A 56,396-nucleotide genomic window follows, 5' to 3' on the forward strand; every position below is an offset into this window, starting at 1 on the left:
CGAACGGCGCGGCAACGAGATCGAGCCGCAGCATACCCGACAGCGGGCCTCACCCGATGGGTGAGCGGGCGGGCTCGTGCAGGTGGCTGTGTGGTGCGGTTTGGCAGGGAGAGGTCACGGAGTCAGGACCAACGCACGCGCTCATAGTCGAATCCAAGCCCTCTGGAAAACTGCGGCCCGAGTGCAGTGGGCAGTGACGTCTAACAATTCATTCAAGCCGAACCCGCTTCGTCGCTTCGTTTGATCGGTGCCGTTGCTGGTGTTCCTTCAACTCCCGGTTCGCACGTTGCGGGTCGGCTTAATTCAGGCGTTAGGCCTCAGATGACCAAGAGCACGTACAAGAAGGTTGCTCTCGTCATTGCGGTTGCTGCCGCGCTTGCTGCTGCGCTCTCGCTCACTCTCGGCGTCCCATACATCTACACACTGATCGGACTGGCTGCTTGGCCGGTTCTTGGCCAGATTGTGACTGCCGACGATGATCTACCAGGCGGCTGGAGCAACCCGGATGGGACGACACCGTACTCTTGGCGCCCGTTCTTGGTTTCGGTGGCGGTACTGGCGAGCCTAATCTCCCTGGCGGTAGCATTCCCCTTGCTTCGCAGCATTGGTGGCTCGTAGCTCCAGGCGGGCCTAACTCATCATTCAAGCCGACGCCTTCGGGATAAAGCAACACCCTTTCTGTAATTTCGCTATCGGTTCGTCGGGTTGATGGTCATGCTTTTTCGGTCATATCGAGGTAGATGCGCCCCGGAAGGTGATCGAGGTGTTCGAAAGACGACAGGCGACACATCGAACGAAACAAGCTCAAGGTCACTGTGTTCGTGTGAACATGGAGATCGACAGGAATCGCCGTATGCGGAACCGCACGTACGGTGGTGTGGGAGGGAGCCGGAAGATTCCGGCTCCCTACCCGATCAGAGTTGCTAACTCAGCGGTTGCCGCTGCGGTTGCCGCCGCTGCGGTTGCCGCCACCGCCACCGCCGCCGGGACGGTTGCCGCCGCGGCCGCCGGGGCGGGCGCCTTGCGGTTTGCCGGGGCGGTTGCCGCTGCGCGCCGGACCGCCGCCACCGGGGCCGCGAGATTCGCCACCGCCGGCGCGATTGCCGCCGCCGAAGCCGGAGTACGGGTTGGCGTTGCCGTGGCCGGCCGGACGCGGAGCGCCAGGCTTGCCGCCACCGCCGCCGGGGCGGCGCTTGCCGCCCGGACCACCGGGACCGCCAGCGGGCTTGCCGCGCGGGGCCGAGGGGCCGCCGGCGTAGCCGTCGCGGGTCTCGCCGGCGAACCAGGTGCGCACCGAGGGCAGTTCCTGCCCCGGCGCCACGCCGCGCTTGCCGCGGCCGCCGGCGCCGCCCTTGCGCGGTGCGCCGCTGCGCTCGGGGCGGGCGACGTTGCCGTTGACTTCGCGACCGGGCGGACGCGGGCGCTTGCCGCGGGTGAGCGGTTCGTCGCGGATGCGGTCGAACGCGCGCAGTTCGCGCGCTTCGTCGGCGGCGCCGCTGCTCCAGGCGGTGGCGCTGCCGCGCTCGGGGCGGTATTCGGTGACGTTGCGGTTGGCGCGGCGCTGGTGCAGCACCGGGCTCAACGTGAGCACGGGCTGGGGCGCGCCCAGGCCGGTCACCTTGCGCAGCTCCTTCACGGCTTCCTCGCCGAGCGCTTCGCAGTCGCCGCGGCGCAGGGCGCGCGGCAGCTGCACGGTGCCGTAGCGGATGCGCTTGAGGCGGCTGACCAGGAAGCCCTGGGAATCCCACAGGCGGCGCACTTCGCGGTTGCGGCCTTCGCGGATCACCACGCGGAACCAGCTGTGGCTGCCGCCGCGGCTGATGATGGCGATCTCGTCGAAGCGGGCGGGGCCGTCTTCCAGCTCCACACCGGCCTTGAGCTTTTCGATGATCTCGTCGGGCACTTCGCCGTGCACGCGGCACAGGTACTCGCGCTCCAGCGCGCTGCGCGGGTGCATCAGCGCGTTGGCCAGCTCGCCGTCGGTGGTGAGCAGCAGCAGGCCGGTGGTGTTGATGTCCAGGCGACCCACGGCGACCCAGCGCGCACCCTTCAGGCGCGGCAGCTGCTCGAACACGGTGGGACGGCCTTCCGGGTCGTCGCGCGTGCTCATGACGCCTTCGGGCTTGTGGTAGATCAGCACCTCGGTTTCGTCGCGGTTGTCGGTGGCGACGACGAACTGCTTGCCGTCGAGCACCACGCGATCGCCGGCGTGCACGCTGGCGCCGATGCCGGCAGGCGCGCCGTTGAGCTCGACCTCACCGGCCTGGATGCGCTGCTCCAGCATGCGGCGCGAGCCGAGGCCGGCGTTGGCCAGCACCTTGTGCAGGCGCTCTTCGAGCTGCGGCTCGTTGTCGTCGCGGGCGGCGCGTTTGAGGGTTAGTACGGATTTCTGCGGCGCAGTCATGCGCGTGACTCCTTGGGATTCTTGTCGGCGTCGCCGTGATCGGCGTGCGCGGGGTTCGCTGCCTCGTCGGCAGTGGCAGGGCCGTCGGTGTGCGCCTCGGGCGCAGCGCCGTCGGCCGTGTCGGTGGGGACGGGGTCGGCCGGCTCGATGAGGTCATCGAGTGCGGCGGCGACGGTGTCCGTGTCGGTGGCGGGTTCGTCCGCGTCGGTGGACGCGGCGGGGTGGTCGTGGTCGTCGTCGTGCCGTTCGGCCTGCGCGGCGGCTTCGGCTTCCGCGTCGGCTTCCGGGTCGATCGACAGGTTCTTGATGACGCGCGCCGGCAGCGGCTCGGGTTCGAAGCGCAGCTGCGGGTCTTCCATGTCGCGGATTTCCGACAGCGGCGGCAGCTCGTCCAGCGATTTGAGGTTGAAGTAGTCGAGGAAGGCGCGCGTGGTGCCGAACAGCGCGGGCTTGCCGGGCACGTCGCGGTGGCCGACCACACGGATCCAGTCGCGCTCTTCCATCGTCTTGATGATGTTGGAGGACACCACCACACCGCGGATCTGCTCGATCTCCGGCCGGGTGATCGGCTGGCGGTAGGCGATCAGCGCCAGCGTTTCCAGCAGGGCGCGCGAGTAGCGGCTGGGGCGCTCGGTCCACATGCGCGACAGCCGGGGGTGCACGTCCTGCCTTACTTGATAGCGGAAGCCGGAGGCGACTTCCTTCAGTTCGATGCCGCGGCCGGCGCAGTCCTCGGCCAGTGCCTCGAGGACGCGGGCGATCAGCTCGCGCGTCACCTCGTGCTCTTCGCCGAACAGCTCCACCAGTTGCGCCACCGCCAGCGGATGGCTGGAGGCGAGCAGGGCGGCCTCGACGATCGGCTTGAGCTGCGCGGGCGTGAGCGGCTCGGCGCGCACGGCGGCAGCGAGGGCGGTGTCGGTGTCGATGGCAGTGGCGTCTTCGTGTTCATTCATAGGCGGAGGCTTCTCCGGCAGCGGCATCGTTGGGCTCGTCATGGGCGGCTTCGGCATCGTCACCGGTGAGCACGGCCTTGGCCTTGAGGTAGATCGGCGCCAGCGGCGCTTCCTGCACGATCTCGATCAGCATTTCCTTGGCCAGCTCCAGCATGGCCAGGAAGGTCACCACCACACCGAGCCGGCCCTCGGCCGGATCGAACAGCGTCTCAAAGCGCCGGAAGGCGCTGCCTTCGAGTCGGCCCAGCAGCTCGCCCATGCGCTGGCGGACGCTGAGGGCCTCGCGCCTGATCGCGTGGTGGCCAAACAGTTCGGCGCGGTGCATCACGTCCTTGAGCGCCAGCAGCATTTCCTTCAGGTCCAGCGGCGGCGGCAGGCGGATCACCGTGCGCTCGCCGGCGTCGACCCGCACCGGCACCGTGTCGCGCTCGACGCGGGGCAGGGCCTCGATGTCCTCGGCGGCCTTCTTGAACCGCTCGTATTCCTGCAGCCGGCGGACCAGCTCGGCGCGGGGGTCGTCTTCCAGCCCTTCCTCGCTGGGCGGCCGCGGCAGCAGCAGCCGCGACTTGATCTCGGCCAGGATCGCGGCCATCAGCAGGTATTCGGCCGCCAGCTCCAGTCGCATCACATCGCGCATCAGCTCGATGTAGGTCATGTACTGGCGGGTGATCTCGGCGACCGGGATATCGAGGATGTCCAGGTTCTGCCGGCGGATCAGGTACAGCAGAAGGTCCAGCGGACCTTCGAAGGCGTCCAGGATGACTTCCAGCGCGTCCGGCGGGATGTACAGGTCCTGCGGCATCTGCAGCATCGGTTCGCCGCGCACGATGGCCAGTGGCATTTCCTGCTGCTGCGGCATCGACGCGAACACGTCCGGCGCGGTGCTGTTGCTGGTTGTCTGAGGCTCGTTTGGCTCAGTGCTCATCAATGCATGTCGTTGGGCCACCGCCGAAGGTCGGCGGGGATTGCACACGATCGGAACCGGACCCGTCCTTGCGGCTCGCGCCGAGGGATGCGGGGCTTGTCTGCGCGCCGATGAGGCCGCGCCACGGGGAAACGCTCCTGCTGCAGATGCCCTGCCTGGCCGGTGCCTTGGTCGCGGTGGCGCGGGATGGGCCGGTCGGCGGCATCATCGTCGCGATCGCTTCCAGCCGCTGGGCGTCCGGTCCGGGAGGTGAGCCACGGTCGAGGCGCGCATGCCGTGAGGCGTCGGGGACGCTACGGTCGTATCAGTCGGTCGGCGGAGAGCATCGAATGTGGCTCTCGGGACGCTCCCCACTGCCTCGCCGGCAGGATGGCGTCCGTTCTTAACCCCATGAATGGCCCACAGGGTAGCGGCTGGGCGGGGGCAAGTCCAGCGCGACCACGCGCGGGCGGCGCGCTCGGGAGGGAGGGGTACGGCCGATCGTGTCGCAAACTGTCCCTGTGCGGCACCGCGTTGCCGACGGCGCGCGACGTACGTGCGACGGAGCCGTGCGCGCGTCGGCAATTCTGCATTGCCGACGCGGCGCTCGTCGCGTGGCATGTCTGTTGCTTTGTCATGCTTGTCACTGCGGCAGGCTTCGTGCGCCAATACATCGCGCCTCATGAAGCCCGAATGCGCCGCAGTGGAAATCTGCCGGCGTTGCTTCGAGGGAATGCCGCCGGTGTGCATCGACAGGACTCCGCGGCGCGGGTTCGAGCGAGGGAACATGATGGCGATCGAGAAGAATGCGGCACGGTCCGGGCAGGAGCAATTGCGTCCGGCCCGCATGCGCATCGAGACCACGGTGCTGATGAGCCGCGGCGACCAGTCCCACCCCACCGAGCTGGTGGACATTTCCGCCACCGGCCTGCTGGTGCGCCGCCCGCTGGGCTGGAAGGGCGAGTTGGGCGAGCCGTGGGTACTGGACATGATCTTCGGCAACGACCTGCACATCCACCTGGAGGCGACGGTGGCGCGCATTTCCGATTACCACATCGGCTATGCCTATTCGCGCATCCCCGAGGACAAGCAGGTGCCGCTGTGGAACCTGCTCGGCGGCTACGCCGACATCCTGGAGCAGTGGCACAACTGAATGCACGCCAGTGCGGCCCCACGAAAAAACGCCCGCTTGCGCGGGCGTTCTCGTATCCGCCATTCGCTGCCTCAGTGGGCGGCGGTTGTGGCCTGCTTCTCGTCGCGCAGTCCGCGGCGCAGGATCTTGCCCACGTTGGTCTTGGGCAGATCGGTGCGGAACTCGATGAACTTCGGCCGCTTGTAGCCGGTGAGGTTCTGGCGGCAGAACTCCCTGAGCTCCTCTTCGGTCAGCGCCGGGTTCTTGCGTACCACGAAGATCTTCACCACCTCGCCGGAGTGCTCGTCGGGCACGCCGATCGCGGCCACCTCGGAGACGCCCGGGTGCTGCATCACGATGTCCTCGACCTCGTTCGGATACACGTTGAAGCCGGACACCAGGATCATGTCCTTCTTGCGGTCGACGATGTAGACGTAACCGTGGGTGTCCATCCGTGCGATGTCACCGGTGTGCAGCCAGCCGTCGGCGGTGAGCACCTTGGCCGTCTCGTCGGGGCGCTGCCAGTAGCCCTGCATCACCTGCGGGCCGCGCACCATCAGCTCGCCCACCTCGCCGAGCGGCAGCGGCTGGTTGTCCTCCGACCAGATCGCCACGTCGGTGGAGGGGATCGGCAGGCCGATCGAGCCGTTGTATTCCTTGAGGTCGAGCGGGTTGATGCACACTGCCGGCGATGTTTCGGTGAGGCCGTAGGCTTCGACCAGCGTGCTGCCGGTGACCTTCTTCCAGCGATCGGCCACTGCGCGCTGCACCGCCATGCCGCCGCCCAGGCTCAGGTGCAGGCGCGAGAAATCCAGCTCGGCGAAGCCCGGCGTGTTGAGCAGGCCGTTGAACAGCGTGTTGACGCCGGTGATCGCGGTGAAGTTGGACTTGGCCAGCTCCTTGACGAAGCCGGGCATGTCGCGCGGGTTGGTGATCAGCCAGCTCAGGCCGCCAAGCCGGGTGAACACCAGGCAGTTCGCGGTCAGCGAGAAGATGTGATACAGCGGCAGCGCGGTGATGATCACCTCTTCGCCCGGCCTGGTGTTGCGACCGATCCACACGCCGGCCTGCAGCATGTTGGCGACCATGTTGCCGTGGCTGAGCATGGCGCCCTTGGCCACGCCGGTGGTGCCGCCGGTGTATTGCAGGAAGGCCAGGTCCTGATGGCCCAGCGTGACCTTCGGCAGCGCATGGCGCGCGCCGCGGCCCAGTGCATCGGCAAAGCGCACGGCCTGCGGCAGGTGGAACGCCGGCACCATCTTCTTGACGTGCTTGGTGATCGTGTTGACCAGCATGCCCTTGAGGCCGCCGAGCAGGTCGCCCACGCCGGTGGTGACGATGTGCTGCACGTGGGTGTCGGCCACCACCTGCTGCACCGTGGCGGCGAAGTTGTCCAGCACCACGATCGCCATGGCGCCGGAATCCTCCAGCTGGTGCTTCAGCTCGCGCGCGGTGTAGAGCGGATTGGTGTTGACCACCACCAGCCCCGCGCGCAGCGCGCCGAACAGGGCGATGGGGTACTGCAGCACGTTGGGCATCATGATCGCGATGCGATCGCCCTTGGCGAGTTTCAGTTCGCCGGTGAGGTAGCCGGCGAAACGTGCACTCATGGCGTCGACCTCGCCGTAGCTGAGCTGCTTCCCGAAACTGGCGAAGGCCGGACGATCCCTGAACCGTTCGAAAGCTTCCTCCAGCACTGCAACGACCGACGTGTAGGCGTCCAGGTCGATCTGGGCGGGGACGCCATCCGGATAGTGGTCCAGCCACGGACGCTCGTTGCTCATGGTGATCCTTGTGCTCCTGTTGAAGAGGATGATCGCGCTGATCGGCCATCGACACGACGGGGCATTGGAGCATACGCTCGCGTATAGCGGCAAGCCGCGCCGCAGCGAGATCGAGGCCGTGTCGATGCGACTCCGGAACGCCCTGTGGATGACTGTCATTGCGATCGTTTGCATGCTCGCGATCGGGTGCCATCGCACTCCCGACGAGGTGGCCGTGAAGCAGGCCGTCGCCGCCGCCGAGCGTGCCGCGGAGCAGACCGACGCAGGCGCGTTTGCCGATCATCTGACCGACGATTTCACCGGTAACGCCGGCGAAGCCGACCGCGCCCAACTGGCCAACCTGCTGCGCCTGGCGCGCCTGCGTCACGAGAGCGTCCACGTGCTGATGGGAGCGGTGACGGTGGTGCCGCGCGGCGATCGCTACGTGGCCAGCTTCACGGTGACGCTCACCAGCGGCGGCCGCCTGCTGCCCGAGGACATGGGCGTGTACGACGTGGAGAGTGCGTGGCATCGCGAGGGCGAGGAGTGGAAGTGCTATTCGGCGACCTGGAAGCGGCCGCTCTAGCGCGTGGTCGTATCGCTTAGCACAAAGAAAAACGCCGCCCGTGGGCGGCGTTTTTCATCGGGCTTCTTTCAGTGGGCCGGGGTCGGCGAAACTCAGGCCGCCTTCCTGCCGGCCAGCTGGCGCAGCACGTACTGCAGGATGCCGCCGTGATGGAAGAACTCGCGTTCCTTCGGCGTCAGCAGCATCACGTTGACGGTGAAGGTCTTCTTGCTGCCGTCGGCCGCGGTGGCGACCACGGTGGCCTCCTTCGAGTCGCCGCCGTCGAGGCCGGTGATGTCGAAGCTTTCCTTGCCGGTGAGGCCCAGCGACTGCGCGTTCTCGCCCGCCTTGAAGGTGCACGGCAGCACGCCCATGCCGACCAGGTTGGAGCGGTGGATGCGCTCGAAGCTCTCGGCGACCACCGCCTTCACGCCCAGCAGCAGGGTGCCCTTGGCCGCCCAGTCGCGCGACGAGCCGGTGCCGTATTCCTTGCCGGCCAGCACGATCAGCGGAGTCTTCGCTTCCTTGTACTTCATCGCCGCGTCGTAGATCGCCATCTGCTCGCCGGAGGGCACGTGCAGGGTGTAGCCGCCCTCGACGCCGTCCAGCATCAGGTTCCTGATGCGGATGTTGGCGAAGGTGCCTCGCACCATCACGTCGTCGTTGCCGCGGCGCGAACCGTAGGAGTTGAAGTCCTTCGGCGCCACGCCCTTTGAAATGAGGAAGCGGCCCGCCGGGCTGTCCTTCTTGATCGAGCCGGCCGGCGAGATGTGGTCGGTGGTGATCGAGTCGCCGAACAGGCCCAGCGCGCGGGCGCCGTGGATGTCCTCGACCGCGCCCGGCTCCTTGCTCATGCCGTCGAAGTAGGGCGGGTTCTTGATGTAGGTGGAGTCGCCCCACTTGAACAGCGCACCGTCCGGCGAGGCGATCCGGTTCCAGCGACTGTCGCCCTTGAACACGTCGGCGTAGTTCTTCTTGAACATCTCCGCGTTGATCGAGCCGGCGATGGCGTCGGAGATCTCCTGGTTGGTGGGCCAGATGTCCTTCAGGTACACCGGCTGGCCGTCGCTGCCGGTGCCGATGGCGTCCTTGGTGAGCTCGATGTCCAGCGTGCCGGCCAGGGCGTAGGCGACCACCAGCGGCGGCGAGGCCAGGTAGTTCATCTTCACTTCCGGATGCACGCGGCCTTCGAAGTTGCGATTGCCCGACAGCACCGAGGCCACCGCCAGGTCGCCTTCGGCGATGCCCTTGCTGATCTCGGCCGGCAGCGGACCGGAGTTGCCGATGCAGGTGGTGCAGCCGTAGCCGACGATGTAGAAACCGACCTTCTCCAGCTCCTTCAGCAGGCCGGTCTTCTCCAGGTAGTCGGTGACCACCAGCGAGCCGGGGCCGATCGAGGTCTTCACCCACGGCTTGGCCTTGAGCCCCCTGGCGGCAGCCTTCCTGGCGAGCAGGCCGGCACCCAGCATCACCGCCGGGTTGGAGGTGTTGGTGCACGAGGTGATGGCGGCGATCACCACCGAGCCGTCCTTCAGCTCGAAGTTCTCGCCGCCCCTGGATACCCGCACCGAGCCCTCGTCGACGCTGTTCGCCTCGTTGCCGATGGCGGTGGCGCCGCCCTCGTTGGCGAAGCTGGCCGAGTCGCCGTTCTTGGTCTTGCGGTTGGCGGTGAGGCCGCCGACCGCGTCGTGGAAGCTCTGCTGCACGCCTTCGAGCAGCACGCGGTCCTGCGGGCGCTTGGGGCCGGCCAGCGACGGCTTCACATCGGCCAGGTCCAGCTCCAGCACGGTGGTGAACACCGGCTCGTGCGAGTGCTCGTCGTGCCACATGCCCTGCGCCTTGGCGTACGCCTCGACCAGCGCGATCTGCTCGGCGCTGCGGCCGGACAGCTGCAGGTAGTTCAGCGCTTCCTGGTCGATCGGGAAGATGCCGCAGGTAGCGCCGTACTCCGGCGCCATGTTGGCGATGGTGGCGCGGTCGGCCAGCGGCAGGTGTCTGAGGCCCGAGCCGAAGAACTCGACGAACTTGCCCACCACGCCGAGCTTGCGCAGCATTTGGGTGACGGTGAGCACCAGATCGGTGGCGGTGACGCCCTCGTTGAGCTTGCCGGTGAGCTTGAAGCCCACCACCTGCGGAATCAGCATCGACGAGGGCTGGCCCAGCATCGCCGCCTCGGCCTCGATGCCGCCCACGCCCCAGCCCAGCACGCCGATGCCGTTGATCATGGTGGTGTGCGAATCGGTGCCGAACACGGTGTCCGGGTAGGCCCAGCTCTCGCCGTTGGCGTCGTTGGTGAACACCACGCGGGCCAGGTGCTCCAGGTTCACCTGGTGCACGATGCCGGTGCGCGGCGGCACCACCTTGAAGTTGTTGAACGCCTTCTGGCCCCAGCGCAGGAACGAGTAGCGCTCCTGGTTGCGCTCGAACTCGATCTCGACGTTCTGCTCCAGCGCGGACGCCGAGCCGTAGGCATCCACCTGCACCGAGTGGTCGATGACGAGTTCTGCCGGGGCCAGCGGATTGATCTGGGTGGCGTCGCCACCGAGCTTCACCACCGCATCGCGCATCGCGGCCAGGTCGACCACGCAGGGCACTCCGGTGAAGTCCTGCAGTACCACGCGCGCCGGCATGAAGGCGATCTCGGTGTCCGGCTCGGCCTTGGCGTCCCACCGGGCGATCGCCTCGATCTCCTTCGCGGTGACGTTGACGCCGTCCTCGTGGCGCAGCAGGTTCTCCAGTAGGATCTTCAGCGAGAAGGGTAGGCGCTTGAGGTCGAACTGCTGGCCCAGCTTGGCCAGGCTGGCGAATTGATAGCTCTTGCCGTTGGCCTGAAGGGTGTCGCGTACCGAGAATGAATCTTTCATGGGGAACTCCTGGCTGGAACCTGCGGCTGGGATGGGGGCGATCCGCCGCAAGCGGTGGATCCAAGACGGTCGATTATCGCGCAAACGCCCGACGCCCGCGAAACGGACGGCCAGGGAGCACGACGTGGATCGCGCCGCATAGGATGATGGACGCCTACGGAGCGGACAAACGCATTTGACGACATGCACCATTCGATGATTTCGACCATCCTCGCGGCGGTCTCGCTGCGCGACCTCGCGCTGGTGCAGGCGGTGCATCGGCACGGCAGTTTCAACAGCGCGGCGCGGGCCATGCACATCAGTCCATCCGGACTGTCGCACCAGGTGCAGAAGGTGGAGCAGGCGCTGGGCGGCCCGGTGTTCGAGCGCGGCGGGCGGAAGATCGTGCCGACCGCCGGCGGTCGCCGGCTGCTGGAGCAGATCGACGCGGTGCTGGCCGCCGCCGAACACCTGCAGCAGGTGGCGCGCGCCGGCAGCGTGGCCTTCGGCGGCGAGCTGCGCCTGGGCGTGCCGGCCTCGCTGGGGCCGTACCTGCTGCCGCACCTGATCGTCCCGTTTCCGCAGCATTTCGCCGGCGCGCGGCTGAGCCTGTCCGAAGGCAAGCCCAGGGGCCTGCTGCGCCGCCTGCACGAGGGCGAGCTCGATGCCGTGCTGGCGCCGCCGCCGGCCACCGCGCCCAGCGGCATCGCCAGCCGGCCGCTGTTCTTCGAGCCGTGGGAAATCATGCTGCGCGCGGATCATCCGCTGGCCGGCAAGCCGACGGTGGCGCTCAGCCAGCTCGATGCCGGCGAGGCCACGGTGATGGCCGAGTACCACCCCGACGGCGAGCCCGCCGCGGGTCAAGTGCAGGACGTGAGCCTGGAGAGCCTGGCCGCGCTGGTCGAACTGCGCGGCGGCTATGCGCTGGTGCCGGCGCTGGCGCGCGACCGGCTGGCATCGATTGCGGCGGTGACTCTGGCCAAGATCCGCGGACCGGCGCCGGGGCGGGAGATCGCGCTGTACTGGCGCGAGGCGACGCCATGGCATGACGACCTGCGGGCGTTCGCCGAACTGCTGCGGCAGATCGCGCGCCGCCGACCGGGGCTGCGCCTGCTCGATTGAGCGGATTCAGCCGTTGTCCAGCGTGGAGCCGGTGAGCAGGCCGCGCGCCAGCATCGCGCACTGCTTGCGATGCAGCAGCAGCTGCCACTGGCGTCCGCCGACCTGCCGCCACAGCACGGCCGAGCGCACCGCGGCGAGCAGGCAGGTGCGCACGCGCTCGACGATCGCCTCCTGCTGCAGCATCTGCGGGTTGCCGGTGACCATCACGCGCGGCTTCAGCGTCGACAGCGTGGCGACGTAAAGCGCGGCCAGCCGGCCGATCACCTGGGGGGAATAGCGGCCGAAATGCTCCACCTGCCGCTGGGCGGCGAGCAGGCCCTGCTGCAGTTGGTCGCGCTGGGCGGCGTGGCGGGCCAGCGCGCGTTCCAGCCGCATCACGGTGATCGCCATGCGGGTGATCGCCATGTCGCTGGCGCTCTCTTCCAGCTGGGCGATGAGGGCGCGCAGGCCCAGCCGCAGCGATGCGGTGCGCCCGTACACGCCCACCACCGAGTCGGCATCGATGCGGAACACGCTGTCCACGCTGGCCTCGAAGGCGGCCTCGTCGCAGCGGCCCTGGTTGGCCAGTTGCTGGGCCAGCGAGGTGGCCTGGAACAGGCCGGCGAGGCCGAGCACACGCTCTTCGGTCATGGCAAACAGGCTGGGCACGACTCACGACTCCGGGAAAACAGGGGAAAGACCGCCGAAGGGGGCATCGGTCGCGGCGATCACCGCGCCTCCGAGGCAGGCTTCGCCGTCGTAGAACACCACCGACTGCCCCGGCGTGACGGCGCGCTGGGGGCGGTTGAACGTCACCTCGATCCGGCCGTCGCGGCAATGTACTTCACAGGACTGGTCGGTCTGGCGATAGCGGGTCCTGGCGGTGCAGCGGAAATGCGCGCCCGGCGCCTGGCCGGCCACCCAGTGGGGGTCATCGGCCAGCAGGCGGGTGGACTGCAGCCAGTGGTTCTCGCCGCCCTGGGCGACGATCAGCACGTTGCTGGCGACTTCCTTGCCGACCACGTACCACGCCTCGCCGCTGGCGCCATGACGCCCGCCGATACCCAGCCCCTGGCGCTGGCCCAGCGTGTAGTACATCACGCCCTGGTGCTCGCCGACCTCCAGTCCCTCGGGTGTGCACATCACGCCGGGCCTGGCCGGGATGTACCGGCTCAGGAACTCGCGGAAGTTGCGCTCGCCGATGAAGCAGATGCCGGTGGAATCCTTCTTCGCGTGGGTCGGCAGGGCCGCTTCGCGCGCCATCGCGCGCACCTGCTCCTTCGGCAGGTGGCCGATCGGAAACAGCGTGGCGGACAGCTGCGCCTGTCCCAGCGCGTGCAGGAAGTAGGTCTGGTCCTTGGCGGTGTCGGCCGCGCGCAGCAGGCGGAAGCGGCCGTCGCGCTCGTCCACCCGGGCGTAGTGCCCGGTGGCGATCTTCTCGGCGCCCAGCGCGCGCGCCTCGTCCAGGAAGGTCTTGAACTTGATCTCGCGGTTGCACAGCACGTCCGGGTTCGGCGTGCGGCCGGCGCGGTATTCGGCCAGGAAGTGCTCGAACACGCCGTCCCAGTATTCGGCGGCGAAGTTGCGCGCATGGAACGGGATGCCCAGCCGCCCGCACACGGCCACGGCGTCCTTGCGGTCGGCGTCGGCGGTGCAGGGGCCGGAGCGGTCGTCCTCCTCCCAGTTCTGCATGAACAGGCCTTCCACCGCGTGGCCGGCACGCTGCAGCACCAGCGCGGCGACCGAGGAGTCGACGCCGCCGGAGACTCCGAGCATTACTTTCACGAGCAACCATCCCCGTCGAGCAGATTGCCCAGCAGCGACAGCGGGTGGCGCTGGCCGGCGAGCCAGGCATCGATGCTGATCAGCACCAGCGGGCTGCGCAGGCGCTCGCCCAGCGCGGCGATCTCGGCCCGGGTGAGCCACAGCGCACGGCGGATGCCGCTGTCCAGCGGCCGCTGCGGGTCGTGGCGGAGCGCACGCGCGGCAAAGCTGAAGCGCACCACGCCCTCGCCATGCTCGTGGCTGCGCCACTGGTGCACGCCGATCAGGTGCTGCAGTTCCACCGTCCAGCCGGTTTCCTCCAGCGTCTCGCGCACGGCGGCGACGCGCAGGCTCTCGCGGTCATCCAGGTGGCCGGCCGGCTGGTTGTAGGCCAGGCTTCCGCCGACTTCCTCCTCCACCATCAGATAGCGGTCGCCGTCCGCGACCACGCAGGCCACGGTCACGTGCGGGCGCCAGACGGCGTTGGAACTTGCGGTGGAGGACATCAGGCGATCGCCCCGCTGAACTGGAAAAGCGCTCATTGTGCCATCACCTCCCGGAGGGTCGCCAAAGCCGCATCTCCCGCGGCGTACAATCCGTATCAACAGGCAAGCACATTTCTCCTATGGCAAATCAACCCGAACACGAGCAGGGCACCGGACACGGCCTCGCGCTGGAACCCTCCCGGCCGGAGGTGGCACGACCGCCGCTCTATCAAGTTCTGCTGATGAATGACGACTTCACTCCCATGGATTTCGTGGTAGAGGTGCTGCGTGGCTTCTTCGGCATGGACCAGGAGAAGGCGGTGCAGGTGATGCTCCACGTGCATACCCGCGGACGCGGCGTGTGCGGCGTGTTTACCCGGGAGGTGGCCGAAACGAAGGTGACCCAGGTCAACGAATATTCACGAGCGCATCAGCACCCGCTGTTGTGCACTATGGAAAAGCTCTAGGCGACCCCACTTTGACGTCATCGCGGCACGCCAGCCGCTTGCCATCTACTCGGGAGACGATCCGGATGTTCAGCAAGGATCTCGAAGTCACTATCGGCCAGTGCTACAAGCAGGCCCGCGAGCAGCGTCATGAGTTCATGACCGTCGAGCACCTGCTGCTGGCCCTGACCGACAACCAGTCCGCCGTCGGCGCCCTGCGTGCCTGCGGCGCGGATCTCCCACGGCTCACCGCCGAGCTGGAGAAGATCATCGCCGAGACCGTGCCGGTGCTGCCGCACGGCGACGAGCGCGACACCCAGCCCACGCTCGGCTTCCAGCGCGTGCTGCAGCGCGCGGTCTATCACGTGCAGTCCTCCGGGCGGAAGGAAGTGACCGGCGCCAACGTGCTGGTGGCGATCTTCGGCGAGAAGGATTCGCACGCGGTGTACTTCCTGCACCAGCAGGAGATCACCCGGCTCGACGTGGTCAACTACATCTCGCACGGCATCGCCAAGATCGGCGAGGAGCCGTCGACGGGCACGGGCGGCAACGCCGACCGCGAGGCCGAGGAAGGCGGCGAGGGCAAGGGCAATCCGCTCAGCGAATACGCCAGCAACCTCAACGAGCTGGCGCTGGAAGGCAAGATCGACCCGCTGATCGGCCGCGCCGACGAGATCGAGCGCACCATCCAGGTGCTGTGCCGCCGCCGCAAGAACAACCCGCTCTACGTGGGCGAGGCAGGCGTGGGCAAGACCGCGCTGGCCGAGGGCCTGGCCAAGCGCATCGTCGACGGCGAGGTGCCCGAAGTGCTGGAGAGCGCCACCATCTGGTCGCTCGATCTCGGCGCGCTGGTGGCCGGCACCAAGTACCGCGGCGACTTCGAGAAGCGCCTGAAGGCGGTGATCGCCCAGCTGAAGAAGCAGCCCGGCGCGATCCTGTTCATCGACGAGATCCACACCATCATCGGCGCCGGCTCGGCGTCGGGCGGCACCATGGACGCGTCGAACCTGATCAAGCCAATGCTGGCCTCGGGCGAACTGCGCTGCATCGGCTCGACCACGTTCCAGGAATTCCGCGGCATCTTCGAGAAGGACCGCGCGCTGGCCCGCCGCTTCCAGAAGATCGACGTGGTCGAGCCCACCGTGGCCGACTCCATCGAGATCCTCAAGGGGCTGCGCTCGCGCTTCGAGGAGCATCACGCGGTGGCCTACACCAACGAGGCGCTCAAGGCCGCGGTGGACCTGTCGGTCAAGCACATTCCCGACCGCCTGCTGCCGGACAAGGCGATCGACGTGATCGACGAGGCCGGTGCCCGCCAGCGCCTGCTGCCGGAAGACCAGCGCACCACCACCATCGACGTGCCCGAGGTCGAGTACATCGTGGCCAAGATGGCGCGCATCCCGACCAAGCAGGTGTCGGCCTCCGACCGCGACGTGCTGAAGAACCTCGAGCGCAACCTCAAGATGGTGGTGTTCGGGCAGGACCAGGCGATCGAGGCGCTCACCGCGTCGATCAAGATGGCCCGCTCGGGCCTGGCCGATCCGTCCAAGCCGATCGGCAGCTTCCTGCTGGCCGGGCCCACCGGCGTGGGCAAGACCGAGGTGACCAAGCAGCTCGGCATGCAGCTGGGCATCGAGATGATCCGCTTCGACATGTCCGAATACATGGAGGCGCACTCGGTGTCGCGCCTGGTCGGCGCGCCCCCGGGCTACGTCGGCTTCGACCAGGGCGGCCTGCTGACCGAGGCGGTCACCAAGCACCCGCATTGCGTGCTGCTGCTGGACGAGATCGAGAAGGCGCATCCGGACGTGTTCAACATCCTGCTGCAGGTGATGGACCGCGGCGTGCTGACCGACACCAACGGGCGCGAGGCGAACTTCAAGAACGTCATCGTGGTGATGACCACCAACGCCGGCGCCCAGCAGGCGTCGCGCCGGGGCATCGGCTTCGTCAAGCAGAACCACACCACCGACGCGATGGAGGTGATCCGCCGCATGTTCACGCCGGAGTTCCGCAACCGTCTGGATGCGATCATCCAGTTCAACTCGCTGGACTTCGACCATATCCTGCGCGTGGTGGACAAGTTCCTGATCGAGCTGGAGTCTCAGCTGAGCGAGAAGCACGTCAGTCTGGACGTGGATGCCGAGGCCCGCCGCTGGCTGGCCGAGCACGGCTTCGACCCGCAGATGGGTGCCCGGCCGATGGCGCGGATGATCCAGGAAAAGGTGAAGCGGGCGCTGGCCGACGAGCTGCTGTTCGGCAAGCTGGCCGACGGCGGCAAGGTGAGGCTGGGCGTGCGCGACGGCGAGCTGGTGGTGGAGACCGAAGCGGCCGAGAGGCTGCCCGCCGTCGTGGAATAAGCGCGCGGCGGTCACGGTCTGCGGAGAGCCTCCGCGGACTGCAGACTGCAGACACGAAAAAAGGCGACGCCGCGGCGTCGCCTTTTTACTGCTCCATGCCTTCGTTTCCGGTACGGCGCCAGGGGCTGCCGCCAACGGAAGGTCCGCTTACTTCATGCGGTAGGTGATGCGACCCTTGGTCAGGTCGTACGGGGTCATCTCGACCTTCACCTTGTCGCCCGTGAGAATGCGGATGTAGTGCTTGCGCATGCGGCCGGAGATGTGGGCGATGATCACGTGCCCGTTCTCCAGCTGTACGCGGAACATGGTGTTGGGCAGGGTCTCCTGGACCGTGCCTTCCATTTCAATGACGTCGTCTTTGGCCATGCTTTCCGTCGTTCGGTCGACGACCGAGATGGTCGCGTAAGCCGACGATTATGCCACGTCCGGCGGTCTGGTTAAACATTCGTCAGGCGAACTGTTCGGCCAGCTTGCGCCGGATCTCGTCCTCGACCATGCCCTTGAGCGGGGAAAGCATCAGTCCGAGCTCGGCGTGCACTTCGACGGCGGCGGCGCTCACGGCAATGGAGCCTTTCACGCCGGACCGGGAAAAGCGCAGGGTGTCGCCGTCCCACTGGCTGTCCATGTCGAACTTCTCGCGCATGCGAGTGGCGACGTGCTCGACCCTGGCGCGGGCGTCGGCGAGGGGGAGCTGGTGCGGCTGGCGGATGTCGATCTTGGGCATGGCGCGATTGTCCGGCATGCGCGTGGCGGCTGTCACGCGCAGGCGCCACACTAGAGTCCCGCCGTCCGTCGACTGGTCCATAGATGCGCATCGAGTTTCCCCACGCCGCCCGCGAAGACGTCCTCTGGGACGGTCCCGTGCTCACCATCGGCAGCGCGCCGGACAACGCGGTGGTGCTGGGCTCGCGCCAGGCGGCACCGTATCACCTGCGTCTGTACAGCGATCGCCGCGGCTGCCTGCTGCAGGTGCTGCCGGGCGGCAGCCGCGTCTACGTCAATGCCCGGCCGGTGCGCGAGCGTGCGCTGTTGCGTGCCGGCGACGTGCTCGGCGTGGGCGACTGCCGCATGTTGCTCAAGGCGGACGAGTCACCCGATGCGCGCGAAGTGCCGCTGATTCCCGAGCACAGCCGCTGCCCGGTGGCCCTGCGCGCCGTGGCCGGACCGCTATCGGGCCGGGTGTTTCCCCTGCGCGACCGGCTCGAGCTCAGGCCGCAGGCGGCGGTGCCGCTGGAGTTGCCGCAGGGCGAAACCGCCTCGCTGCGGCTGTACTGGCAGGACGGTCAACTGCGCCTCACGCAGGTACGGGCGTCGAGCCGCTACCCCTTGCGGATCAACGGCCACGAGGTCGCCGAGGCCGCGCTGCATCCCGGCGATCAATTGGGTCTGGCCACGCACCGATTCGTCGTCGATGCGCCCGGCATGCAGCCGGAGCCGGCGCTGCCGGCATTTCCCGCGGCCGATCCACTGCCGGAGGAACTGGCCGGTCCGCGCGGCGAGGTGTGGTGGCTGATCGTCACCGCGGCCGTGCTCGCCCTGGGCATCGCGCTGGTGCTGCTGGTGCGGCTCTGACCGGCGCGCATTGACGTCGCCTTGCTGCGCCGCGCCATAATGCGGCGGTCCATCAGCAGGCATCGAGCGAGGTCCGGTCAGTGAGCAGGGTGTGGAATTTCAGTGCGGGACCGGCGGCGCTGCCGCACGAGGTGCTGGAGCAGGCGCAGCGCGAGCTGCTGGACTGGAACGGCTCGGGCATGTCGGTGATGGAGCAGTCGCACCGCGGCAAGCCGTTCATCGCGATGGCGGCCCAGGCCGAAGCCGACCTGCGCGAGCTGATGGCGATACCCGCCGACTACGCGGTGCTGTTCCTGCAGGGCGGCGCGACCCAGCACTTCGCCCAGATCCCGATGAACCTGGCCGGCCCGGACGACTGCGCCGACTACATCGTCAGTGGCCACTGGGGCGAGAAGGCGGTGCGCGAGGCGGCGCCCTACCTGCGCGTGAACGTGGCGGCCAGCGGCGCGGCGGACGGCTTTCGCCGGCTGCCCGCGCGCGCATCGTGGGTGCTCGATCCGGCCGCGTCCTACGTGCACTACACGCCGAACGAGACCATCCACGGCGTCGAATTCCACGACGTGCCCGACGTCGGCGCGGTGCCGCTGGTGGCGGACATGTCCTCCAGCATCCTCTCCGCGCCGGTGGACGTCTCGCGCTTCGGCCTGATCTACGCCGGCGCGCAGAAGAACATCGGGCCGTCGGGCCTGGTGGTGATGATCATCCGCCGCGACCTGCTGGCACGCAGCGGCCGACCGATCGCCAAGGTGCTGCGCTACGCCGAGCAGGCCGCGCACGACTCCATGCTCAACACGCCCAACACCTGGGGCTGGTACTTGGCCGGGCTCACCTTCCAGTGGCTCAAGGCCCGGGGCGGCGTGGCCGCGATGGCCGAGCGCAACCGCGCCAAGGCCGAGCTGCTGTACCGGGCGATCGACGGTTCGGACGGCTTCTACGCCAATCCGATCGAGCCGTCCGCGCGCTCGCGCATGAACGTGCCGTTCACCCTGCGCGACGGTGCGCTCGATGCCGTTTTCCTCAAGGAAGCGGAGGCGTCCGGCCTGTTCGCGCTCAAGGGTCACAAGGCGGTGGGCGGCATGCGCGCCTCGCTCTACAACGCGGTGCCGCTGGAGGCGGTGCGGGCGCTGGTCGCCTTCATGGCCGACTTTGCCCATCGTCACGGATGAAACCGAGGCGCGGCGCGGTGCTTTCGGGCACCATGGCGAACCGGTCGTTTGGCCGTCTATCCATCCAGGTTGTGTTTCATGGCTGATTCGAAGAACCCGCTGAGCGAGGTGCGCGAGCGCATCGACAGCATCGACCGGCAGATCCAGGAGCTGATCGCCGAGCGCGCCGAGCGCGCCCGCGAGGTGGCCAGGGTGAAGGGCGAAGGCCTGTCGGCGATCGATTATTACCGTCCCGAGCGCGAGGCCCACGTGCTGCGCATGGTGGTGGACCGCAACAAGGGGCCGCTGTCCGATGCCGAGATGGTGCGGCTGTTCCGCGAGATCATGTCGTCCTGCCTGGCGCAGGAGGATCCGCTGAAGATCGGCTTTCTCGGTCCGGAGGGTACCTTCAGCGAGCAGGCCGTACGCAAGCACTTTGGCCACGCCGCCTACGCGCTGCCGCTGGGCAGCATCGAGGAGGTATTCCAGGAAGTGGCTGCCGGCCACGCCGACTTCGGCGTGGTGCCGGTGGAGAACTCGGGGCAAGGCATGATCCAGGTGACGCTGGACATGTTCCTCACCTCCGAGGCGACCATCTGCGGCGAGGTGGAACTGCGCGTGCACCAGTGCCTGCACTCGCTCTCCGGGACGCTGGCCGACGTGCGTCATGTCTATGCCCACGCGCAGTCGCTGCAGCAGTGCAAGACCTGGCTGCGGCTGAACCTGCCGGGCGTGGAATGCACCGCCGTGGGCAGCAACGCCGAGGCCGCGCGGTTGGCCCGCCACGACGAGCAGGCCGCCGCGATCGCCGGCGAGAGCGCGGGCAAGATCTACGGCTTGAAGACCGTCGCCAGCGCCATCGAGGACCGCGCCGACAACACCACCCGCTTCCTGGTGATCGGCCGCTCGCTGTTTCCGCCCTCGGGCAACGATCGCACCTCGCTGCTGGTCACCGTCAACGACAAGCCCGGCGCGCTGTACGACGTGCTGAGCCCGTTCGCCAGGCACGGCGTGAGCCTCAACCGCATCGAGTCGCGCCCGGCGCACACCGGCAAGTGGCAGTACGCGTTCTTCATCGACGTTTCCGGCCATATCGACGAGGGCAACCTCAAGGAGGCGGTCAGCGAGATCGAATCCAGCGTGGCCAGCCTGCGCGTGCTCGGCTCCTACCCGGTAGCCCTGCCGTGAGCGGCGGCCAGCGCGTGGACTGGACCAGCCGCCCGGCCGGTCCGCTCAACGGCGTGGTGCGCGTGCCCGGCGACAAGTCGGTGTCGCACCGCGCGATGATGCTGGGCGCCCTTGCCGAGGGCGTCTCGCATATCCACGGCTTTCTGGAAGGCGAGGACACCCGCGCCACGGCGGCGGTGATGCAGCAGCTCGGCGTGCGCATCGAGGCCTTGGCCGACGGCGAGCGCGTGGTGCACGGCGTGGGTCTGCACGGCCTGCGCGCGGCGGCCGGTGAGTTGGACTGCGGCAACGCCGGTACCGGCATGCGCCTGCTCACCGGCCTGTTGGCGGGACAGGCGTTCGACAGCATTCTGATCGGCGACGAGTCGCTGTCGAAGCGGCCGATGCGGCGCGTCACCGATCCGCTGGCGCAGATGGGCGCGCGCATCGACAGCCGGGAGGGCCTGCCGCCGCTGCACGTGCATGGCGGCCGGTCGCTGCACGGCATCCGCTACACGTTGCCCGTCGCCAGTGCGCAGGTGAAGTCCGCGCTGCTGCTGGCCGGCCTGTATGCGCAGGGCGAGACGGAGGTGATCGAGCCGCATCCGACCCGCGATTACACCGAGCGCATGCTCGCTGCCTTCGGCTGGCCGATCGAATTCTCGCCGGGCCGGGCGCGACTCGGCGGGGGACATGCGCTGCGCGCCACCGACGTGCGCGTGCCGGCGGATTTTTCCTCGGCGGCGTTCTTCCTGGTCGCCGGCAGCATCGTGCCCGGCGCCGAACTGCGCGTGCCGGCGGTCGGCCTCAATCCGCGCCGCACCGGTCTGCTGCAGGCGCTGCGCCTGATGGGGGCCGACATCCGCATCGAGCACGAAGGCGAGAGCGGCGGCGAGCCGGTCGGCGACCTGGTGGTGCGGCATGCGCCGTTGCACGGCATCGAGCTGCCCGAGGCGCTGGTGCCGGACATGATCGACGAGTTCCCCGCGCTGTTCGTGGCGGCGGCCGCGGCTACCGGTGTCACGGTGGTGCGTGGCGCGGCCGAGCTGCGGGTGAAGGAATCCGACCGCCTGGCCGGCATGGCGGCGGGCCTGCAGGCGCTGGGCGTGAACGTGGAAGAGCGGCCGGACGGCGCCACCATCCACGGCGGGCCGATCGGCAGCGGAACGATCGACAGCCACGGCGACCATCGCATCGCGATGAGCTTCGCCGTCGCCGGGCTGGTCGCCCGTGGCCCGGTGCGCATCGGCGACTGCGCCAACGTGGCGACGTCGTTCCCGGGCTTCCTGGAGCTGGCCAACGGCTGTGGATTCGATCTGGCGCCTGCCGTGTAGGAGCGCACCCTGTGCGCGAATGCTTTTGCTCCTGATCGACATCAAAGCAAAAGCATTCGCGCACAGGGTGCGCTCCTACACATGGGCGCGGCCGGCGGGGTAGGCTTGCGGGTCCGTGATCGAGGTCGCCATGTCCCGTCCTGATTTCATCGTCGCCATCCCCGCCCGCTACGGCTCCACCCGCCTGCCGGCCAAGCCGCTGCGCGCCATCGGCGGGGTGCCGATGGTGGTGCGCGTGGCGCAGCGGGCGCTGCAGGCGGGGGCCGGCCAGGTGGTGGTGGCGGTGGATGACGCGCGCATCGCCGAGGCGCTGGCCGGGCAGGGCGTGGACATCTGCATGACCCGCGCGGACCACGCCTCGGGCAGCGATCGGCTGGCCGAATGCGCCGTGCACTACGGCTGGGCCGACGACGCCATCGTGGTGAACCTGCAGGGCGACGAGCCGTTCGCGCCCGCGGCCGGGATTCGCGAAGTGGTTCGCGCGCTGGCCGGGGACGACGCGCCGATGGCCACGCTGGCCGCACCCATCGGCGAGGCGCGCGAACTGTTCGATCCCAACGTGGTGAAGCTGGTGCGCGATGCGCGCGGCCGCGCGCTGTACTTCAGCCGCGCGCCGCTGCCGTGGGCACGCGATGCGTTCGCCGCGAGTCGCGGCGCGCTGCCCGCCGACGTGCCGTTCCTGCGCCATGTCGGCATCTATGCCTACCGCGCCGGCTTCCTGCGCCGGTACACCGGCCTGTCGCGCACGCCGCTGGAGCAGGCCGAGTCGCTGGAGCAGCTGCGCGTGCTGGAGCACGGCCATGCGATCGCGGTGCGGCTCACGCCCGAACCGTTCCCGCCGGGTATCGACACCGAGGCCGACCTGGCCCGCGCCGAACAGTGGCTTGCCGCGCAGGAATGAGCGGCGGCGCCTCCGGCAGCGGCTACAATTCCCGGCATGTCACCCGCTTCCGAGCTGGCCTTCGACGGCAAGGCCTTCGTCCGCACTCTCTCCACCTCGCCCGGCGTCTACCGCTACTTCGACGCGGACGACGAACTGCTGTATGTCGGCAAGGCCGGCAACCTCAGGAAGCGCGTCGGCAGCTATTTCCTGAAGCCGCGGATGGAGCCGCGCATCGCGGCGATGGTGTCGCAGATCGCGCGCGCCGAGATCACCGTCACGCGCACCGAGGGCGAGGCGCTGCTGCTGGAATCGCAGCTGATCAAGTCGCTCAAGCCGCGCTACAACATCCTGCTGCGCGACGACAAGAGCTATCCGTACATCTATCTGTCCGGCGGCGAGGATTACCCGCGGCTGGCCTTCCATCGCGGCGCGCGCAACCTGCCGGGACGCTTCTTCGGGCCGTACCCGAGCACCTACGCGGTGCGCGAGAGCCTCAACCTGATGCAGAAGCTGTTCAAGGTGCGCCAGTGCGAGGACAGCTACTTCCGCAACCGCTCGCGGCCGTGCCTGCAGCACCAGATCGGCCGCTGCACGGCGCCGTGCGTGGGGCTGATCGGCGTGGACGACTACGGCGTGGATGTGCGCCACGCGCAGATGTTCCTGGAGGGGCGCTCCAGCGCGGTGATCGACGAGCTGGCCGGATCGATGGAGCAGGCCGCCGCCGCGCTGAACTTCGAGCGCGCCGCTACGCTGCGCGACCAGGTGGCGGCGCTGCGCCGGCTGCAGGCGCAGCACCACGTGCAGGGCGCCAGCGCGGACATGGACGTGATCGCCTGCCGCATCGAGTCGGGCATCGCCTGCGTCAGCGTGCTGTTCTTCCGCGACGGCATCAGCCTGGGCACGCGCGACTTCTTCCCGCGGCTGCCGCTGGACGCCGCGCCGGCCGACGTGCTGGCCCAGTTCATCGCGCAGTACTACCTGGAGCGTCCGGTGCCGCGCGAGCTGGTGGTGGGCGAGGCGCTGGAGGACGAGGCGATCCTCGCCGAGCTGCTGGCGCAGCAGTCCGGTCACGCGGTGGAGATCAGGACCCGCGTGCGCGGCGAGCGCGCGCAGTTCCTGCAGATGGCCGAGCGCAACGCACAGGCTTCGCTGACCCAGCGCCTGGCCAGCCGGCAGACGCTGGGCGCGCGTTTCGACGACCTGCAGAAGGTGCTCGGCCTGGACGAGCCGCCCAGGCGCATCGAGTGCTTCGACATCAGCCATACGCGCGGCGAACTGACCGTGGCGTCGTGCGTGGTGTTCGGCCCGGAGGGGCCGGACAAGTCGCACTACCGCCGCTTCAACATCAGCGGCATCACCCCCGGCGACGACTACGCGGCCATGCATCAGGCGCTCACCCGGCGCTTCCGCAGGGTGGCCGACGGCGAGGGGGCCAGGCCCGACGTGCTGCTGATCGACGGCGGTGCCGGGCAGGTGGCGCAGGCGCTGGACGTGCTGCGCGAACTGGGCGTCACCGGCATCGAGGTGGTCGGCGTGGCCAAGGGGCCGGGCCGGCGCGCGGGCGAGGAAACGCTGGTGCTGGCCGGCAGCGGCCGGGAGATCCATCCCGGCTCGTCCTCGCCCGCGCTGCACCTGGTCGCCGCCGTGCGCGACGAGGCGCACCGCTTCGCCATCAGCGGCCATCGCAAGCGGCGCGAGAAGGCGCGCGAGCGCAGCGTGCTGGAGGACGTGCCCGGCATCGGCGCGCGCCGCCGCGCGGCCCTGCTCAAGGCGTTCGGCGGACTGGCGGGCGTGGAGGCCGCCGGCGTGGAGGAGCTCATGCGGATCAAGGGCATCGACCGCGGACTGGCCGAGCGCATCTACGCGGCGATGCATCCCTGAAGGCGCGGTGACGTGGGCGCGGCGATCACATCGCGGCATGCGACACTTGGCGGCAGAGACAGCCGAGGAAGCAATTCGTGATGCGCATCAACCTGCCCACCTGGCTCACCCTGTTCCGTGTCGCGCTGTTGCCGGTGATGGTGGTGGCCTTCTACCTGCCGTTCCGTGGCCACAACGTGGTGGCGGCGGTGGTGTTCCTGCTCGCCGCGGTGACTGATTGGCTGGACGGCTATCTCGCCCGCCGCATGAAGCTCACCTCGGCGTTCGGTGCCTTCCTCGATCCGGTGGCGGACAAGCTGATGGTGGCGGTGACGCTGTTCCTGCTGGTGGAGTCGCACCACCGCGTGGTGGCGTCGCACTACGGCACGGCGCTGCCGGACCACGACTGGTTCGGCGTGGTGATGGCGGTGACGGCGGCGATCATCGTGGGGCGCGAGATCAGCATCTCCGCCCTGCGCGAGTGGATGGCCGAGATCGGCATGCGCGCGGCGGTGAAGGTGGCCTTCATCGGCAAGCTCAAGACGGTGATGCAGATGGTCGCGCTCACCGTGCTGATCGTGCAGCACGATGCCGAGACGCTGCGGCTCTACCACGTGGGCGAGTTCCTGCTGGTGGCCGCCGGCGTGCTCACCATCTGGTCGGGCCTGTACTACGTGCGTGCGGCGTGGCCGGCGCTGAGCGGCGACCTCGATCGCCGTCCGGAAGAACGCGACGATTCCTGAAGCGGGCGGAGCTGGCTTCCTTTATCGTTATAAAGTAACATTCGTCACCCAGGTAAGCGGGCTGGTGCCCGCCTCGGCAACGGGGTGACCCATGGATTCCGATTTCTCCGGCAAGTCGTTCTGGTGGCATGTGGCCGACCGCGTGGGCACTGCGGCCTCGTTCCTGTGTGCCATTCACTGCGCACTGCTGCCCTTCGTGCTGGCGCTGCTGCCCTTCATCGGGCTGGAGTTCCTGGCCAGCCACACGTTCGAGCGCATCTTCGTGATGTTCGCCTGCGCGCTGGCCCTGTTCAGTCTCGGTCGCGGTTACCGCCGCCACCGCGTGCCGCAGCCGCTGACCATCGCCCTGCCGGCGCTGGCGCTGCTGCTGGCCGGCGTGACGGTGGCCGAGAGCGGTTCGATCGTGCTGCACAGCGTGATGGTGACCATCGGCGGCCTGCTGCTGGCGTTTTCGCACTTTCTCAATCTGCGCGCCGATCGCCTGTACGAGCACGTGCACGGTCCCGACTGCATGCATTGAACGGCGCCGGTGAACGCGCCGGCTTGCGATTTGCGCGCCCGCTGCTACGATGATCGACCGTTCTCGCAATCACACGCATTCGAAGGAGTTTCCATGGGTAAGGGCGATCGCAAGACCCGTCGCGGCAAGATCAACCGCGCCAGCTACGGCAACAGCCGCGCTCATGGCGCCGTGCCGGCAGTGGCCGGCGGCAAGCCCACGGTGACCAAGCCGGCAGCGGCCAAGAAGGCGGCGCCGAAGAAGAAGTCCGCCTGAGCCATCCGCTCGGTGGAACAAAAAAAACCCCGCCTGGCGCGGGGTTTTTCATGTGCGGACCATCAGGGGGCGCGGCGCCGGCCGCCGATCCAGCTCTGGCGCAGCAGCGCGCCGCCGATCCAGTAGCAAAGTTCGGCCGGCTCGCCGACGTTCCACACGGCCAGGTCGGCGCGCTGGCCCACCGCCAGCGTGCCGCGATCGGACAGGCCGAGCGCGCGGGCGGCATGCACGGTCACGCCGCGCAGCGCTTCCTCCGGCGTCAGCCGGAACAACGTGCACGCCATGCCGGCGGCCAGGCGCAGCGACAGCAGCGGTGAGGTGCCGGGGTTGCAGTCCGTCGCCACCGCCATCGGCACGCCGGCCGCGCGCAGCGCATCGATCGGCGGCAGCCGGGTTTCGCGCAGCGCGTAGAACGCGCCGGGCAGCAGCACCGCCACGGTGCCCGCCGCAGCCATCGCGGCCACGCCGCTGGCATCGAGGTATTCCAGATGATCGGCTGACAGCCCGCCGTAGCGCGCCACCAGCGCGGTGCCACCCTGGTCGGACAGCTGCTCGGCGTGCAGCTTCACCGGCAGGTCCAGCGCGCGGGCGCGTTCGAACAATCGCTGCGTCTCGGCCGGCGTGAAGCCGATGCCTTCGCAGAACGCATCCACCGCGTCGACCAGCCCTTCGCCGGCCAGCGTGGGCAACCAGACATCGCACACCGCGTCGACGTATTCGTCGCGCCGATCGCGGTATTCCGGTGGCAGCGCATGCAGGCCCAGGAAGCTGGTGCGCACGGTGACGCCCAGCGTGGCGCCGACGCGGCGTGCCACGCGCAGCATCTTGCGCTCGTCCTCCAGCGTGAGGCCGTAGCCGGACTTGATCTCCAGCGTGGTCACGCCGTCGGCGAGCAGGGCCCTGGCGCGCGTGATGGCCGCGGCGAGCAACTGGTCTTCGTCGGCCGCGCGGGTGGCGGCGACGGTGGACACGATGCCGCCGCCGGCCTGCGCAATCTGCGCATAGCTGGCGCCGTTGAGGCGCAGGTCGAACTCGTGCGCGCGGTTGCCGCCGAACACCAGATGGGTGTGGCAGTCGATCAGGGCCGGCGTGACCAGGCATCCGTCCAGTTCGATCACCTCGTCGGCGAGCGCGTCGGGGCCTTCGGGCAGCGCGGAGCGGGCGCCGACCCAGGCGATGCGTCCGTCACGCATCGCCAGGACCCCATCCCGGACCAGCCCGAACGGCGCGTTCGACGCGAACGTGGCCAGCGTGGCCCCGGTCAGCAGCACATCCCAGCGCGATTCACTCATTGGCAACGGCCTGTGTCTCGACTCAGGAAGGATCCGGGGGGGTATTGCCGGGCAACGCCGCCTGCTCTTCGTAAGCGCTGGTCTTGCCGGACGGCGCCGGCTTGACGACCTCGAGGTCGTCCGGCTCGGCGGTCGGGCGCGGCGATGGCGCGGCCTTGGCATGGGCCGCAGCCTGCTGGCGTTCGAAGTCCTGCACCATGCGTTCGGCGAAGTCCTTGTAGACCGGGGTCGGGCAGAACAGCGAGGCGGCGGCGCGCGCCAGCAGGCAGGCGGCCATGATCGGGATCACCATGTCCTGGTTGTCGGTCAGCTCCATCGCGATCACCGCCGAGGTCAGCGGTGCGCCGGTCACGCCGGAGAGGTACGCGCTCATGCCCAGCAGCACCACCGCCGCGGCGGGCACGCCCGGCAGGAAGGTGGCGATGTTGTGGCCCAGGCCCGCGCCCACGGCCAGCGCCGGCGAGAAGATGCCGCCGGGGATGCCGGCCCAGTACGACACCACGTTGGCCAGCAGCTTGGCGATGCCGAAGCCCTGGCCCGGGGTGGTGGCGGCCTCCTGCACGAAGGCGCGCGCCTGGTCGTAACCGGTGCCGTAGATGTTGTTGTGGGTGGCCAGGCCCAGCACCGCCAGCGCCAGGCCGCAGCCGGCGGCGAACAGCACCGGCGCATGCGAGCGCAGCCTGCCGATGTAGGCCAGCGGGCCGCGCCGGCTGAGCAGGATCAGCCGGGCGAACAGGCCGCCGAGCAGGCCGCCGATGATGCCGGTCAGCAGCACCGCCAGCCACGCATGGCCGAGCGGCAGGCTGGCGTCCACTTCGCCGAAATAGGCGTAGTTGCCCATGATGCCCAGCGAGACCACGCCGCCGACGATCACCGCGGTGAGCAGCAGGCCGCTGAAGCGGTGCTCGAACGTGCCGGCCAGTTCCTCGATCGCGAATACCACGCCGGCCAGCGGCGTGTTGAACGCCGCGGCGATGCCGGCCGCGCCACCGGCGAGGATGAAGCGCGAGGCGGCCTTGGGGTCGGTGAAGCCGAAGCGGCGGCCCAGCGTGTAGAACAGGCCCGCGCCCACGTGCACCGTCGGGCCCTCGCGGCCGATCGAGGCGCCGACACCCAGCGCGATCAGGGTCAGCACCATCTTGCCCACCGCGATCGGCAGCGCCAGCATCCGCGCGCGGAAGCCCTCGTCCTCGATGTGCAGCGTGCCGATCACCTGCGGAATGCCGCTGCCGCGGGTGGCGCGCAGCTTGCCTTCGGTGGCCCAGGCGAGGCCGGCGAACACGATCGGCGTCACGACCAGCGGGATCCATGCGCCATAGCTGATCATTTTCTGGAACAGGTGGAACGACCAGTCGCTGGCCTTGGCGAACATGATGGCCGCCAGCGCGACCAGGATCGCGCCGATCCACAGCGCCAGCCGCCGCTTCCACTGGGCCGGCGCGAAGAACTCGTGGCCCAGCAGCGCCTGCAGGCGTGGGTTGGATGAGCGCGGGGAGGGCGGCTGCGAGTCGGTCATTGCACCTGGTTCGTCGGATGAAGAAGTGGAAGCGTTCAGCGCGGCGCGTGCTGCCAGCGCGTCTGGTACAGGTCGAAGCGGCGGTCCTTGAGGTTCTGCACGGCGCCGGCGTTGCGCGCGCGGGCCAGGCTCTCCAGCCGCAGGTCGGCGAACAGCACGGTCTCGATGTTCGGCGTGGAATCGGCGGCGATGCCGTCGCGCGCGAACGGGAAGTCGCTGGGCGTGAGGATGCAGCTCTGGCCGTACTGGATGTCGAAGTTGTTCACGCCTGGCAGGTTGCCCACGTTGCCGGAGAGCACCACGTAGCACTGGTTCTCGATGGCGCGCGCCTGCGAACAGTAGCGCACGCGCAGGTAGCCCTCGCGCACGTCGGTGCAGAACGGCACGAACAGGATCAGCGCGCCCTGGTCGGTGAGGTGGCGGGCGACCTCGGGAAACTCGGCGTCGTAGCAGATCATCACGCCGATCGGGCCGCAGTCGGTCTGGATCGTCGCGGCGCTGTCGCCGCCGCTGACGTTCCACACGTTGCGCTCGCTGGGCGTGGGGTGCAGCTTCTCGCGCTCGTGCAGCGAGCCGTCGCGCAGGCACACGTAGCAGACGTTGTGGATATCGCCGTTGGGCTGCTCGGTGGGATGCGAGCCGCCGATGATGTTGATGTTGTAGCGCACCGCCAGGTCGCTGAAGAGCGCCTTCACCTGCGGCGTGTATTGGCTCAGCTTGCGGATCGACTCGACCGGCGACAGCTCCTCGTTCTCGATCGACAGCAGTTGCAGCGTGATCAGCTCGGGGAAGGTGACGAAGTCGGCGCCGTAGTCGGCGGCGATGTCGGTGAAGTACTCCACCTGGGTGGCGAACTCCTCGAACGAGGTGATCCGCCGCTGCTGGTACTGCACCGAGGCCACCCGCACCGAGTCGGGCAGGTTCTGGTGCGAGGTGATCGACGGCGTGTCCGGATGATCGTGCAGCTGCGGATTGCGCCACACCAGGTGCACCGCGTAGCCGAGCGAGTCGTAGTCCGACGGCACGTAGGCGCGCAGCAGGCCGATCATCTCGAAGTCGTTGTTGAGCTGGAAGCTCAGCGTGAGGTCGCGGCGCCTGCCCTCGATCACCGCCTGCACGTAGGCCTCGGCGCTGCCGTAGCGCTGGATGTTCTTCGCCAGCCCCGGAATGCGCCCGCCGAACACGATGCCGCGCAGCTTGAGGTCGGCGCACAGCCGCTTGCGCGCCTGGTACAGCCGCTGGCCGATGCGCATGCCGCGGTAATCCGGATGCACCACCACTTCCATGCCGTACAGCCAGTCGCCGTCGGGCTTGTGCCGCGAGGCCATGCCGCCGCCGGTGATCTGCACCCAGGTATGCGGCGCCAGCGCGGTGGCCTCGTCGATGCGAAAGGTGGCGCAATAACCCACGATGCGCCCCTCGTACTCCACCACGAACTGGCCTTCGGGAAAGTGCGTCTGCTGGGAGCGCAGCATTTCCGCCGAATGGCCCCATTCCGGCGTGTACACGCGAGCGGTGAGATCCACCAGCTGCGGCACGTCGGTGGGAACCGCCTGCCGCAGCAGGAGTTTGGGCGTGTGCTCGGGGTTTTTCCTGGCCATCCGTCCATTATGCCGCAGTGCCGTAAAAGCCGAGTCGCGATGCGGCCATTACACTCAACGCCTTTGCACGGATACGGCCCATGACGCAGCCAGCGATGCAGCGCATCTTCCACGCCGCCCATGGCTGGCACGGCCGCGCCTGGCAGGCCGACCTGCGCCTGGCGGTGGACGTCGACGGCCGCCTCGCACCGGCCGCCGCCGGTGTCGCCGGCGAAGCGCTGGGCCGCTGGGTGCTGCCGGGCATGCCCAACCTGCATTCGCACGCGTTCCAGCGCGCCATGGCCGGGCTGGCCGAGCGGCGCGGCCCCGGCAGCGACAGCTTCTGGACCTGGCGCGAGGCGATGTACGGCTTCGCCGCCGCGCTCGATCCCGAATCGCTGCAGGCGATCGCAGCGCAGCTCTACGTGGAGATGCTCAAGGCCGGCTACACCCAGGTCTGCGAATTCCATTATCTGCACCACCAGCCGGACGGCACGCCGTATGCGCAGCGCGAGGCGATGTCGCTGGCGCTGATCGAGGCGGCGAAGGAGGCCGGCATCGCGCTCACCCTGTTGCCGGTGCTGTACATGACCGGCGGCTTCGACGGCCGCGCGCTGGCGCCGCGCCAGCGTCGCTTCGGTCATGCGGAAGTCTCCGGCTACCTGCGCCTGCTCGACACGCTGCGCACGCACGAGTCGGCCGACCTGCGCGTAGGCATCGCGCTGCATTCGCTGCGCGCGGTGCCGGAAGTGGCGATGCGCACGCTGCTGGCCACCGGCGCAGCGCAGACCGGTCCCATCCACATCCACATCGCCGAGCAGCTCGGCGAAGTGCAGGACTGCCTCGCCGTGCGCGGCGCGCGGCCGGTGGAGTGGCTGCTCGATCACGCCGCGGTGGACGCGCGCTGGTGCCTGATCCACGCCACCCACCTCACCGGCCACGAAACCTCGCGGCTCGCCCGCAGCGGCGCGATCGCCGGCCTGTGTCCGACCACCGAGGCCAACCTCGGCGACGGCCTGTTTCCGCTGGCCGATTACCTCGATGCCGGCGGCACGCTCGGCATCGGCTCGGATTCGCACATCTCCGTGTCACCGGTGGAGGAACTGCGCTGGCTCGAATACGGCCAGCGCCTGACCACGCGCCATCGCAACATCGCCGCGCTCGGCGCGGGCGAGAGCGTGGGCGAAACGCTGTGGGCCGCCGCACTGCACGGCGGCGCGCAGGCCTCGGGCCTGCCCGTCGGCGCGCTCGCCCCCGGCCAGCGCGCCGACCTGCTGGTGCTGGACGACGAGGCTCCGCTGCTCGCCGCGCGCGATGCTACGTCGGCGATGGACAGCTTCCTGTTCGCCGGCAACGCGCCGCTGGTGCGCCACGTGATGTGCGGCGGCCGCTGGGTGGTGCGCGATTTCCACCATCACGACGAGGCGCGCATCGCGGCGCGCTATCGCCGGGTGGTCGATCGGATCGCCAGGGGTTGATCCCGACGGGGTGAAGTGAATTCAGAGGTCGGTGCGACCGTCCGCTATCAGGCGGAATGTCGCAGCGGTGCAGGGCGTGCCGTGCAAGACGTGCGGCGCAAAATCGAGCCCGACAGATGCCGTCTCACGTTTTGCGACAGGCTTGTGATCATATTAGTTGTGCCTGCACTGGTTGTGCTCGCGTGAGGGATTGGGGGCTTGTGCCGCAGGGGCAATCATCGGAATCGACAGGGCATGCGTTGCGTGCATCGTGTCGAGCCCAAGATCAATCGGGTTCGGCACTTGCCACATGGCGGTTATACAGTCCAGGACGGGGTAGTCAGTGATTGACAAGGGATGCCGAAATATTTGGGCAAAAACCAGTCGAGCGGATGAAGGCTGGCACCCGCTGCTGCTTCATGTACTGGACGTTGCCGCTACTGCCGATGCGATCCTGGCAAGGGAGCCGCAAAGCACTCGACACCGGATGGCAGCGATCATCGGGCTCGACTGGGATGCGGCCCGACCGTGGCTGCTGTTGTTGATTGCCTGTCACGATCTGGGTAAATGCAGTCCCGGGTTTCAGTGCAAATGGAAGAACCTTTCTGGCCTGGATGAGGGCGCGAGCCCGGACACGACGGTCAATCATGCTTTCGTCAGCCAGGTCGAACTCTTCGGATTGCTGCACGAACTCGGCTGGCCGGAAGACGCGGCGGATCTGCTGGCGGATGCGGTGGGCTGCCATCACGGCGAGCGTGCAAGCCCCAGAGAAATCGAAAGAATCGAAGCCAACCCGTTCAAAAGCACGCTCGGCAAACCGGAATGGGGCAAGGCGCGCCGCACCATCTTCGAAGCCCTGATCGCAGTCTTCGCGCCGACCGAACCGCCCACCAAACCCACGCTCACCGGCCCGGATTTCATGCTGCTCGCCGGATTGACCAGCTTTGCCGACTGGATCGGTTCCAACGAGCAGCATTTCCCGTTCGGCACACCCGACGAGTGCACCGACCCGCACGGCTGGTTTGAAACGCGACGCCGCCACAACGTCGAAGAAGCGCTGGACCAAACCGGTTGGCTACCGCGCTTGCCGCTGGCCACGACACATCACGCGTTCGACACCGTGTTCGGCTTCGCCCCGCGCCCCTTGCAGCAAGCGGTGGTCGATGCGCTCGGCAGCATCGATCAGCCCGCGATCCTGCTGGTCGAAGCCCCGATGGGCGAAGGCAAGACCGAAGCCGCTCTCTACGCCCATCTGGAATTGCAGCGTCGACTCGGCCATCGTGGGCTGTACGTGGCCTTGCCGACCAAAGCGACGGGAAACGCGATGTTCCGCCGCGTCCTGAAGTTTTTGCGCAGCCAGCATTGCGACCGCCCGCTCGACATGCAATTGCTGCATGGCGGCGCGCTGCTCATCGACGACTTTCAGCAACTCAAGCCGGGCGGCATTTTCGATGCCACCGCCGGTGGTGACGTGCGTGCGGGCGAGTGGTTCACCCACAAGAAGCGCGCGTTGCTCTCGGAGTACGGTGTCGGCACCGTAGACCAGGCGCTTTTGACCATCTTGCCGGTGCGCCATCAGTTCGTGCGGCTGTGGGGGCTGGCGAACCGCGTCGTCGTGTTTGACGAAATCCACGCCTATGATGCCTATACCGGAACGCTGTTGCTGCACCTGTTGCGCTGGCTGCTGGCGCTGGGTTCGTCCGTCGTGCTGCTGTCGGCGACCCTGCCTCCGCAGATTCGACGCAAGCTTGCCGAGTTGACCGATGCAACGCCGCCTGAGCAAGACGCAAGCTACCCGCGCCTCTCCGTTTACCAGCCCGGGCAGGGCGTGTGCCAAATCGCATTCGACGCCGATCCCGCGCGACGGTTGGAGCTTGCAGTCCAGGCCGTTACCGCCGAGTTGACCACATTGCGGATTGCCATCGACGAGCGCCTTGCCTGGGGCGGCTATGCACTTGTGCTGCTCAATACCGTGCAACGCGCCCAGGATCTATACCGGGACTATGGCGCAGGCATTCCCTTGTTGTTCGACGGTCAGACGGTTGGCAAACGGCTGGAGGATGGCACCGAGATTTTTCTGTTCCATGCGCGCTTTCCCGCCGATCAGCGACAGCGGCGTGAGGACGCCGTGCTGAAGCTCTTCGGCCCGCCAGATCGCGAAGCTCCCATCCTGCGCAGCGGGCGAAAAATCCTCATCGCCACCCAGGTGGCCGAGCAAAGTCTCGATCTCGATTTCGATCTGATCGCCACCGACCTGGCACCCATCGACCTGCTGTTGCAACGCGCGGGCCGCCTGTGGCGGCATCCGCGAGGCGTACGCCCCCTGGCTTTCCCGATCCTGATCGTGGCCGGGCTGGCCGATGACGCGCCGCCTTCGTTTGGCAAGCCGCTCTGGTGGGGTGCGGTTTATCGCGAGGACGTGTTGCTGCGAACCTGGTGTCTGTTGCGCGATCGGCCGAACCTGCACCTGCCAGGCGACATCGACAGGCTGGTGACTGCGGTGTACGAGGAAGACGTCGTGATCCCCGAGTCGTTGCAGTCCCGGCTGCAAAAAGCCCTGGAAGAGGGCGAAGGAAAAATCTACGCCCAGACGTCCGTGGCGAACAAAGCCATCATCGGTTTTCCCGACGACGCATCGTGGAACGATCCGGCGCGGTTCAGTCTCTACGATGAGGGCGAGCCCGGCGTGCACCGCACCCTGATGGCGCAAACCCGCCTTGGCGAAGACTCCGTCGTTGCCATTCCCTTGTGGGAGGCGGACGCTTTCGATGCCGCCGTCGAGCCTGATTTTGCGCAGGCCAAAAACTGGTTTCTGCGCGCCATGAGCCTGTCCAGCAAGCGCATCGTCAAGCCGTTCCAAAAGGCAGGCGTGCCGGAAGGCTGGAAAAAGAGCGCCTTGCTTCGCAACGCCTATCCACTGCGACTGGACGCCGATTCATGCTGGATCGACGACATCCATGTGCGCCTCACCGACGATCTGGGGCTGGTTTACGTGACCGAGGAGATCCAATGAGCCGCTACAACCTGATCGACGAATCCTGGATTCCCGTGCGTTTTCCGGATGGAACGCGTGCGGAACTGGGTCTGCGCGAGGCGCTGCTGCGGGCGAAGGACATCGCGGTCATCGAAGATCCTTCGCCGCTGGTCGTGGCCAGCCTGCATCGCTTCCTGCTGGCTGTTCTCTATCGCGCGCTGGAAGGGCCGACCGACATCGATCAAGCCAGAACCTGGTTCAAGTCGGGTCTGCCCGCAGAGAAGATCGCGACCTATCTGGAGCGCTGGCGGGAGCGGTTCTGGTTGTTTGATGAGAAATATCCCTTTGGGCAGATTTCCGATTTCGAGCCGAAAACGTGGCGTGCCTGGACGGTACTGGCTGCCGAGCACAACGCTGACAACGCCAAAGTGCTGTTCGACCATATCGACGTGACACGCCCGGACGCCGTGCCGGCCAGCGCAACGGTTCGCTGGATGCTGGCGACGCAGACTTTTTCGGTGAGTGCGGGCAAGAGCGAACTGTCACACACTGGCACCGCGCCATCGGCGACGGCGGCGATGGCCTTGCCGTTGGGACGCAATCTGGAGGACACGCTGCTATTGAGCCTCGTCCCCCAGAACCGGGCGGTATTTTCCCAGGATCTGCCGATCTGGGAGCGCAGCGCCGAATCGTCGGCAAGTCTGAAGTCGGGCATCGAACGCGCCATCGGTGGATTCGCCGACCGTTACACCTGGCGAACCCGCTCGATACGGCTGCGAAGAAATGAGACTGGCAACGTGAACTCGTTGGCTTTTGCTTCCGGCGTGGAAAACACCTCGAAGGACGGCATCGATCCCATGCTCGCTTACCGCGTAGACAAGGACAAAGGCCGCTTGCCGATTCAATTCAAAGAGCGTGGCTTGTGGCGTGATTTCGATTCCTTGCTACCCGACGACGCGCGCCTTGCACCGAGTGTGATCGAACACGTTGCCGCGCTCACCCGCTTTGCGCGCGATCGTTTCCCACGTTCGATCATGGTGCTGGGGCAGTTCAACAACAAGGCGAAGATCGAGTATTGGCGCATGGAGCGCTTTGCTTTGCCGCAAGCCCTGTTGGGCGACCGTTCGACTCACATCCGCACCGAAATCCGCCAACTCCTCACCGACGCTGAAGAAACCCAGAAAGCGCTGTGGCAGGCCTGCCGCAGGTTTGCCCGCGATCTCTTGAGCCGTGGCGAACGCGAGCCTGATGGCAAGGATGTCGGCAAATTTGTTGAGCAGATGTCCGCCAGCGCCCGCTATTGGTCCCGGCTGGAAGCCGCGTTCCACGACATGCTGCATCACTACACGCGGGAGCGTGATCCAGACGACATCCGCCTCGACTGGCTGAAAAGCGTGCGCGCGGCCTTGCGCGACGCCTGGGCACAGCACGCCGCCTCGGTCTCTACCGGGGATGCTTGGGCAATCCGGGCACTGGTTCGAGCCGAAGGTGCTGTCGGCAAGCAACTGAAAACCCTGAACGAAGAAATCCAGAAATACGAATCGCGTCGCAAGCCTACGGAGGAAACAGCATGAGCGGACTCATCGCGTGGCTGGAACAGTTGAACGAGGCGGATAGCAAGGCCAAGGCGGTATTGCGACGCAGTTTGGCCTTCGATCCCGGGCAGCATATCCCCGCCTTTCCTTACGTTGAGTCGTTTCTCAAAGGCGAGGCAGAAGGTTGGCACAGACAGATGCACTACCTCGTCGCCGGCCTGTGGGCCGCGCACTGGCGCGAAGGCAGGGTGGGCATGCCGCTGCCCCTTGCCAAGGCTTGCGCGATTCATCAGCTCAACAGCGGCTCGGCAAGCACCGAGCGCCGCTTCATCAATTTGCTGGACGCCGACCGTGAGCAACTGCCGCACCGCATGCGCCAGATGATCGCGCTGCTGGGCGAGCAGCCCATCGACTTCAGCGCGTTGCTACGCGACCTGCTCGACTGGAACTGCGACGACAAGCGCATCCAGAACAAGTGGGCGCGCGAGTTCTATCGCACCATCAGTCCTTTTTCCCAGAATGAACCTGACGCCGCCACGGAGACCGCCGCATGAAAACCCTGATCGAAATTCACGTCCTGCAAAACTTCGCGCCTTCCAACCTCAACCGCGACGACACCGGTGCGCCCAAGGATGCACTGTTCGGTGGCACTCGTCGGGCACGGGTATCGAGTCAGTGCGACAAACGAGCGGTGCGACAGTTTTTCGATGGGAAAGTACGCGAGGGTGTCTTCAGTGAGGATGAACTGGCAGTGCGCACCAAGCGTGTCTATCAGGCCATTGTAGATGCGCTGGCTGGCAAGCGTGATCCGGTGGAGACGCGTACAAAAGCTGAAATTGCGCTGTCGTACGTCAAACTCAAAGCGGCGGAAGGCGGCAAAACGCAGTATCTGTTGTTCCTTGGTCGCCGGGAAATTTCGGCACTGGCAGAAACGATCGATGATTGCTGGGACCAGATTGTGGCCGCCGAGGAGAGCCTCGTCGAAAAGCCCAAGGGCAAGGCCAAGAAAGCCGCCGCAAGCAGCGCGCCCAAGGCAGTCCTGGTGCGTATCGAGTCGGCTTTCGACGGTGGCAAGGCCGTCGACGTGGCCCTGTTCGGCCGCATGCTGGCCGACATGCCCGAGAAAAACCAGAACGCCGCCTGCCAGGTCGCGCACGCGATTTCGACGCATGCCGTCGAGCGTGAATTCGACTTCTACACGGCGGTCGACGACCTGAAGCCGGAGGACACCACAGGCGTCGACATGATGGGTACGGTGGAATTCAATTCGGCCTGTTACTACCGCTACGCCGTGGTCGATTGGGCGAAGCTCACCGAGAACCTGCAGGGCGACGTGGAACTCGCCGCCAAGGGCTTGCGCACGTTCCTTCAGGGTTTTGTCATGGCCGAGCCCACCGGCAAGCAGAACAGTTTCGCGGCGCACAACCCACCGGAGTTCGTGGCGGTGACGGTGAGCCATGATGCCGCCCCTCGGAACCTCGCCAACGCCTTCGAGACGGCGGTTCGCGCAAAACCCGGCGAATCGTTGACGCGCAAATCAGCGGAGGCGCTGGCCAGCAAGGGCCGCGTGTTGGAAACGGCTTACCCGAGAAAGTGCCAGACCTTCCTGCTCAATCTTGCCCAAGCCGATCTGGGCAGCTTCGGTACGGAACAAACCTCGCTGGACGATGTGCTGGAAGCAACGCTCACAGCCGTGCGGGGTTGAAGTCATGCCCACTCTGCTTTTACGACTGGCGGGGCCGATGCAATCCTGGGGCACGACCAGTCGCTTCGACCAGCGCGATACCGGCAAGGAGCCGAGCAAGTCCGGCGTGATCGGCCTGCTCGCTGCTGCGCTGGGGATAGGCCGGGAAAACTGGAACGACCTCGAACCGTTGACGCGGCTGACGATGGGCGTGCGGCATGATCGACCCGGCGTTTTGAAGCGTGACTATCAAACCGCGCAGAACATCATTTCCGCTGATCGCTCGAAGGTTCATGAAACCGCCGTGACCACTCGCGATTACCTCGCCGATGCGGTGTTCCTGGTTGGGTTGGAGAGTCCGGAGCGCAGCCTGCTCGAACGTGTGCACGCCGCTTTGCAAAACCCGTTCTGGCCGCTGGCACTGGGGCGCAAATCCTACGTGCCGTCTGAACCTGTGTGGCTTGAGGGCGGTCTCGTCGACGCGCCGTTGCTCGAAGCACTCGCCGCATGGCCCTGGAGCACCACGACGCGGCGCGGCGAAATTTCGCCCGAGCGTTTGCTGGTGTCGATGGAATCGCAGGACGGCAGCGGCGCATTGCGCATGGATCAGCCCTTGTCTTCGTTTGCCGAGCGGCGTTTCGGCGCGCGCTACGTGCACGCCGAATGGGTGGATTTGCAGCGGGAGGACGCTCATGCGCCTGCATAGAATCCACCTGAACCCGCGCTGCAGGGAGGCGCGCCGTGACCTCGCCGACGCCTACCAGATGCACGCAACGCTCTGCCGCGCGTTCTTTCCGCCGGAAACGCCGTGCCCGGCTGGTTCATTGCTGTGGCGACTGGAGCCGGAGACCGACGCCGAAGGCCGACCTCGTGTATTGATTCAATCCCGCGCGACGCCCGACTGGTCGCGGATTCCTGTTTCCGCATGGCTTGCCCGGGCCGAGCCCGGTATCGACCTCGTGCAGAAGCTCGCGCTCGATACGATCAAGCCAGGGCAGGTGTTTCGATTCCGGCTGCGCGCCAATCCCTGCAAGATGGTGCAGGGCAAGCGACAAGGGCTCGTTCATCCCGACGCGCAGCGGGAATGGCTGGTGCGCAAGGGCGAACAACACGGCTTCGCGCTACCGGAATCCGATACACCAGATTACTTCGATGCCATGCAGAGGCCAGATGGCCTCGCGTATCGCGATGTCCGTGTCTCGCACGAGCAAATGCTCAGGGGAACCCAGCACGGCGGTCATGCTATCCGGGTGTACTCGGTGCTGTTCGAAGGGCGGCTTGCCGTCACCGATGCCGTGCAATTCAGGAAGGTATTGGCGACGGGGATCGGCCACGGCAAAGTCATGGGACTCGGGTTGCTGTCCATTGTGCCGGCGACGGATCAGCCGTGGACCACGGCAAACCTCGGCAAAACTGCGTTGTAGCGGGATCGCGGCAAGGCTTGAGTAGATACGCAGGGAGGGCGGAGAATCATGCCAGGAGTCTGTCGGGCTTTGGTTGGCCGGGCTGCGAGTCCGTCTGCGCGGTCCATATTTCCGCCGCTTCTTGGCCCATAGAACCACTATGAGCCAAGAATCGTCGAAAATCTGTCCTCGCACAGCCGAATTCTCGCCTCGACCACCAAAGCCCGACAGACTCCTGGCAACAACGAGGAATCCTCACATGCGAATAAGGAGCGAATCATGGAATGGCGAGACCGCATTGTTTCCGACCCAGAAATCCTGGCGGGTAAACCCGTCATCAAAGGCACGCGCATTTCCGTCGAGCTCATCATCGGCTGGCTGGCCAACGGCTGGACGTTTGAGCAGCTGCTGGAGTCTTACCCGCACATCACCCGCGAAGACATTCTGGCGGCGTTGGCTTTTGCGGCCGAGATGATGCAGGAAGAAAAGTATATCGCCCGCCACAAGGCCGCTGCGTGAAACCACTATTGCTGGTCAACGAGAATTTTCCAGCACCCGCGCTCAGGCGATTACGGGCTGACGGTTTCGATGTTGTCGCCGTGACCGAGGAGATGCCTGGCGCATCAGACCGTACGGTGCTCGAACGGGCCCACGAGCTTGGGCGTTGGTTGGTTACGTTCGACCGTGACTATGGCGAACTGGTGTTTCTCCACGAACTGCCGCCGCCACCTGCCATTGTTTACATCCGGCAGGAGCCGATTCCTCCCGATGCCCCCGCTGAATGGCTGGCCGGCCTATTGTCGGATCCGGAGCTGCAATCGGGCTGTTTCATTACCCTTGGCAGCAAAGCCATCCGGCGGCGAGCCTTGCCTGCGGCCTCCTGATGGCCGATCTGCTGCCACCACTCAAGCCCATTGCGATCAAGGATCGGCTGTCCATTCTGTACATCGAGTATGGCAGTCTCGATGTGCTCGATGGTGCTTTCGTGGTGGTCGACAAGAATGGTGTACGCACGCATATCCCCGTGGGTGGCGTGGTGTGCCTGATGCTGGAGCCGGGCACTCGCGTTTCGCACATGGCGTGCGCGCTGGCCGCGCGGGTCGGCACCTTGCTGGTATGGATCGGCGAGGCTGGCGTGCGGCTGTACTCCGCGGGTCAGCCCGGCGGCGCCCGTTCCGACAAGTTGCTGTATCAGGCGCAGCTGGCGCTGGACGACAACCTGCGCCTGAAGGTGGTGCGCAAGATGTATGCGCTGCGTTTCGGCGAGGAGCCGCCGCAGCGGCGTTCGGTGGAGCAACTGCGTGGCATTGAAGGTGCGCGCGTGCGCGAAACCTACAAGCGCCTGGCCGCCCAGCATGGTGTGGCCTGGAAGGCGCGCAACTACGACACTAGCCAGTGGGACAAGGGCGACCTGCCCAATCGCTGCCTCTCCGCCGCCACCGCCTGCTTGTATGGCGTAACCGAAGCGGCCGTGCTGGCCGCCGGTTATGCTCCGGCCATCGGCTTCATTCACACCGGCAAACCGTTGTCCTTCGTCTACGACGTGGCCGACGTCTACAAGTTCGACACCGTGGTGCCGGTCGCCTTTCGCATCGCCGCGCGCAGTCCGCATAACCCCGAGCAGCAGGTGCGATTGGCCTGCCGCGACGTGTTCCGTGAATCGCATCTGTTGGAACGCATCATCCCGGGCATCGAAGAGATGCTGTCCGCCGGCGAAATCAAGCCACCCGAACGCTTCGAGGAACAAGTCGGCCCCGCCATTCCCAACCCGGAGGGTATCGGCGATGCTGGTCATCGTGCTTGAAAATGCGCCGCCACGCCTGCGTGGGCGCCTCGCCATCTGGCTGTTGGAAATACGGGCTGGCGTCTACGTGGGCAGCTATTCGGCCAAGGTGCGCGACCACATCTGGAGCCATGTCGAAGCCGGCATTGGCGAGGGCAATGCTGTGATGGCTTGGCGCGTGGGTAATGAGGCGGGCTTCGACTTCAAGACCTTGGGAAGCAATCGCCGGATACCCGTTGAATTGGACGGCGCAAAACTCGTCTCCTTCATGCCCGAATTGCCCTCCAATAGTGAAGCCGTAAAGGGCGTTCAGGTCGGTAGAAATATCGATAGCGCAAAAGTTCTTTGATAACATTGGTTTGAGGGAAGTGTGTTCCCCGCGCGAGCGGGGATGAACCCTGATCACGTTCCAGTCGCGGATCACGGTAGGCGTGTTCCCCGCGCGAGCGGGGATGAACCGGTCAACGCGGCTTCCTCGCCCAGCGTGCGGTAGTGTTCCCCGCGCGAGCGGGGATGAACCGCGTTCGACGACTCGCCTGTGGTGACGGTACGCGTGTTCCCCGCGCGAGCGGGGATGAACCGCACGGTTTTTGCGGTGGCCGATGGCGGCACGCAGTGTTCCCCGCGCGAGCGGGGATGAACCGGATATTGGAGGCGGCGCCTACCGGATATGGGCGTGTTCCCCGCGCGAGCGGGGATGAACCGATTGGCAGTCGGCCTATTACGAGGTTTTTGAGGTGTTCCCCGCGCGAGCGGGGATGAACCGAGTTGCGTCATAGAGGCGATATGGGCGATTGCGTGTTCCCCGCGCGAGCGGGGATGAACCGGCCTGCCACACCAGCATGAAGGTATCGAAGCCGTGTTCCCCGCGCGAGCGGGGATGAACCGGAGCGCCTGGTGCCCGTACCACGCGAGGCCGCGTGTTCCCCGCGCGAGCGGGGATGAACCGCCCTTACTGGACCGTCCAAACCTCGTTTCTTCGTGTTCCCCGCGCGAGCGGGGATGAACCGCGTGGTTGCTCGACGTGTCATAGCGTAGCCCTCGTGTTCCCCGCGCGAGCGGGGATGAACCGAGATTGCCGACGTGTGGGCCATGTTGGATGCGGTGTTCCCCGCGCGAGCGGGGATGAACCGTGGAGGCATGGATCGCCGCGCGCATCGCCGATCGTGTTCCCCGCGCGAGCGGGGATGAACCGATATCGACCCGGAGGACAGCGACACCATGGCAGTGTTCCCCGCGCGAGCGGGGATGAACCTCCAGTGCCGCCTGTTTGGCGGCCTGCAATGCTGTGTTCCCCGCGCGAGCGGGGATGAACCGTGCGCAGCACTTCGCCAAAACCTTTGGATTTCGTGTTCCCCGCGCGAGCGGGGATGAACCGGCGACCGACGAAATCCCGTTGCGCGCGTGTCTCGTGTTCCCCGCGCGAGCGGGGATGAACCGCAGGCACGGCACGTCATGCGCGGCGCTGTGGAGTGTTCCCCGCGCGAGCGGGGATGAACCGGTCTGCGCCGCGGCCTGGGCGGAGTACGACAAGTGTTCCCCGCGCGAGCGGGGATGAACCGCGCGCCGCCGGTCTGCTGCACCGCCTTGGCGAGTGTTCCCCGCGCGAGCGGGGATGAACCGCGCCGGCAGCTGATGGCCGCGTGGGCGCAGTTGTGTTCCCCGCGCGAGCGGGGATGAACCAACAAGAGATGCCACTGGAGCAAGAAGGCTCGCGTGTTCCCCGCGCGAGCGGGGATGAACCGCTCGAAAAAGCCCGCATGGCCATCGCATTCGGGTGTTCCCCGCGCGAGCGGGGATGAACCGCGGCGCCAACCGCTTTGCAGTTACCTACGATGCGTGTTCCCCGCGCGAGCGGGGATGAACCGACGTTCACCGACCACGCCAATCGCGGCACGTCGTGTTCCCCGCGCGAGCGGGGATGAACCGGCGCTGCTGATGGTCGCCCTGGGCGAGCCGCAGTGTTCCCCGCGCGAGCGGGGATGAACCGCTACCACACCTTCAGTTGGACGTGCTGGACAAGTGTTCCCCGCGCGAGCGGGGATGAACCGCCCGTGCACCGATGCAAACAGGTTTTTGAAGGGTGTTCCCCGCGCGAGCGGGGATGAACCGAACCTTCGGCAGAACGCATCGTGCAACTCGTCAGTGTTCCCCGCGCGAGCGGGGATGAACCGGTGCGTACGACATCGCGCTTGAGATTGCCGACGTGTTCCCCGCGCGAGCGGGGATGAACCGCGGGCGTTCTTCGGGTTCAATCGGGCCAGCAGGTGTTCCCCGCGCGAGCGGGGATGAACCGGCGAAATCAGCGTCTCGCAAGGCAACAACATCGTGTTCCCCGCGCGAGCGGGGATGAACCGGGCGGGTGCGCAACCGAACGCATCGGCCACGGGTGTTCCCCGCGCGAGCGGGGATGAACCGCCCGATCCGCAAACGTGTCCGCGGCGCGGTACGTGTTCCCCGCGCGAGCGGGGATGAACCGGCCCAGCTACCCGCACTGGCCAGCGTCGGGGGGTGTTCCCCGCGCGAGCGGGGATGAACCGAACGTCTTTTTCGAAGCCATCATGGCCATCTACGTGTTCCCCGCGCGAGCGGGGATGAACCGAGTTCAACCTGATGCGCGGCCCGGGCATTACGGTGTTCCCCGCGCGAGCGGGGATGAACCGTACGAGCTGGCGCTGACGCCCGCCCCGTGATCGTGTTCCCCGCGCGAGCGGGGATGAACCGCCGTGCGCGCGCAGGTGCCGGAGCATCTGGTTGTGTTCCGCGCGCGAGCGGGCATGAACCAGTCTGAATCTGAAAACTCGAAATCAGGCTCGCATCCCCGCGACAGCGCGACAGCGGGGATCCGGTGGCTCTAAGGCCCTGAAGAACAAAGACACTGGATTCCCGCTTTCGCGGGAATGACGAGCAAAAAGCGGATTTTCGAGGTTCCCTCAGGGGCCTCATCACCGGGGACTGGTGTTTCCCGCGCGAGCGGGGATGAGCCGCCGGTCAGACGCTTTCCCGCACAAGTGGGCGCTGGCAGATCAAGGCAACGAAGTATGACCTTGCCCCCCAGCGTAGACTTGGTGCTCGTCGGCTTGCTTGCTCTCATCTCATATGCAGCACATCCATTGATATCAGTGCCTTGACCTTCGCTTTGGCCCCACATGCAGCCATCCGCCACGGCACGCCGGCGTTCCGTCGCACCAACCTCGCGCTGTTCGCCGCCGGTCTGGCCACGTTCGGCCTGCTGTACTGCGTGCAGCCGTTGATGCCGCAGTTCAGCCGCGACTACGGCGTGAGCGCGGCGGCCAGCGCACTGTCGCTGTCGCTCACCACCGGCGTGCTCGCCTTCGCCATGCTGTTTGCCGGGGCGCTGTCCGATGCGGTGGGACGCAAGTCGGTGATGGCGGCCTCGCTGCTGTCCTCGGCGGTGCTGGTGCTGGCCACCGCGCTGGTGCCGGACTGGCATATGCTGCTGGTGCTGCGCACGCTGCTCGGCCTCACCCTGAGCGGCCTGCCCGCGGTGGCGATGACGTATCTGAGCGAGGAGATGCACGCCGATTCCATCGGCCTGGGGATGGGCCTGTACATCGCCGGCAACGCGATCGGCGGCATGGGCGGGCGATTGGTGGCCGGGGTGATGGCCGACTGGTTCGGCTGGCGCGTGGGCGTGGCCACGGTGGGCGGCATCGGGCTGGTGTCGGCGCTGCTGTTCTGGGCCAGCCTGCCGCCGTCGCGGCATTTCGTGCGTCAGCCGCTCGACCTGCGCAGCCTGCTGGCGCGCTTCGCCGCGATGTTCCGCGACGCCGCGCTGCCGTGGCTGTTCGCCACCGGCTTTCTGCTGCTGGGCGCGTTCGTCACCATCTACAACTACATCGGTTACCGGCTGCTGGCGCCGCCGTATTCGCTGAGCCAGACATTGGTCGGGGCGATCTTCAGCGTGTACCTGATCGGCACCTTCAGCTCCGCGTGGATGGGTCACCTGGCCGGCCGGCTCGGCCGGCGCAAGGTGCTGTGGACGGCGTTCGCGCTGATGCTGGCCGGCGTGGCGCTCACCGCGCTCACGCCGCTGTGGCTGATCGTGCCGGGCATCGTGGCGATCACCTTCGGCTTCTTCGGCGGCCACTCCATCGCCAGCAGCTGGGTCGGCCGCCGCGCGGGCGCGTCCAGGGCGCAGGCCTCCTCGATGTACCTGTTCTCGTACTACATGGGGTCGAGCCTGGCCGGTGCCGGTGGCGGGCTGTTCTACGCCTCGCACGGCTGGCACGGCGTGGCGGCGTTCGTCGGCGCGCTGGTGCTGGCCGGCCTGCTCGTGGCGTGGCGGCTCTACCGCGTGCCGCCTTTGGTCAACGTGCCCACGCTGCCCACGCCGACCAGTCAGGGCGCAATGCCCTGAGCAGGCTGTGCCGGCGACGGGATCGGCGCGTCCACGCCGCGCTTCGCCGACCGCCATAGGCCCACGCTTCTCGCCACACGCCACACGCCACACGCCACACGCTCTCTTGCCGTCATTCCCGCGAACGCGGGAATCCACCTTGATCTTGACTCTTTGCGCAAGGCCGGATCAAAAGCGAAGAGCGTTTCGTCCTCCTTCGGACGCCGAGTCACTTCTCTTTGCGTGGCCAAAGAGAAGTAACCAAGAGAAAGGCCACCCCGCTTCCGCGCCTCGCGGGCCTACGGCCCGCGAGGTTCGCGTCCGGGCTGCGGGGTTTGTCGACAGGGCCTCCTGCCCTGACGCCAAACTGGCCGGCATCCGTGCCGGCCACCCTTCGGGCTGATCCTCCGCCCGGACGCCGCTGCAGAGGGGAGGAAAGGTCAAGAGCAGCGCGCGACGCGCGCCCGGGCTCGGCGATCGCTCACGCGATCGCCATCGCTTTTGCATTGTTGTCCGTGCCGCTGCTGTTGCTGAGGCTGTAGCCGCTGTTGTTGCCGCGACCGCGACCGCTGCCGTCGCTGTTGCTGTTGCTGTTGCCGCTGCCGCTGCCGCTGCCGCTGCTGTGGCTGTGGCTGTGGCTGTGGCCGTTGCCGTTGCCGTTGCTTTTGATCTTCACCCCCTTGTGAGGCAGTGAGTCGGGGGCGATCAGGCCCGCAGGGGCATCGGCATGGATGCCGATGCCTTTTCGCCAGGGCAGGAGCCCTGTCGAAAAGCCCGGCCGCGGCTCACGAACTTGCCGGGCGTAGCCCGGCAAGTGCCGAGGAGGGTCGCCTTCTCTTTGGTTACTTTCTCTTGGCGACCCAAGAGAAAGTGACTCGCGCGCCGAAGGCGCACGAAAGCCCTTGCTCTTCGTAAGCGCACTGATGAGCAGCCTCAGCGTGTCGCATCGAGAGCCTGGGTTCGCAGAGCTAGAGAGTACGAGGAAAGTGTGCGGTCACTTTCCACCACCACCCGATGCCGCAACCCCGTCCTCCCAATCCCGCACACACACCTCACCGTGCCGCCGGCACCAACATCTCCTCCACCGCCCGGTAGTCGCCGTCATTCGGCACCGGAGTGATGTGCAGCAGGTGGGTCATCAGCGGATAGACGTCCACGTTCGGGAATTCCGGTACCACCAGGTGCTGGCGGAACGCCGGGCCGTGCGCCAGGAACAGCGCGCGCATCGCCGGATCGGCATTGTCGAAGCCGTGCTCGCCGTAGATCGCCTTGCCGTGGTGAAGCATCGTGGTGGTGTTGCTGGTGATCAGCCAGCCGACCTGGGCCAGGCAGAACAGCGGCGGCACGCGCTGGTTTTGGCCGTAGTGCAGGCGGGCGGGAATCTGCGCCTTCTTCCAGCACTGCATGTGCTTGTGCGGCTTGAGCAGGGCGGCCTCCACTTCCGCCTCGCGACCCGGCGCCGGGATGATCCCGGAGATCGCGCCGGTCGATACCACGCGCGCATGGCCCGGGGTGATCAGGTCGTCGAGAAAGATGCGCTGGTCCGGCGGAGTCGAGGCCATACCGTGGTCGGCGACCACAATGAGGTTGATGCGATCGAACAGGCCGCGCTGCTTCAGCCCGGCGACCAGGCGACCCAGCGCGGTATCCACCTCGCCGATCGCGGCGCTGGTTTCCGGCGCATCGGGGCCGTGGTAGTGGCCGGCGGTGTCCACCGCTTCGAAGTACAGCGTGAGCAGCTGCGGCCGCTTGGCCGCGGGAAGATCCAGCCAGGACAGCAGCTTGTCCACGCGCACGTCGTACGGCATGTCGCCGTCGTAGGTGAGCCAGTGCTCGGGGCGTACGCCGTGGATCGCCGCCTCGGAGCCGGGCCAGAACATGGTGGCCGTGTGCAGCCCCTGTTTTTCGGCGGTGACCCAGATCGGCTCGGCCTCGTTCCACCAGCGGCCGTCACCCACCGCCTGGCGATTGCCGAGGGTGAAGCTGCCCAGCACCGGGTCGTACATCGCGTTGTCGACGATGCCGTGGTCGTCCGGGTAGCGACCGGTGACCATGGTGTAGTGGTTGGGAAAGGTCAGCGAGGGAAACGAAGGTTCCATCGCCTGCGCCCGCACGCCGTCGCTGGCCAGCGCGGACAGCGTGGGCGAGAAGCCGCGATCGAGGTAGTCGGCGCGAAAGCCGTCGATCGACACCAGCAGCACCGGCGCGGGCGACGCGGCAGCGGCCTGCATGGCCGGACGCTGCGTGGCGCAGCCGGCGAGCAGGGCCAGCGCGGCGCAGGGAATCCATCGGGAGAACAGGTTCATGGGCAGGGCAGTTCGGTAGAGAAACGGTGGATGATGGGCGAGCGCGTGCGCGGCGTCATAGCCCGATCGGCCTATGGCAGGTCGACCGGTGGATGCGCTGTGCCGGGCACGCCGGTGCGCGATCGGTCAACGTGCCGCCGGCACCAGCATGTCCTTCACCGCGTCGTAGTCGCCGTCGTTCGCTGCCGGGGTGATGCCCAGCAGGTGCGCCATCAGCGGATAGACGTCCACGTTCGGGAACACCGCGTGCCGCACGCCGCGTTCGAACGCCGGGCCGTGCGCCACGAACAGCGCCTGCATGCGCGGGTCGGCGTTGTCGTAGCCGTGTTCGCCGCGCATGTGATCGATCGGGTGCCGGGCGAGGTAGTGGCGGGTGGTGATCGTCCAGCCCACGTCGGCCAGGCACAGCAGCTGCGGCACGCGCGGGTTGCGGCCGTAGGCGAGGCGGGCCGGCACGCGCGTCTTGTCCCAGCACTGCATGTGTTGCTGCGGTTTTTCCATGCGCGCCTCGATGGCGGCGAACTCCGCTTCGTGGCCGGGTCTGGGATTGAACCCGGCGAGCACGCCGGTGGTGACGCGATCCACCCGGTCCAGCGGCAGCAGGTCGTCGAGCACCACGGTGTGGCCCATCGGCACCTCGGCCATGCCGTGATCGGCCAGCACGATCAGGTTGATGCGATCGAGCAGGCCGCGCTGGCGCAGGCCGTTCACCAGCCGGCCCAGCGCCCGGTCGGTGTCGCGCAGCGCCAGGTTCACCTGCGCCGACTCCGGGCCATGGTCGTGGCCGGCGTGGTCCACCGCGTCGAAGTACAGCGTGAGGAAGGTCGGTCGCTGCCCGGCGGGAAGATCGAGCCAGGCCAGCACCTGGTCCACGCGCTGGTCGGGCGTCACGCTGCCGTCGTACGGCCGCCAGTGGTCCGGGTGCATGCCGTGGATGTCGGCCTCGGTACCGGGCCAGAACATGGTGGCGGTCTTCAGCCCGGCACGGTCGGCGCTTTCCCACAGCGGCGTGGCCTCGGCCCACCAGCGGCCGTCGCTCACCGCGGCGCGATCCTTCAGCGCGAAGTGGCCCAGCGCGGGATCTTCCATCGTGTTGTGCACGATGCCGTGGTGGTCCGGGCGCAGGCCGGTCACCAGCGTGTAGTGGTTGGGAAAGGTCAGCGAGGGAAACGAGGGCTGCATGCCGTCGGCGCGCACGCCGTCCTTCGCCAGCGCGGCGAGGACGGGGCTGAGGCCGCGGTCGAGGTAGTCGTGGCGGTAGCCGTCGATGGAGATCAGCAGCAGCGGCACGCGCGCGGCCGGCATCGCCGTGCGCGGCACCGGCGCCCGGGCGCAGCCGGCGACCACCAGCAGCAGCGAACAGGCGAACAAACGGAACAGGATTTTCATGCGTTGGAACCTATGATCGCGAACATGGCAACGCGCCATGTTCGCGCATAGGTGTGACAATGACATCTCGCAAGGCTTTTACCTGGTCGCTTGCCGCGTCGGTTCTTGCGATCGTCGCCTGCGCACCGGCATGGGCGCGGCAGACCCGGCCCACCACATCGCCGCCGCGCCCGGTGCTGATCCAGCCCACCGCCGCGCAGCAGCGCTTCCGCCAGGCGGTGCAGCAGAGCCAGGTGCGCGACCAGCTGCAGAAAGGCCGGGTGGAACAGCTGATCCGGCAAGAGTCGATCGAGCGCACCCGTCGCCCCGCGTCGAGCGGCAGCAACGCCAACGACGCCCAGGTGGACAAGGCGCAGCAGGCGCAGGATCAGATCTACCAGGCACAGCAGCGCGATCGCGTGCAGCGCTACAGCGACGCGCTGCTGCCGCAGCCGGTGCCGCAGGCCACCAAGGCGAACGACAAAAGCCAGTGATCGCCGTGCGGCAGGCCACCCTCAGCCGAACAGGTCGCCCTGCGCCACGCGCCGCTCCATCGCCAGCAGGTACTGCCGCTCATCGCTTGTCTCCTGCCGCCACGGTCGCCTCGCCCACGCTGCGCCACAGGTGCATCACCGCGTAGGCGCGCCACGGCCGCCATGCTTCGGCGCGCTGCTCCAATGCGCGCGTGCCCAGTTCCTCTCCACCCGGCGCTGCCGCGCGACGCAGGATCAGATCCGCCGCGGGGAACGCGTCCGGATGGCTCAGCGCGCGCATCGCCATGTAGTGCGCGGTCCACGCGCCGATGCCCGGCAGCGCCACCCAGCGCTCCACGAACGTCTCCAGCGGCTGCTCCGGGCGAAAGTCGATGCGCCCGTCCAGCAGCGCCTGCGCCACCGCGCGGATCGTGGCGATGCGCGCGCCGGTGATGCCCAGTGCGCCCAGGTCCGCCTCGGCCAGTTGCGCCGGGGTGGGAAAGATCCGCGCCAGCCCCGGCAGCGGCGCCTCCGCCAGCGGCGCGCCGAAGCGATGTACCACGCGCGAGGCCAGCGTGCGCGCCGCGGCCACGCTCACCTGCTGGCCGAGGATCGCGCGCACCGCGATCTCGAAACCGTCCCAGCCGCCGGGCAGGCGCTGGCCCGGATGCTTCCTCGCCAGCGGCCCCAGCACGGCGTCGCGCCTGAACACCGCGGCGATCGCCTGCGGCGAGGCGTCCAGGTCGAACATGCGGCGCAGCCGCGTCACCACGCCCAGCAACTGCGCCGGCGCCACGCCGTGCAGCTCCAGCCTGAGCGCGTGCTCGCCCTGCGGCCACGCGCTCAAGCGCAGCCACGACGGCGCCGTGGGATCGCCGAACACGCGCGCATAGCCGCTCTCGTCCACCGCCTCCACGCCGGGCAGCGCACGGCCGCGCAGAAACGCCAGCAGCGCAGCGAAGTCGTACGGCGGCCGGTAGCCCAATCGCAACACCAGCGGCGCGCCGGCCGGCGCCCGCGGCTGCCGGCGCAGCTCGCGCGGCGGCAGCCGGTTCGCCTGCGCGAACGCCGCGTTGAACCGGCGCAGGCTGCCGAACCCGGCGGCCAGCGCCACCTCGGTCACCGGCATCGCCGTCTCGGTCAGCAGCTGCCTGGCGAACAGCAGGCGCCGCGTGGTGTGCACGCTCAACGGCGGCACGCCCACATGCTCCACGAACAAGCGCCGCAACTGCCGCGCGCCGAGTTCCACGCGCGCGGCGAGCTCGTCCACCGAGCCGGTTTCCAGCGCGCCGTGCTCGATCAGCGTGAGCGCCCGCGCCACCACGTGCCCGCCGCGCCGCCAGTCGCCGTTGCCCGGCGCCAGCTCCGGCCGGCAGCGCAGGCACGGCCGGAACCCGTCCGCTTCCGCCGCCGCGGCGCTCGCGTAATAGCGCACGTTCGCGGGCTTCGGCGACGGTGCCGGGCACACCGGCCGGCAGTAGATGCGCGTGCTGGTGACGGCGGTGAAGAACAGCCCGTCGAAGCGGGCGTCACGACTCAGCCGGGCGCGCTCGCAGGTGCGCGCATCGGGCAGTACCGGGGGCAGGGGAGCGTCCATGCGGCGCAGGCTAGCACCGCGCATCCGGGCGAACTCGCGTTTTCGGACAGGGATGCCGGGGGTGGCGAGCCCGTGGATTCGGTTCACTGAGGCCTGCAGCATCGGCCCTTCGACTGCGCTTCGCGATGAAACACTCCACGCCCCCGAGTCGTCATCCCGGCGAAAGCCGGGATCCAGCGTCTTTGCACTTCGGGAACACCTAAAGTCACTGGATGACCGACATTCGTCGTTGAAGAGCTCTTCCGGCTTTCGCCGGGATGACGAGCTCTTGTGCACCACACTTTTTCGCAGGAAGGAAGCACCCATCACCTCGTCAGCAAAGCCACGACCGGCCACCGATCTCCAGCCCCCGCGACACCAGGGCCGCTGCTGCTGTCGCACGCGCCACTGTACGCACTGGCTGAGCCCTTGCCGCACTGCCGCTTTCCGCGATGCCGGCCGCTCGCCACAATCACTTTTTTGTTCGACCTGCGAGATCGCCCATGAACGCCCCCACCCGCATCGACACCACCCGCACCATCCGCGCGCCGCGCGGCACCGAGCTGAGCTGCAAGAGCTGGCTCACCGAGGCGCCGTTGCGCATGCTGCAGAACAACCTCGACCCCGAGGTGGCCGAGAACCCGGCCGAGCTGGTGGTGTACGGCGGCATCGGCCGCGCCGCGCGCAACTGGGAGTGCTTCGACGCCATCCTGCGCGCCCTGCGCGACCTCAACGACGACGAAACCCTGCTGGTGCAGTCCGGCAAGCCGGTCGGCGTGTTCCGCACCCATGCCGACGCGCCGCGCGTGCTCATCGCCAACTCCAACCTGGTGCCGCACTGGGCCACCTGGGAGCACTTCAACGAGCTCGATAAGAAGGGCCTGATGATGTACGGCCAGATGACGGCCGGCAGCTGGATCTACATCGGCTCGCAGGGCATCGTGCAGGGCACCTACGAAACCTTCGTGGAGATGGGCCGCCAGCACTACGGCGGGAATCTCAAGGGCAAGTGGATCCTCACCGCGGGCCTGGGCGGCATGGGCGGCGCGCAGCCGCTGGCCGCCACCCTGGCCGGCGCCTGCAGCCTCACCATCGAGTGCCAGCAGAAGAGCATCGACTTCCGCCTCAAGACCCGCTACGTCGACGAGCAGGCCAGCGACCTCGACGACGCGCTGGCGCGCATCGCCAAGTACACCGCCGCCGGCGAAGCCAAGTCCATCGCGCTGCTCGGCAACGCCGCGGATGTGCTGCCCGAGCTGGTCAAGCGCGGCGTGCGCCCCGATGCCGTCACCGACCAGACCAGCGCGCACGACCCGGTCAACGGCTACCTGCCGCAGGGCTGGACGGTGGAGCAGTGGTTCGAGCGCCGCAACAGCGATCCGGCCGGTACCGCCAGGGCCGCCAAGCAGTCGATGAAGGTGCACGTGGAGGCCATGCTCGCCTTCCATGCCCAGGGCATCCCCACCTTCGACTACGGCAACAACATCCGCCAGATGGCCAAGGACGAAGGCTGCGCCAACGCCTTCGCCTTCCCCGGCTTCGTGCCCGCCTACGTGCGTCCGCTGTTCTGCCGCGGCATCGGCCCGTTCCGCTGGGTGGCGCTCAGCGGCGACCCGGAAGACATCTACAAGACCGACCAGAAAGTGAAGGAGCTGATCCCCGACGACGCCCACCTGCACCGCTGGCTGGACATGGCCAGGGAGCGCATCCGCTTCCAGGGCCTGCCCGCGCGCATCTGCTGGGTGGGCCTGGGCCTGCGCGACAAGCTGGGCCTCGCGTTCAACCAGATGGTGCGCAACGGCGAACTGAAGGCCCCGGTGGTGATCGGGCGCGATCACCTGGATTCCGGCTCGGTGGCGTCACCGAACCGCGAGACCGAGGCGATGAAGGACGGCTCCGATGCGGTGTCCGACTGGCCGTTGCTCAATGCGATGTTGAACGTGGCCGGTGGGGCGACCTGGGTGTCGCTGCATCACGGCGGCGGGGTGGGCATGGGCTACAGCCAGCACTCCGGCGTGGTGATCGTGTGCGACGGCACGGTCGAGGCGGACAGGCGCATTGCGCGGGTGCTGTGGAACGATCCGGCGACCGGCGTGATGCGGCATGCGGATGCGGGGTATGAGGTGGCGGTGGCGTGCGCGAGGGAACAGGGTTTGAGGCTGCCGATGGTGTGAGGCACCAGCCACGGCATTCGAGGCGGTGTTCGCGTCATCTACTACCTGAGGTTGAAAAGAAGCCCCGCGGTGCGGGGCTTCTTGTGTGGTTCCGGGAATCCGGCACGGGCATTGCCCATCGGAATCCTCGTGCCACAGGCCTTGAAGGCGATTTGTTGGTGCCGGAAATAGGAATCGAACCTACGACCTGATTCCGTGACGCGCTCCGAGCATAGCGTCGCCGCACGCGCAAGATCTTGTCGAGCATCGCCGATTGATGCATAAGTCCTCGCCTGAAGGTCGGAGGTTGTTCGCCATGGCGGCGGCAGAGCGTGCATGAAGGGATTGGTGGTAGACGAGCCCTGGATCGGCTTGATCCTTGGAGGGCAGAAGACGTGGGAAATGCGCAGTCGGCACACCCAGCGTCGAGGCCCTATTGCTCTCATTCGAAAGGGTAGCGGACTAGTCGTGGGTGTCTCCCAGGTCATGGGGACCCGCGGTCCGCTGTCTCTGTCTGAGCTGGAAGAGTCCCTCGACCGCCATCGCGTGCCGCTGGCAGAGTTCCGCAGCGGTCGGGCCATCGCCTGGAATATTGCGTGGGAGCTTGCGGGTAGTACGCCGCTTCCTCGGCCAGTCCGGTATCGCCATCCACTCGGCGCCGTGACCTGGGTGGATCTGGACGAGGGGACGTCTGCTCAAATTTTGATGCAGATCGATCTGTCTGTCCTGTCGAGTACTCAGCGGCCTTCGGTCACCCTCGGTCCCGAGGCAGCAGCAAGCCGCGATTTCAGCGCGGGCGCCAGGACTACAGGGTTCGTCCTCCCCGGCGATTTGGATGATCCTCTGGTCCCGGTGGCTAAGGATCAAAGCTGGTTCGGACCTCATCTACTCAAGGCCGGTCAGTTCACGATCGGGGCTAAAGGCGAAGAGATTAGAGTGGACAGCTTCCCGGACGCGCTCGAAGCGCTAAGGAAAATGAAAGTACCCCGCTGGCGCCGCCCAAATCCGCAAGGGAACTGGGGCATCGTCAGCGGCATGGCATGGAAGCGTCTGAGCAGTTGTTTCAGTAGAGGAGCGGTCTGACCGTTCCAATCTTGTAGTGATGGCAGTACCGCTGGTTCCTGACAGAACCGGCAGCGGGGGGAATCCAATGAACTTTATTCACGACGTCCTGGCAGGCGGCGTTCTCGTGGTCACGCTGGCCGTGATCTCGGCAGTACTTCTGCTCGACTATCTGTGGCGCTATGCCACCCGTGGCTTGCTGCTTCGGCGACAGCTCAAGACCGTTGCCGAGCGCATCGAGGCCCTCGCAAACAAGCCTCGCCCCACGCTGCGGGGAGAGCTCGAAAAGGTGTTCGATGGCACGGCATGCCACCACGCCTGGAGCGAGTACGAAGAAACACTTCATAACCAGTACGATCTCCGTGATGGAGAGCGCAAAGTGCGCGATGTCCGCGCCACCGTACCCTCGGAATCCTTCATCAACCTGGAAACGACGGTTGATCCAAGGATCGGGTCGGAATACTTCAAACATCTGCCAGGAATCTTTACCGGCCTGGGCATCATCGGCACGTTCAACGGACTGATCCAAGGACTCGTGGCGTTCAATCCCGATGTGGATGCGGACGCGCTCAAGGTGGGGCTGAGCGGGCTTTTCAGCCATGTTCTGCACGCCTTCTCCTTCTCGATGATGGCGATCATCCTGGCGATGACCGTCACCGTTACCGAGAAATGGATCTACGCCGCCTGTTCCAAGTGGGTCGGTCGGGTGTCGCAGAAGCTGGATGGCTTGTTCCGTGCTGGCGTCGGCGAGGAGTACCTGTCAGATCTGCTGCGCTCGTCGCAGGACAACGCCACGCAGACCCGCCAGTTGAAGGAGAGCCTGGTCCAGGACCTGAAGGAACTACTGACGCAGCTGGCAGACCGTCAGATCGCAGCAACTCAGAAGCTTTCCACCGAGATCGGTGAGCGGATCGAAGGGAGCCTGAAGGAGCCTCTCGCTCATATTGCCGACACGGTGCGCACCGCCAGCGGCCAACAGACCAGCGTGGCGACCACGGCGATCGAGACGCTAATGCGTGCCTTCATCGACAAGATGCAGGAAACGCTCGGGGGCCAGATGGACGGCCTCAACGAGATGATGCGTACCTCGGCACAGTCCATGGCTCAGGTTGAGGCGGCTATGCGCTCGCTTGTGACGGACATGCAGCGGGTCAGCGGCGAGTCGACCTCGGGCATGCAGCAGGCCGTACGCGACCTGATCGAACAGATGGGCGAGCAGCAGCGCCTCCAGGCCAGCCAGTCGACCACCAGCATGAACAACCTCCTTGCTCAGGTCGAGTCGTCCGTCAAGGAGGTGGCGCGTCAGCAGGAGAGCATGAGTCAGCGTTCGGAGCAGTCGGTCGCGGCGCTCATGGAGGCGATGCATGACCGCGTCGACCAGCTGGCCAACAGCAATCGCGAGACCCAGGAGCGGGGGATCGCCTTGGCGACGTCGCTGGGCGAGGTATCCACCAAGGCGATCTCGGGTCTTGAGGAGGGCGCCTTGGCTGTCGGGCAGGCGCTGGACAGCGTGCGCGCGGCGGTGGAGCGCCTTGGCACGCTGACCGAAAAGATGTCCTCACTGCAGTCGGGGCTTGGCCAGTCGGCGCAGCAGATTGCGCAATCCAGCAACGTCCTGAGTGGTGCGGCACAGTCGCTCAGCACGGCCACGGGCTCTCTCGGAACTGCGACGTCG

At 67.3% G+C, this 56,396-nt stretch carries 48 protein-coding genes and 1 CRISPR repeat array (1 of these 49 running past the window's edge); of the genes, 31 read left to right on the top strand and 17 right to left on the bottom strand.

Annotation, left to right across the window (positions count from 1 at the left end):
- Positions 1–321 precede the first annotated feature (321 nt).
- Complete coding sequence (locus ACO2Q2_RS11220) at positions 322–618, top strand: hypothetical protein (protein WP_423255867.1); 297 nt, start codon at positions 322–324, stop codon at positions 616–618.
- Between the two features lie 310 nt (positions 619–928).
- Here ACO2Q2_RS11220 and ACO2Q2_RS11225 read toward each other — a convergent pair whose 3' ends face one another.
- Genes ACO2Q2_RS11225 through ACO2Q2_RS11235 form a run of 3 tightly spaced genes read right to left on the bottom strand, consistent with a single transcriptional unit; the run spans position 929 to position 4,282 of the window.
- Positions 929–2,404: a pseudouridine synthase gene (locus ACO2Q2_RS11225; RefSeq protein ID WP_423255868.1), complete on the bottom strand. Its 1,476-nt coding sequence runs from the start codon at positions 2,402–2,404 to the stop codon at positions 929–931.
- On the bottom strand, positions 2,401–3,357 hold the full coding sequence (gene scpB, locus ACO2Q2_RS11230; protein ID WP_423255869.1) for an SMC-Scp complex subunit ScpB: 957 nt from the start codon (positions 3,355–3,357) through the stop codon (positions 2,401–2,403). Before scpB ends, ACO2Q2_RS11225 begins: the two co-directional genes overlap by 4 nt.
- Positions 3,350–4,282, bottom strand: coding sequence for a segregation and condensation protein A (locus ACO2Q2_RS11235; RefSeq protein ID WP_423255870.1), 933 nt, complete (start codon positions 4,280–4,282; stop codon positions 3,350–3,352). Before ACO2Q2_RS11235 ends, scpB begins: the two co-directional genes overlap by 8 nt.
- Positions 4,283–5,051: 769 nt before the next feature.
- Here ACO2Q2_RS11235 and ACO2Q2_RS11240 point away from each other — a divergent pair.
- Positions 5,052–5,414 carry a PilZ domain-containing protein gene (locus tag ACO2Q2_RS11240; RefSeq protein ID WP_423255948.1) on the top strand — a complete coding sequence of 121 codons (363 nt, stop codon included), beginning with the start codon at positions 5,052–5,054 and terminating at the stop codon, positions 5,412–5,414.
- A gap of 71 nt (positions 5,415–5,485) precedes the next feature.
- Here the strand turns inward: ACO2Q2_RS11240 and ACO2Q2_RS11245 are convergent, their stop codons facing one another.
- Positions 5,486–7,177 (bottom strand): AMP-binding protein, encoded by a 1,692-nt coding sequence (locus ACO2Q2_RS11245; protein ID WP_423255871.1) that lies wholly within the window; start codon positions 7,175–7,177, stop codon positions 5,486–5,488.
- Between ACO2Q2_RS11245 and ACO2Q2_RS11250 the strand changes: the two genes are divergently transcribed.
- Positions 7,170–7,742 carry a hypothetical protein gene (locus ACO2Q2_RS11250; RefSeq protein WP_423255872.1) on the top strand — a complete coding sequence of 191 codons (573 nt, stop codon included), beginning with the start codon at positions 7,170–7,172 and terminating at the stop codon, positions 7,740–7,742. The genes ACO2Q2_RS11245 and ACO2Q2_RS11250 overlap by 8 nt on opposite strands.
- A gap of 92 nt (positions 7,743–7,834) precedes the next feature.
- Here the strand turns inward: ACO2Q2_RS11250 and acnA are convergent, their stop codons facing one another.
- Positions 7,835–10,585: an aconitate hydratase AcnA gene (acnA, locus tag ACO2Q2_RS11255; RefSeq protein WP_423255873.1), complete on the bottom strand. Its 2,751-nt coding sequence runs from the start codon at positions 10,583–10,585 to the stop codon at positions 7,835–7,837.
- Positions 10,586–10,768: 183 nt separating this feature from the next.
- Here acnA and ACO2Q2_RS11260 point away from each other — a divergent pair, with 183 nt between their 5' ends.
- Positions 10,769–11,686, top strand: a complete 918-nt coding sequence (locus tag ACO2Q2_RS11260) for a LysR family transcriptional regulator (RefSeq protein WP_423255874.1) — start codon at positions 10,769–10,771, stop codon at positions 11,684–11,686.
- Between the two features lie 6 nt (positions 11,687–11,692).
- On the opposite strand, the gene hflD is transcribed toward ACO2Q2_RS11260, so the two are convergent.
- From hflD to ACO2Q2_RS11275, 3 genes are read right to left on the bottom strand one after another with little or no spacing between them, the layout of a single operon-like run.
- On the bottom strand, positions 11,693–12,316 hold the full coding sequence (gene hflD, locus ACO2Q2_RS11265; RefSeq protein WP_423255875.1) for a high frequency lysogenization protein HflD: 624 nt from the start codon (positions 12,314–12,316) through the stop codon (positions 11,693–11,695).
- A gap of 21 nt (positions 12,317–12,337) precedes the next feature.
- Positions 12,338–13,450 carry a tRNA 2-thiouridine(34) synthase MnmA gene (mnmA, locus tag ACO2Q2_RS11270; protein ID WP_423255876.1) on the bottom strand — a complete coding sequence of 371 codons (1,113 nt, stop codon included), beginning with the start codon at positions 13,448–13,450 and terminating at the stop codon, positions 12,338–12,340.
- Positions 13,447–13,935, bottom strand: coding sequence for an NUDIX hydrolase (locus ACO2Q2_RS11275; protein WP_423255877.1), 489 nt, complete (start codon positions 13,933–13,935; stop codon positions 13,447–13,449). Before ACO2Q2_RS11275 ends, mnmA begins: the two co-directional genes overlap by 4 nt.
- 119 nt (positions 13,936–14,054) lie before the next feature.
- Between ACO2Q2_RS11275 and clpS the strand changes: the two genes are divergently transcribed.
- Both clpS and clpA read left to right on the top strand, forming a co-directional pair.
- The gene (gene clpS / locus ACO2Q2_RS11280) at positions 14,055–14,381 is read left to right on the top strand and encodes an ATP-dependent Clp protease adapter ClpS (RefSeq protein WP_404636100.1); all 327 of its coding nucleotides are present in this window, start codon (positions 14,055–14,057) and stop codon (positions 14,379–14,381) included.
- 65 nt (positions 14,382–14,446) lie between these two features.
- A complete protein-coding gene (clpA, locus tag ACO2Q2_RS11285) occupies positions 14,447–16,720 on the top strand; it encodes an ATP-dependent Clp protease ATP-binding subunit ClpA (protein ID WP_423255878.1) in 2,274 nt (757 codons plus the stop codon).
- 147 nt (positions 16,721–16,867) lie between these two features.
- Here clpA and infA read toward each other — a convergent pair whose 3' ends face one another.
- Entirely contained in the window at positions 16,868–17,086 is a 219-nt protein-coding gene (gene infA / locus ACO2Q2_RS11290; RefSeq protein ID WP_014402653.1) for a translation initiation factor IF-1, read from the bottom strand.
- Between the two features lie 82 nt (positions 17,087–17,168).
- Positions 17,169–17,444 carry a polyhydroxyalkanoic acid system family protein gene (locus ACO2Q2_RS11295; RefSeq protein WP_423255879.1) on the bottom strand — a complete coding sequence of 92 codons (276 nt, stop codon included), beginning with the start codon at positions 17,442–17,444 and terminating at the stop codon, positions 17,169–17,171.
- Positions 17,445–17,527: 83 nt separating this feature from the next.
- Here ACO2Q2_RS11295 and ACO2Q2_RS11300 point away from each other — a divergent pair, with 83 nt between their 5' ends.
- From ACO2Q2_RS11300 to ACO2Q2_RS11340, 9 genes are all read left to right on the top strand, one after another.
- Entirely contained in the window at positions 17,528–18,292 is a 765-nt protein-coding gene (locus ACO2Q2_RS11300; RefSeq protein WP_423255880.1) for an FHA domain-containing protein, read from the top strand.
- A gap of 80 nt (positions 18,293–18,372) precedes the next feature.
- Positions 18,373–19,458, top strand: coding sequence for a 3-phosphoserine/phosphohydroxythreonine transaminase (serC, locus tag ACO2Q2_RS11305; protein ID WP_423255881.1), 1,086 nt, complete (start codon positions 18,373–18,375; stop codon positions 19,456–19,458).
- Between the two features lie 78 nt (positions 19,459–19,536).
- The gene (gene pheA, locus ACO2Q2_RS11310; protein WP_423255882.1) at positions 19,537–20,625 is read left to right on the top strand and encodes a prephenate dehydratase; all 1,089 of its coding nucleotides are present in this window, start codon (positions 19,537–19,539) and stop codon (positions 20,623–20,625) included.
- The gene (aroA, locus tag ACO2Q2_RS11315) at positions 20,622–21,938 is read left to right on the top strand and encodes a 3-phosphoshikimate 1-carboxyvinyltransferase (protein WP_423255883.1); all 1,317 of its coding nucleotides are present in this window, start codon (positions 20,622–20,624) and stop codon (positions 21,936–21,938) included. The genes pheA and aroA overlap by 4 nt, the downstream gene beginning before the upstream one ends.
- Positions 21,939–22,068: 130 nt before the next feature.
- Positions 22,069–22,839 carry a 3-deoxy-manno-octulosonate cytidylyltransferase gene (gene kdsB, locus ACO2Q2_RS11320; protein WP_423255884.1) on the top strand — a complete coding sequence of 257 codons (771 nt, stop codon included), beginning with the start codon at positions 22,069–22,071 and terminating at the stop codon, positions 22,837–22,839.
- A gap of 36 nt (positions 22,840–22,875) precedes the next feature.
- The gene (uvrC, locus tag ACO2Q2_RS11325) at positions 22,876–24,702 is read left to right on the top strand and encodes an excinuclease ABC subunit UvrC (protein ID WP_423255885.1); all 1,827 of its coding nucleotides are present in this window, start codon (positions 22,876–22,878) and stop codon (positions 24,700–24,702) included.
- An 80-nt stretch (positions 24,703–24,782) separates the two neighbouring features.
- Positions 24,783–25,424 carry a CDP-diacylglycerol--glycerol-3-phosphate 3-phosphatidyltransferase gene (gene pgsA / locus ACO2Q2_RS11330; RefSeq protein ID WP_423255949.1) on the top strand — a complete coding sequence of 214 codons (642 nt, stop codon included), beginning with the start codon at positions 24,783–24,785 and terminating at the stop codon, positions 25,422–25,424.
- 91 nt (positions 25,425–25,515) lie between these two features.
- Positions 25,516–25,944 (top strand): MerC domain-containing protein, encoded by a 429-nt coding sequence (locus tag ACO2Q2_RS11335; RefSeq protein WP_423255886.1) that lies wholly within the window; start codon positions 25,516–25,518, stop codon positions 25,942–25,944.
- 93 nt (positions 25,945–26,037) lie between these two features.
- Positions 26,038–26,199 carry a 30S ribosomal protein THX gene (locus tag ACO2Q2_RS11340; RefSeq protein WP_404634524.1) on the top strand — a complete coding sequence of 54 codons (162 nt, stop codon included), beginning with the start codon at positions 26,038–26,040 and terminating at the stop codon, positions 26,197–26,199.
- A 62-nt stretch (positions 26,200–26,261) separates the two neighbouring features.
- Here ACO2Q2_RS11340 and hutI read toward each other — a convergent pair whose 3' ends face one another.
- The 3 genes from hutI to ACO2Q2_RS11355 are packed head-to-tail and all read right to left on the bottom strand — an operon-like array spanning position 26,262 to position 30,608.
- Positions 26,262–27,491 (bottom strand): imidazolonepropionase, encoded by a 1,230-nt coding sequence (gene hutI, locus ACO2Q2_RS11345; RefSeq protein ID WP_423255887.1) that lies wholly within the window; start codon positions 27,489–27,491, stop codon positions 26,262–26,264.
- Between the two features lie 22 nt (positions 27,492–27,513).
- The gene (locus ACO2Q2_RS11350) at positions 27,514–29,007 is read right to left on the bottom strand and encodes a chloride channel protein (protein ID WP_423255888.1); all 1,494 of its coding nucleotides are present in this window, start codon (positions 29,005–29,007) and stop codon (positions 27,514–27,516) included.
- A 35-nt stretch (positions 29,008–29,042) separates the two neighbouring features.
- Entirely contained in the window at positions 29,043–30,608 is a 1,566-nt protein-coding gene (locus ACO2Q2_RS11355) for a GNAT family N-acetyltransferase (RefSeq protein WP_423255889.1), read from the bottom strand.
- 80 nt (positions 30,609–30,688) lie between these two features.
- Between ACO2Q2_RS11355 and ACO2Q2_RS11360 the strand changes: the two genes are divergently transcribed.
- The 12 genes from ACO2Q2_RS11360 to ACO2Q2_RS11415 all read left to right on the top strand — a co-directional run bounded on the left by ACO2Q2_RS11360 (position 30,689) and on the right by ACO2Q2_RS11415 (position 45,804).
- Complete coding sequence (locus tag ACO2Q2_RS11360) at positions 30,689–32,065, top strand: formimidoylglutamate deiminase (protein ID WP_423255890.1); 1,377 nt, start codon at positions 30,689–30,691, stop codon at positions 32,063–32,065.
- 322 nt (positions 32,066–32,387) lie between these two features.
- Positions 32,388–35,057 (top strand): CRISPR-associated helicase Cas3', encoded by a 2,670-nt coding sequence (gene cas3 / locus ACO2Q2_RS11365; protein ID WP_423255891.1) that lies wholly within the window; start codon positions 32,388–32,390, stop codon positions 35,055–35,057.
- Complete coding sequence (gene casA, locus ACO2Q2_RS11370; protein WP_423255892.1) at positions 35,054–36,592, top strand: type I-E CRISPR-associated protein Cse1/CasA; 1,539 nt, start codon at positions 35,054–35,056, stop codon at positions 36,590–36,592. Before cas3 ends, casA begins: the two co-directional genes overlap by 4 nt.
- Positions 36,589–37,107, top strand: coding sequence for a type I-E CRISPR-associated protein Cse2/CasB (casB, locus tag ACO2Q2_RS11375; RefSeq protein WP_423255893.1), 519 nt, complete (start codon positions 36,589–36,591; stop codon positions 37,105–37,107). Before casA ends, casB begins: the two co-directional genes overlap by 4 nt.
- Complete coding sequence (gene cas7e, locus ACO2Q2_RS11380) at positions 37,104–38,258, top strand: type I-E CRISPR-associated protein Cas7/Cse4/CasC (protein ID WP_423255894.1); 1,155 nt, start codon at positions 37,104–37,106, stop codon at positions 38,256–38,258. The genes casB and cas7e overlap by 4 nt, the downstream gene beginning before the upstream one ends.
- 4 nt (positions 38,259–38,262) lie before the next feature.
- On the top strand, positions 38,263–38,943 hold the full coding sequence (cas5e, locus tag ACO2Q2_RS11385; protein ID WP_423255895.1) for a type I-E CRISPR-associated protein Cas5/CasD: 681 nt from the start codon (positions 38,263–38,265) through the stop codon (positions 38,941–38,943).
- Positions 38,930–39,661, top strand: coding sequence for a type I-E CRISPR-associated protein Cas6/Cse3/CasE (gene cas6e / locus ACO2Q2_RS11390; protein WP_423255896.1), 732 nt, complete (start codon positions 38,930–38,932; stop codon positions 39,659–39,661). The genes cas5e and cas6e overlap by 14 nt, the downstream gene beginning before the upstream one ends.
- A 258-nt stretch (positions 39,662–39,919) precedes the next feature.
- Positions 39,920–40,159, top strand: a complete 240-nt coding sequence (locus ACO2Q2_RS11395) for a DUF433 domain-containing protein (RefSeq protein WP_423255897.1) — start codon at positions 39,920–39,922, stop codon at positions 40,157–40,159.
- Positions 40,156–40,524: a DUF5615 family PIN-like protein gene (locus ACO2Q2_RS11400; RefSeq protein ID WP_423255898.1), complete on the top strand. Its 369-nt coding sequence runs from the start codon at positions 40,156–40,158 to the stop codon at positions 40,522–40,524. Before ACO2Q2_RS11395 ends, ACO2Q2_RS11400 begins: the two co-directional genes overlap by 4 nt.
- Complete coding sequence (gene cas1e, locus ACO2Q2_RS11405; protein ID WP_423255899.1) at positions 40,524–41,444, top strand: type I-E CRISPR-associated endonuclease Cas1e; 921 nt, start codon at positions 40,524–40,526, stop codon at positions 41,442–41,444. Before ACO2Q2_RS11400 ends, cas1e begins: the two co-directional genes overlap by 1 nt.
- Complete coding sequence (gene cas2e / locus ACO2Q2_RS11410; protein ID WP_423255900.1) at positions 41,425–41,772, top strand: type I-E CRISPR-associated endoribonuclease Cas2e; 348 nt, start codon at positions 41,425–41,427, stop codon at positions 41,770–41,772. Before cas1e ends, cas2e begins: the two co-directional genes overlap by 20 nt.
- A gap of 21 nt (positions 41,773–41,793) precedes the next feature.
- Positions 41,794–44,208: a CRISPR direct-repeat array (repeat unit 29 nt; unit sequence GTGTTCCCCGCGCGAGCGGGGATGAACCG).
- Positions 44,209–44,550: 342 nt separating this feature from the next.
- The gene (locus ACO2Q2_RS11415; protein WP_423255901.1) at positions 44,551–45,804 is read left to right on the top strand and encodes an MFS transporter; all 1,254 of its coding nucleotides are present in this window, start codon (positions 44,551–44,553) and stop codon (positions 45,802–45,804) included.
- Positions 45,805–46,264: 460 nt separating this feature from the next.
- On the opposite strand, the gene ACO2Q2_RS11420 is transcribed toward ACO2Q2_RS11415, so the two are convergent.
- The 3 genes from ACO2Q2_RS11420 to ACO2Q2_RS11430 form a co-directional block, all read right to left on the bottom strand.
- Entirely contained in the window at positions 46,265–46,597 is a 333-nt protein-coding gene (locus ACO2Q2_RS11420; RefSeq protein WP_423255902.1) for a hypothetical protein, read from the bottom strand.
- Between the two features lie 238 nt (positions 46,598–46,835).
- A complete protein-coding gene (locus ACO2Q2_RS11425) occupies positions 46,836–48,089 on the bottom strand; it encodes an alkaline phosphatase family protein (RefSeq protein WP_423255903.1) in 1,254 nt (417 codons plus the stop codon).
- Positions 48,090–48,215: 126 nt separating this feature from the next.
- Positions 48,216–49,478, bottom strand: a complete 1,263-nt coding sequence (locus tag ACO2Q2_RS11430) for an ectonucleotide pyrophosphatase/phosphodiesterase (RefSeq protein ID WP_423255904.1) — start codon at positions 49,476–49,478, stop codon at positions 48,216–48,218.
- 59 nt (positions 49,479–49,537) lie between these two features.
- Here ACO2Q2_RS11430 and ACO2Q2_RS11435 point away from each other — a divergent pair, with 59 nt between their 5' ends.
- A complete protein-coding gene (locus ACO2Q2_RS11435; RefSeq protein ID WP_423255905.1) occupies positions 49,538–49,951 on the top strand; it encodes a hypothetical protein in 414 nt (137 codons plus the stop codon).
- A 79-nt stretch (positions 49,952–50,030) separates the two neighbouring features.
- Here ACO2Q2_RS11435 and ACO2Q2_RS11440 read toward each other — a convergent pair whose 3' ends face one another.
- Positions 50,031–51,527 (bottom strand): AlkA N-terminal domain-containing protein, encoded by a 1,497-nt coding sequence (locus ACO2Q2_RS11440; protein ID WP_423255906.1) that lies wholly within the window; start codon positions 51,525–51,527, stop codon positions 50,031–50,033.
- A 482-nt stretch (positions 51,528–52,009) separates the two neighbouring features.
- On the opposite strand from ACO2Q2_RS11440, the gene hutU reads away from it, so the two are divergent.
- From hutU to zorA, 3 genes are all read left to right on the top strand, one after another.
- Positions 52,010–53,680 carry a urocanate hydratase gene (gene hutU / locus ACO2Q2_RS11445; protein ID WP_423255907.1) on the top strand — a complete coding sequence of 557 codons (1,671 nt, stop codon included), beginning with the start codon at positions 52,010–52,012 and terminating at the stop codon, positions 53,678–53,680.
- A gap of 447 nt (positions 53,681–54,127) precedes the next feature.
- Positions 54,128–54,742, top strand: a complete 615-nt coding sequence (locus tag ACO2Q2_RS11450) for a hypothetical protein (protein ID WP_423255908.1) — start codon at positions 54,128–54,130, stop codon at positions 54,740–54,742.
- A 67-nt stretch (positions 54,743–54,809) separates the two neighbouring features.
- Positions 54,810–56,396, top strand: partial view of an anti-phage ZorAB system protein ZorA gene (zorA, locus tag ACO2Q2_RS11455; protein ID WP_423255909.1) — the 5' portion only. It continues 291 nt past the right edge of the window; 1,587 of the gene's 1,878 nt are visible here — the first part of the coding sequence; its start codon is at positions 54,810–54,812; its stop codon lies beyond the right edge, outside the window.

Origin of the sequence: Dyella sp. KRB-257, assembly GCF_049445995.1 — a bacterium.
GTDB lineage: Bacteria > Pseudomonadota > Gammaproteobacteria > Xanthomonadales > Rhodanobacteraceae > Dyella_A.

Bases quoted from the DNA above. Each gene is read 5' to 3' on its own strand.
- ACO2Q2_RS11220 (WP_423255867.1), top strand. From the start codon at position 322: ATGACCAAGAGCACGTACAAGAAGGTTGCTCTCGTCATTGCGGTTGCT.
- ACO2Q2_RS11225 (WP_423255868.1), bottom strand. From the start codon at position 2,404: ATGACTGCGCCGCAGAAATCCGTACTAACCCTCAAACGCGCCGCCCGC.
- scpB (WP_423255869.1), bottom strand. From the start codon at position 3,357: ATGAATGAACACGAAGACGCCACTGCCATCGACACCGACACCGCCCTC.
- ACO2Q2_RS11235 (WP_423255870.1), bottom strand. From the start codon at position 4,282: ATGAGCACTGAGCCAAACGAGCCTCAGACAACCAGCAACAGCACCGCG.
- ACO2Q2_RS11240 (WP_423255948.1), top strand. From the start codon at position 5,052: ATGGCGATCGAGAAGAATGCGGCACGGTCCGGGCAGGAGCAATTGCGT.
- ACO2Q2_RS11245 (WP_423255871.1), bottom strand. From the start codon at position 7,177: ATGAGCAACGAGCGTCCGTGGCTGGACCACTATCCGGATGGCGTCCCC.
- acnA (WP_423255873.1), bottom strand. From the start codon at position 10,585: ATGAAAGATTCATTCTCGGTACGCGACACCCTTCAGGCCAACGGCAAG.
- ACO2Q2_RS11260 (WP_423255874.1), top strand. From the start codon at position 10,769: ATGCACCATTCGATGATTTCGACCATCCTCGCGGCGGTCTCGCTGCGC.
- hflD (WP_423255875.1), bottom strand. From the start codon at position 12,316: ATGACCGAAGAGCGTGTGCTCGGCCTCGCCGGCCTGTTCCAGGCCACC.
- ACO2Q2_RS11275 (WP_423255877.1), bottom strand. From the start codon at position 13,935: ATGTCCTCCACCGCAAGTTCCAACGCCGTCTGGCGCCCGCACGTGACC.
- clpS (WP_404636100.1), top strand. From the start codon at position 14,055: ATGGCAAATCAACCCGAACACGAGCAGGGCACCGGACACGGCCTCGCG.
- clpA (WP_423255878.1), top strand. From the start codon at position 14,447: ATGTTCAGCAAGGATCTCGAAGTCACTATCGGCCAGTGCTACAAGCAG.
- infA (WP_014402653.1), bottom strand. From the start codon at position 17,086: ATGGCCAAAGACGACGTCATTGAAATGGAAGGCACGGTCCAGGAGACC.
- ACO2Q2_RS11295 (WP_423255879.1), bottom strand. From the start codon at position 17,444: ATGCCCAAGATCGACATCCGCCAGCCGCACCAGCTCCCCCTCGCCGAC.
- ACO2Q2_RS11300 (WP_423255880.1), top strand. From the start codon at position 17,528: ATGCGCATCGAGTTTCCCCACGCCGCCCGCGAAGACGTCCTCTGGGAC.
- pheA (WP_423255882.1), top strand. From the start codon at position 19,537: ATGGCTGATTCGAAGAACCCGCTGAGCGAGGTGCGCGAGCGCATCGAC.
- kdsB (WP_423255884.1), top strand. From the start codon at position 22,069: ATGTCCCGTCCTGATTTCATCGTCGCCATCCCCGCCCGCTACGGCTCC.
- uvrC (WP_423255885.1), top strand. From the start codon at position 22,876: ATGTCACCCGCTTCCGAGCTGGCCTTCGACGGCAAGGCCTTCGTCCGC.
- pgsA (WP_423255949.1), top strand. From the start codon at position 24,783: ATGCGCATCAACCTGCCCACCTGGCTCACCCTGTTCCGTGTCGCGCTG.
- ACO2Q2_RS11335 (WP_423255886.1), top strand. From the start codon at position 25,516: ATGGATTCCGATTTCTCCGGCAAGTCGTTCTGGTGGCATGTGGCCGAC.
- ACO2Q2_RS11340 (WP_404634524.1), top strand. From the start codon at position 26,038: ATGGGTAAGGGCGATCGCAAGACCCGTCGCGGCAAGATCAACCGCGCC.
- hutI (WP_423255887.1), bottom strand. From the start codon at position 27,491: ATGAGTGAATCGCGCTGGGATGTGCTGCTGACCGGGGCCACGCTGGCC.
- ACO2Q2_RS11350 (WP_423255888.1), bottom strand. From the start codon at position 29,007: ATGACCGACTCGCAGCCGCCCTCCCCGCGCTCATCCAACCCACGCCTG.
- ACO2Q2_RS11355 (WP_423255889.1), bottom strand. From the start codon at position 30,608: ATGGCCAGGAAAAACCCCGAGCACACGCCCAAACTCCTGCTGCGGCAG.
- ACO2Q2_RS11360 (WP_423255890.1), top strand. From the start codon at position 30,689: ATGACGCAGCCAGCGATGCAGCGCATCTTCCACGCCGCCCATGGCTGG.
- casA (WP_423255892.1), top strand. From the start codon at position 35,054: ATGAGCCGCTACAACCTGATCGACGAATCCTGGATTCCCGTGCGTTTT.
- casB (WP_423255893.1), top strand. From the start codon at position 36,589: ATGAGCGGACTCATCGCGTGGCTGGAACAGTTGAACGAGGCGGATAGC.
- cas7e (WP_423255894.1), top strand. From the start codon at position 37,104: ATGAAAACCCTGATCGAAATTCACGTCCTGCAAAACTTCGCGCCTTCC.
- cas5e (WP_423255895.1), top strand. From the start codon at position 38,263: ATGCCCACTCTGCTTTTACGACTGGCGGGGCCGATGCAATCCTGGGGC.
- cas6e (WP_423255896.1), top strand. From the start codon at position 38,930: ATGCGCCTGCATAGAATCCACCTGAACCCGCGCTGCAGGGAGGCGCGC.
- ACO2Q2_RS11395 (WP_423255897.1), top strand. From the start codon at position 39,920: ATGGAATGGCGAGACCGCATTGTTTCCGACCCAGAAATCCTGGCGGGT.
- cas1e (WP_423255899.1), top strand. From the start codon at position 40,524: ATGGCCGATCTGCTGCCACCACTCAAGCCCATTGCGATCAAGGATCGG.
- cas2e (WP_423255900.1), top strand. From the start codon at position 41,425: ATGCTGGTCATCGTGCTTGAAAATGCGCCGCCACGCCTGCGTGGGCGC.
- ACO2Q2_RS11425 (WP_423255903.1), bottom strand. From the start codon at position 48,089: ATGAACCTGTTCTCCCGATGGATTCCCTGCGCCGCGCTGGCCCTGCTC.
- ACO2Q2_RS11430 (WP_423255904.1), bottom strand. From the start codon at position 49,478: ATGAAAATCCTGTTCCGTTTGTTCGCCTGTTCGCTGCTGCTGGTGGTC.
- ACO2Q2_RS11435 (WP_423255905.1), top strand. From the start codon at position 49,538: ATGACATCTCGCAAGGCTTTTACCTGGTCGCTTGCCGCGTCGGTTCTT.
- ACO2Q2_RS11440 (WP_423255906.1), bottom strand. From the start codon at position 51,527: ATGGACGCTCCCCTGCCCCCGGTACTGCCCGATGCGCGCACCTGCGAG.
- hutU (WP_423255907.1), top strand. From the start codon at position 52,010: ATGAACGCCCCCACCCGCATCGACACCACCCGCACCATCCGCGCGCCG.